This is a genomic window from Pedobacter borealis DSM 19626, assembly GCF_000708285.2.
GTDB lineage: Bacteria > Bacteroidota > Bacteroidia > Sphingobacteriales > Sphingobacteriaceae > Pedobacter > Pedobacter borealis.
The window spans coordinates 1-56,707 of sequence record NZ_JAUG01000021.1; the positions used below are offsets into that span (position 1 = coordinate 1).

Consider the following 56,707-nt stretch of genomic DNA (forward strand, 5'->3'; position numbering starts at 1 on the left):
CCCGACCCAAAAAGGGTAGTATACTGGATGGAGTTTCTTTTGAAAAAATAATCAAGCTTATAGCTCACCTGGATATTAAGCTCAATATTCCGATAGCGGAAGCTGTTGCCTACCGACCCGAAAATGCGGGGAATTGCCGAGCCGAAATATTTAAGATCAGCAAGCTGCGTACCGGCGCCATTAATCAGGCTGTAATTTTTGCTCACCTGCCCGTTCAGGTAGCCCTGCGGATCGCCTGTTAAGGGATCGAGCCCGGCCCACTTATAGGCATAAATGGCGTATACAGGGTTACCAACCACGCCAGATATGGGCGGATTACCCGCTGAACCCACAAAAGCGCTGCCCTGGAGGTTGGAAAGAAAATATTCGTCAATTTTATCGCGAAAAGAGCTAAAATTAAGATTGGTACGCCATTGCACATTGCCGGTCGTATTTAAAGTGTTAAGCTGCACCTCCAGGCCGTTACCGCTCATTTCTGCTACATTTTTTAGAATGGACGGGCCCACGCCACCGCTATAATCGAGCAGGGCATTACCAAAAAGCCCTTTCCCTTTTTTATGGTAGTATTCTATACTTCCGCTCAGCCTGTTCTGCAAAACTGCAAAGTCTAAGCCCAGGTTAAACATTGCCGCATTTTCCCACTTCAGTTCGGGGTTTGCGTAGGTATTAAAACGGGCATAGGGCTCATTAAAATAGCTAGATGTACCTGCATAAAGCATTGTGGTTACCGAAGTCATTGCAGGGTCGATATTGCCCGAAACGCCATAGGTAGCCCGCAGCTTGAGTGCATTAATGGCGGGGGTTTTAAAAAAATCTTCCTGGAATATATCCCAGCTAAGCCCTGCAGACCATAAAAGGCTCCATTTATCGTTCGTATTCAGCCCAAAAAGATTGGAAGCATCGCGCCTGCCGCTGATGGAAATGCCATATCTTTTACGGTAGGTATAAGCAAAATTGGCAAAGAGGGAAACAAACCTTGTGGTTACCGAACTGATGCCATTCCTATCGGGGATGTAGGCCGAAGATCCTGTGCTCAGCAGCGGGTAAAGGGCCGTATAATCTACCGTTCCGGCGGTAAGGATATCGTTCCTGAAACCGTACAGGCGTGCGCTTATCCCATCAGTAGAGGCATCGCGTGTTTCGGCCCCGATAAACCCGTTTACCTCGTGCAGGTCTGTATTAAGGTTATAATTTAGCTGCCCCCTTAAGTTGTGCACCTGTAATATACTGTTGTTATTATCAAGCACGCCGCCTTTAGGTATCTTATAGGCTAATTGCCCGGCGGTATACTGGGCATAATCATTCACCAGGTTCCGGGCAAAATAACTCTGCTCATTGTACAGCACCCTGTTTTTGCCATCCTGGTTTTCGAACTGGTATTTTAGCTCTACCGAAAAGTTTAAGGGAAGCCTGTACCTAAGCCCGGTGCTAAGCAACAGATCGGCAAGCTTATCGGAGTTATCAATATTTTCATCGTCAACTAAAGGATAATAAGCCCAGTCGCCCAGTTTTCCGCCAACTAGGCCGGCCAGGTAAGCGGTCCTCCTATCTTTGGGCAGTACAACAGGATTACCATCAGCACCTGCAAACGAGGCATAGGGGTATAAATGGTTGCCCGAATAAAAAATGGTACCATAGGCAGGCCTCCCTGTTTTGGAAAGGCTATTGGTATAGTATACACCAAAATTTAACTGCAGGTTTTTCCCTATCTTTTGGTTAAGCTGTAGCCTTGCGTTCAGTTTGCTGAAAACTGCCCCCAGGTTAGATACATTGTGATCATAGGAAACTGAAGAAATCCAGTTAAAAGATTCCCCTCCGCCTGATATATCGGCTGCGAACTGGTTATTGGATAAAGGGCGGTAAAAATATTGCAGGTATTCATCGCGCACATCAAGCGCCCTTAACTTATTTATTGATGCGGTTGCCCCTTCGCCGGAAATGCTGCCCTTATCCCTGGCCACCAGGATTTCGATGACGGGGGAAAGCACAGGCCCAAGGTTGCTGTTCACTGTACTGGTGTAAAAGCCTTTTTGGTAGAGGAACATTTCGGTATCTATGTACTCGGAGCTATTCATTTGTGGCGATCGATACAGATCGGGCCTTGCAGCATAAGTGCTGTTTAAATTTACCTTTACCCTGGTGGGCGAATTAAACCGTGCATTTTTAGAGGTAATTACAATAACGCCATTGCCTGCCCTTGCGCCCCAAATACTGGCTGCGGCAGCATCTTTTAAAATGGTAACCGACTCTATATCGTTGGGGTTAATGTTATCGATATCGCCCTCGTAGGGAAAGTTATCAAGAACAATTAATGGCGATTTCGGGCCACGGATGGTACTAAGGCCCCGCACCATCAGCCTGCCTGAAGAAGGTGTAGACCGATCAACAATCAGCCCCGAAGAAACCGCCTCCAGCCTTGCAATAATATTAGGGCCTACCTGTTGTGAAAGCAGGTTATTGTTCAACGTGGTAAAAGAACCCGTTGCCCTTTCTTTAGGCAAGGTCTGGTAGCCTGTGCTCACATTAACTTCATCCAATTTACCAGCGACAATGGACATCTTTATGATAACCAACTCATTAGCCACAGGAATTTCTCTGGCTTCGTAACCAATAAAGGAAATAACAAGTATTGCTTTCACATGTACATTAATAAATGAAAACTCCCCATTATCATTAGAAATGGTTGTACGGTCAGTCCCCTTAACACTAATGGAAGCACCAACCATTGCTTTTCCGTTTTCATCAACTACTCGTCCTTTCACATCTATTAGCAGAGCATTGACATTAACTTGTTCAGGCTTTTTATTCACCACAATGATCATCTTATCTTCCATCGAGTAAGTGAATGGCTGGTCCTCAAAACATTTATTCAGCACATTGATCAAATCATCACTGTTTACAATAATGGTAACAGGCTTTGCAATATTGATCTGATCTTTGTTGATCACAAAATCATATCCACTTTGCTTCCTTAATTCTTTAAAGATTTCGGTGAGCGGTGCGTTCTTTTTGGATAAAGAGATTTTTTGAGCATTTGCGGCCAGAGAAACCTCCATAAATGCAATCAGTAATATCAAGCATGTCAGATTTATCCTCATAAGCCATTTTCTAATATTGGGATTCCATGCAATCTGCCACAAACTAGTTGCGGACTTTCGGATATAGCTGGTTACACCATATCCATTTGTATAGTAAAATTTATACATTTGTTTGTTTAGTTTAGTTGTTGAAATTCTGTTTAGTAGCATTATTTATCCGATTAGCTAGACTTCTGATCGGGGGCGCTTCCAACGCCTCCGTTCTTGTTCTGGCCAACCTCAAAAAGTTTCTAAGGCATAACCAAAACCCTCCTTCCATCAACTTTAAAATGGATTCCCTGATTGATCTGTAGCGCTTTCAAAACCTGCGACAATTTCTTGGTTCGGGAAATTGTACTTACTACGCCAGAAGAACTTATATTTCCTTGATATTCGATTTCTACATCATACCATCTGGCAATCTGACGCATCACGGCTTTAAGGTCTTCCCCTTCAAAAACGAAATCGCCGTTTTTCCAGCTTACAACCTGATCAACATCAGCATCACCAACCTTTATGTCACTGCCCTTTACTATTGCCTGTTGACCTGGACTCAATATTTTTGAATTTTTACTTTTTAAATTAGAGATATTTATCGAACCTTCGAGCAAGGTCGTTTTTGTCTCTACCTCATTAGCGTAACTATTAATGTTAAAATGTGTCCCTAATACCTTAACTTCCTGCTCGGCAGCCTTTACGATAAAAGGATGCCGTTTATCCTTAGCCACCTGAAAATAGGCTTCTCCATGAAGTTCTACTCTTCTTTCTTTAAGCGATGCAAAAGAAGCAGGGTATTTTAAGGATGATGCAGCATTCATCCAAACATGCGTTCCGTCTGGGAGTACGATTTCATACCTACCACCATTCGGTGTCTCGATTGTATTGAATTCTAAAAGGAATGAAGAGCCCGAGTTCTTTTCCGCTATGGTGTAAACTAATTGTCCATCAGCTGTTTTACTAATTTGCACACCAGTTTGTCTTGCAATAGTGCCGTTTCCAGCATCAGTAAGCGTAATGCGTTTCCCGTTGCCAAGCGTCAAGTAAGCTTTATTCCCAGCAGGGTCTATGTCAGTTGTCTGAATATTTGCGAATTCAGCCTTTTTAGGAAATTTGGAAGAATAGAAATAAAGACTTAACCCTATTACAGCAAAAAAAGAAGCGGCCACTGCAACTTTAGGCCAAAGCCTTGTACCTTTCTTCTCTTCTGCGCTAATGATGTGCAAAAAATGCTGATCAAGTTTTGCCAGGTTTTCTTCTAGGCCTTGATAGTCCTTGTTTAATCTAACTTCGCTGAGGTACCAACTTTCTAGCATCGCTCGTTCCTCCTCGGAGAGTGTGCCATTCTCGTATCGCTCGATTAGTAATCTTACATCTAGGTTTTCCATATTCATAAAAGTATGTTATGCATTTTTCCCATTACGGCTACAGCCATAATTTTCGGCAAGAGCCTGCTGTGCAAATTCACTATATGCAAATAGCTGAATGAGCAATAAAATCACACAAATATTTTTTATCATTTTTAGTTTGTATGGCCCATGCATTCTGACAGATAAACGCCCGGAAGGAATCTTCCGGGACAGTTCAGCCTACTGCCCGCCCCTTTTGCGGCAGGGGCTTTTGTAGCAGCAAAATATCTACGCTTCTGAAAGGTTAATCAGAAGGAATTGCCTATATGGTTAATATGGTAAGTGCTAATCATAAAATAATCCTAGGCTCGTAGCGCTGTCACGACTACTGGTATCAGGCACTTTCATGGCCTTCTTAATCGTATAGTGATATTTTCCGATTCCTGTGTCAGTACTGACTTTTTCCCTACAATATTCGCGCTTCACATTGTTCAGAATAGCCAGGGGCGTATACAACAATGCAAAGCAAAAGAAAAAAAGTGGCAAGTAAGCATTATTGGATTTTATGGTTTGTTCTACATCCAGGTTTTTCATAAGCCTTAAAGGAAATTATTTCCCCTTTAAAACGTCAGACAGATGAAAGTGCGAAATGGAGTAGAAAAATTTTAAAAAAAATAAAATAGCAGAATTGACAGGTTAATCTTGAGCCTTAAAATACGAACCGCGTTGCCCACCTGCTTTTTAACGGTAGTATCTGAAATCCCTAATACCTTCCCGATTTCTTTATGTGATAGGTCAGTATTGCGGCTCATTAAAAATACTTCACGCATTTTCTTAGGTAGGGCATCGATCTCTTTTTCAATAATCTGGTTGAGTTCCTTTTCCCTGATCAGGTTGTCGGTAAAAAACTCACCCCTTTCAAAAAAGGCCTGGATGGATTTGGCGTAGCGGTCTGTAATGTTCTGGTGGGCTATGGCATTGAACACCCTGTTCCGTACCGCTCCATAGAGATAATTATCAATAGATGAGGTGGGAGCAAATTCTGAACGCTTTTCCCAAAGATTGGTGAAAACCTCTTGGACTATATCGGTTGCCTGGTCAGCATCTTTGATTGTCCTAAGTGCATGAAGGTAAAGTGAGGCCTTGAATTTGTTGTAAATGAAAGCGAACGTACCTTGATCTCCTTCCCTTAAAAGGGACGTTAATTCCTGATCGGTATGTTTATTAAAGTCCGGCATTGCCCTTGATGTTCCTTCTAATTTACTAAAAATCAAGGTCAATATTAAAAAATATTTTACTATTAATTCCCCACTACTAAAATTTTCAGCAAAAAACAATACATGAAAAATTTTTAAGGCCTACTGCCTCGTGTCCAAATTAAGGCTATCGTATATAAATCGCAGATAATGACATATGTTTCAAAAACTTAAGGTTTATTATCAATTATTCCTCATCTTTACTTGAAATATACGACAGTTTGATCAATTTCGTCTATTAGAATTGTCTGTATCCCTCCACTCTATTTTAACGTTAACTTTGTTTAGAGATTTTTTGTAGCGATTTCATAAGTCCCTACTTCATCTATTGATATACCTCTGCCCATATTGAATTGTAACAATCCAGAATGATTCCATAACTTGCCATATTGATTCTTAAAATTGATTAATCATGTTTGCCTTTAAAGATATTAGTTAAATTAAAGTACTGATTTAAATAGATGATTATTATCTTTATATCTATCACAAAACTGTTAGGAATCAATCATGAAAGATATACAGTTAAGCTTGCAAATCCAGACAAGTTTTCAGTTTCTGAGCTGTTAAAAATGAGTTACATATTTAATGTGGATCCAGCGCTGATTTTAGAGGTTATTCAAAATGAAATGGAGAAAACGATTACATCTAAAATTGAGAGTCAGAAAAATAAGTTAAAATAATTGATTTTTTAAGCTGCTACGCTAATTATGGAGGATTCCAAGTCCCCCAGTCAGAAGATATAGAGATAGATGTTTTTGTTTGCCCAGTACTTGTTCGGGTGTCAATGGTAATATAATCTCCTGAAGCTTCATAAGTATATTTTTCATGTGCTGCAAGGGGTATATACTCCCCGTCGTAACCTTGGTTTTTTTCTGTCCCGGTATCATATACATAGATTTCCACCGGATTGTCATACTTGTTATCAAATTCTACTGCCATAAGTCATTAGTTTAAAGTGGTTTATTTTATTATTTTGGAATATCGTCTAAAATCTTTGACCCTGTCAAATTCTATCTGCGAGAATTTTGTTTCAGGTATTGAATCACTTGTGAAAACGATTGGATCTGTTTTTTCTATTTGAATTTCCAGATCAGAATTCAGGCTACTACGCCGTGTATTTTGAAAGGTCTTCTTTATCTGCTCTGATATTGGGCCTTTGATTACTAATTTTTCTACATTTCCTCCACTCCAAATGCAAATAGCGTCGAGAATAATAGAATAAAAGGAATCAATTTCTTTGTGAGATAGGCTGGCATGGTTATAGAGCAAATCAACCTGAAAAGTTGTTTTAGCAACGGATAGCTTACCAATAAGCGCGATTTTAATATCTTTATCTTTCAGGCAAACCTCAAAGTAGTCAACTCTTCTAGTTGAATACCTTATAAACTCTTCGATATTAATAATATGCCCTGACAAATTTGGGTTTGGTTCATTATGAAGGTAATTCTCTAAAAAAGAATACACTCCAACGTTCATTAGATTTAAATTCCTTTGATCTACCGTTGGCTTATATCTTTGTATCGCTAATTCAATACAGATCCTTCTCCTTTCGGCGTATTTACCAAAAAGTATTGTTCGAGACTTTGGAATTTTCATATATCAGTTACTTGTAGTATTGGTATAAAATGTTCGCCATTTATTATCAATTTCGATAAATTTTTGCCACGCTCCTCCCCACATACTGATTCTATGTTTTTCATTCTTTGTAACAGCGTGGAAGTAATAGTATTCCAGGTCTTGTTCAAGGAACGTGTAGATACCTTCATTTTTCCCTGTATCAATATCTATTTGGATAAAGTCGGTGTTATTTGTTCGTTGTACTTTTTTGTTATTAAAAGCCCCTTGAGTTGTAAACAAGTCTATTCGAACAGTGAACGGCATTATAAATGTCAATAAAGGAAAATATCTTTTATGTACCTCTGTACCAACTTGTATGGTATAGCAGACCTCGCAATAGATCAGTGGAAAGTCATCCCCACTTCCCCTAACAATTTGAATTCTAGTAATATAACTACCTCCATCTGTTATTAATGATTTGAGAATTACAATTGGTATTACTCTTGAATTCACTTCTCCGCTGACAAAATTCCAAAGTGAACCGCCAGCTAATCCGAGAACTGAACCTCCTTTGCTTAAATCAGTCAATACTTTAGCGGTTGATGCACTAGCAATTTCTCCTTCCCAGAAATTAATTGTGTGGTTGTCGATGAATTGCCCTAAGAAAAAGGATAACTCTCTTTTATTGACCTCGCTTAGGCTTATTTCCTGTATTACAATAGGCTTTGTTATATCGCCTTTATTTAAAAAAGATTTCGAAATATTTATGTAATGACAGTCTGGCAATGATCCGTCTAATATCTGAAATGGGAAAATATTAGCATCAAATAATGAATTGACATTTTGGAGTGCCCAGTTTCTGTCTTTAAATTTATCGTAGTAACTCATTTTTGCATTGTCTTAGTTTGGTTCTTATCACAAGACACATTTCGCTACACCACTGATAAATAAATTTAATATAATTTACTTAATAATGCTATTTTATTTATTCATTATGTTCTTTCTGTCAACACGTTACAGATAAGATTTCAAAAAGCTTTACAAAACCGGTTTGTTATTGATCTATTCACAATACATATTTACGAACAAATGAAACAGCTTTATTTTCTTTGCGGAACGCTCAATAATTGAACATCCTATTTTTACATCAGTCTTTTCTGTAGCATCATTAATTATATCTGAAACAAAAACCTTGCTATCAAATGCGATCCTGTGCACATAACTTTTATACCTTTCCCAATGCTTATCAAAATCTACTGCCCTTGATAGAATGACAACAAAACTTTCATGATTTCCAGCAGTATCATATCTGTTCAGCAATTTATTGATGTGATGTTTAACTGTAATGTCTTTGTATCCACAGGAATCAATTTGCATGGTCTCCACTATAGTTCTAATTATTCCATTACTCCGATTATCTCTTATTGCTATATCCAGATTGCCACTCTGATATCCTTGTGTTGCTGATGAACCAGAACGACCGCTTCTGGTTTGATCTGACACATGGTATTGTTTTGCCCGCAATAGGTCGGTTAAATAATCATTCCATTGATCCTCTTTTAACTTTAAATGTTTTCTAGCTTGTATAGTAATTGCAAATGAGGTTAGATCGGAAAGGATATTATCATTTGTGGCAGCTGAATAAGAAACAGAAATTCTTTCTTTAAGAATGTCAATGTGAATCTGCATCTTTTCAAAAAAATCGCTTTTTTGTAAAGCTTGAGTTTCTAAAGTTCTCCTATCAGTTCTTAACCTAGCGACTTCTTGAATAGCGTGTTCATATTTACCAATCAGACCATCTGGCGAAGAGTTCGTTATAAGTTTCTCGTAATAAAAGTCATAAAGACAAGAAGCGTATTCCCCTTTAAAAAGGTTATAAGGTTTCATCACAAACCCATTTGCTCCAAACTGGGATTTTTGCGCCTCCTCTATTTTTTTCAACTGTTCATTAAGCTTTTTTTCCCAGTATACACATTTCTCAGCAGGGGTAGCACTCTTTGGAATTTCCGATCGCAGACGCTCAATATATTTATTGTTTATACTTTCATCCATCAATTTAACCCGAGCCATTTTTCTAGAATATTGATGATCAAAAAGCTCGTCCTCGAGCTCCGACTCATCTTGTATAGTCATAGCTAACATTGGGAAAAATAGCTCCTGAACATCAATTATCAGATATACCAGATGCTTTCCGAGCACATCCATTATAAATGTGTTAGGGTTGTTGTAATCATCTATATTTTCTATTCGCAGTTTGCGTTTTAGCTGGTAGGTTGATTTAGCAAGTAGTTTTGCCTGCTGTACGTTTTTTAGAATGTACATTTTCAATTCATCGGCACTAGTATTATCACTTAGTTTTTTGTGAAAATGTTGTTTTAGCCTCCCATATTCATCTTCTATTATGTTCAAAAAAGTTTCTGATTTTTCGTCAGGAGGTGGGGGAATATCTAGGTTAATGAGTTCCTGTTCACTCTCATTTGGAAGAACCCGAAGCGTAATGCCGGGCTTTTCAGCGTCAGGATCCATTTCGAATTCTACTTTGTCGCCGTCTTTGATATTAAAAAATCCTTCTGGAAATTGGGTTAAAATTGTTTCTATATTTTCCTGCGTCAAAATGATATTCCTGCGATAAAACTGTGTATGAAGGGCTTCGATACCATCTGCATCAGAAAATTTTTCAAGTTGTGGACGTAAGTCTCCGTTGATTATGCGATCAAATAGTTTAAACTCATTCATGCCAGATTATTATGTGTTTTATTGTTGCCAAAGAATTTGAAAATAAAGATAAGTGATTGCATTTCGATACGCCTATCTGTTATCTTGTTTGGAATATCTGATCAAGATACAAATAAGAAAAACCGGAATCTTATCAGTTGACAAGTCCGGTTTTAATTAACGCTCTCAATAGCTAAGATATAGATAATTCTTATTCTGCCAAATTTGGGTGAGGTGATTTCTTTCGGTTTTATTTTAGGTTTCGCTTGTTGCTTGTACGCCATATTTTATGGCATTTGATAGAATGTCGATATTTATATCTTTTAATTTCTTGAATTTGATGCAACATCCGGTGACGGTGGCTTTGCCGATTTCTTTGCCGTAGGTGCTGGCTATGTAGGTTTTGTCTTTGAAGCCTAGGATGTAGACGGAGATTCCGGTGTTGTTGGCACTGATGCCGATCTGAAAGAAATCTCTGGTTTTTCCGTCTGCGTATTTAATGGTCTGAAATCCGTAGCCTATGATGGGATTGGCAACGGTTTTGTTATCCCTGTTTTTTCCGTTGTCGAACAAGAGCCTTGTTTCTGGTAGTATGGTGAGTATGATGTTGTGCAGTTCCAGTATATCACTTTGTTTTGTGTCTGGTAGGCCGGTGATATATTGCAATATCTGTTCGGGTATGTTCATTTGGAGTTGTTGATTTTTTTGGTTTTTCTTTGGCTTTTTAAAGCTCGGTATTTTTTTATTGTTTTTCTATAGGTTCCTTTTCGGGTTTTAAGGGTACTCCCCCCTAATTGGGTGAGTTGTTTTTTGCTGAATTCCCTACTATTGTGGGATTTACATTTTTGTTTTTGGTTCACAGTTTTGCATTGGTGGCAATGGTGCCATCCATAATTCTGCTATTGTGAATAATCAAAAAATTTATGAGGAACTGTTTAGGCAGTTTGTTTTTGCGCTTAGTGGCGTTTCTGTTGTTGGGCTGAATCCTGTTCAGGTTTTATCTGCTTATTTGTCTTTGATCCGTGAGCATTTGGGGGTGCTTCGGGATAGGGTATTGTCGCTTGGTTTTTCTTCTGCGTGTGAGGAGGTTTGGTTTTTTAAGCATTTGAAGCCTAAGTTTTTGGCGGAGAAGATTTTCAGGTTTGAGGTGCATGCGATTGAGATGGGCAGGCCTGTTGGTACAGTGGAGATGGTTAGGGATTTTTTATCGGATGAGCTTAGGCTTGTGCATCGTTTTTTTCAGCAGTATGCTTTTTTATTTCAGTATTACCGCACGGGTGCGGTGGAGTTGGATGGTTTGTATTTTGTGCGTGGGGCGAAGCTTCCTGCTGGGATGGTGGTGGATGTGGTTGATGCTGATCCTGGGTTTTCTACGGCGATGGATTATTTGTTTGCGAAGTTTATGGCATTCGAGCGGTTGCAGGTGTATTTAGTGGAGAAGATTGAGCATCCTTTTGCTTTGGTGCATGATGCGCCTGGTGTGGGTAGGAAGGTTAGGCCGCTTCGCTGGACGGGTGATTCGATTAATGCGGTGGAGCTTGGTTTTGCGTTGCATGATACTGGGCAGTTGAATGATGGTAAGGCTAGTTTAACGGAGATTTTTGAGTGGATGGCTGATGCGCTGAATATTGTGGTGAAGAAGCCGCATCGGAGGTTTGATGAGATTGAGGGGCGTAAGATTATTTCTAAGACTGATTTTACGGATAGGATGCGGATATCCATTTTAAATAGGATTGATAGGAAGAATGAATATGATCCGGAAAAAGAGCGGCTGCGCCGGGCAAGGGAGGATCGGAAGCGGCTTGCTTCGGAGAAGAAAGCTGATGGCAAGAATACAGGAAGCTAGAAATTACCAAGAAGTGTTAATTGTTTGGAAATCCACTACCTATTTTGGGCAGTGGATTTTTCGCAAGTGGGCGGCTTAGTTATCGATGCAATTTTGGATTTATCCAAAGAGATAAATCCAAAATTGTTTATTATTGCGAATACGCAACAATAAACGCTCACATGAAATATATTTACAACCTTATTGGTAATGACTGGATTAAGGAAAACATTAGTATGATTGTTCTGGTTCCTACTCTATTGGGAGGGATTTGGCAAATTATCGAATTGTCCAGGATTGGCACTCCATATATTAGATTCTTTTCAGTGTCTCAGTTGGTTTCGGACGGGCTTTTATTACTTTTCATTTTTGCATGGACTTATTTGGTATGGAATTTTCTTCCTAAAATAGAGAAGAATCAATCCGCTCCAGCAAACGCTGAGGTTTCCACTGAAAATGGAGATTATGCACCGGAGGTTTCCGCTATCCCAACTTCTAATGGCCTTTTTAAGAAGGTACCCGACCGGGGTTACTTTAAGAAACGGGACGGATATATCCTAGCTGTGTTTTTAGCAATTTGTTTAATGATTATCTACGTATGGGCATGGTTGCCCGAGGTACTGACACCTTTTCTTGCCAAGGAAAAACTGTCCATTATGATGATTGTTTCGATCTTCACTGGCGTGGCAATAAGTTGGGCAGGTTTGACTGCAATTTTTGGTGTTTTGCTAGAGATCAACAATGTTGAATTGAATCGGGATAACAAGTGGGTAAAGTGGCTAACGATCTACCTTTATATTTTTGGTTTCTTTGGTGGACTATTTTTTCTATTCCATTTTCTTACCCTGTTTCATCGCTCTTATCTTTTACCTGACAACCTAAAGAATTTGCGGTACATAGAATGTAAGGTCAGAGCCAATAACAAATCTTTGAAATCATATGGCATCGAATATTTTAATGACAAGTATATTTTTGTTGCCATTTATGACATAAAGAATAAGCAGTCCATTGAAGTATTCAAGTTTGAGGATTTTCTCGACAGTTCAGCCTGTGATCAAAAATGAGAGGTAGGTTGGCCTCGTCCGAATGTGTGTCAAAACCCCGGATATGCCTGCCCTAGGCAGAATCCCATTTAATCTTAGAAATATTATCTTTGGTTTAACCAAACAACCATTATACGATTGGAAAACGATTTTTTAAATTTGAATGATAGTCCCAGATTCATTGGACGAGATGATGAACTGCAAGCTCTGGATCAAATACTTCGTGAACGCCAGCCTCGAAGGCCGGTATTTGTTTCTGGAGCAGCCGGATCAGGAAAAACAGCGCTTGTAAAACACTGGCTTTCCTCACGGAGGTACAATGCCGAGGCGATTTGGACAAGCTTGAATGAGTTTCCAACTGTCGACCACGCTATTGATGACATCATCCCTCAAATACAACGTTATAGTTCAAATAATCCAAATAGCCTTAAAAGAGTGCCATTTGAAAGTGCGATCGTCATAATAGATGATTGCGACCTTTCTACTGCTGAACTTAGAAAAGTTACGGCTGCTATCTTGAATTATAAAGTAGTTTTATCGGTCGTTTTCATCAGTAGAAAACACATGCTACTGGAAGGCTATCGCGAGATTTTATTGGGTCCATTGGATGATTTGCATTCAACGGAACTGTTAAAAACACTTTTAACCTCTGAGAACATTGAGCCTGACGAACTACTACATCTTTTAAACGCAGCCAATGGATATCCCTTGGCTATCAAATTACTGAGCAGGCTAGTTGGAAATTTGGATTCGGCCACGTTACTTTCAAATCTTAATCTGCCGCTTTACAAACTTTCCAATAATTTATTTATTCCCGATACGGAAATTGTTCCCGTTGTATCCCCTATCATTGTTTCAGCCAGCAATAATCTGATTACTTCCTTAAAAAAGCAACCCGCTGATCTTCACAAATTGACCCCAAGGGAATTTGAAATCTTATTGTCGGATCTTTTGCGGGATATGGGCTGGGAAGTAGAACTAACTAAACAGACCAGGGATGGTGGTGCGGACATACTGGCATATCTTAATACCGATGTTGGAAGATTGTTATGTTTGGTAGAAGCTAAGCACTATCGCCAGGACAGAAAAATTGGCGTTGATTTAGTTAGAACGCTCTATGGTACACTGTGTGATAAACAGGCAAATAGCGCAATGTTGGTCACAAGTTCATCATTTACCCGGGATGCTCGCGAGTTTCAGCAGAAACACGAATATCAACTGAGTTTGCGCGACTATGCTGATATCATTAGCTGGCTTTCTAAATATGGAAACAAATAATTCCAACAATCCTAGATTCATGGTGTAATTAAACATTGATTACCTCTATTAGCATATATTCTTTTCTATCATTAAAGCTGGCAATGCCGGCTTTTTGTGTTTCTAAGGTGCACTACCCTTTTTGGGTGATGGGCTAATAAGGGCAAAATCCCACTATCGTGTGATTGACCTGATTGTTTTTGTATCACAGTTTTGTGTTGGAGCGGCAATGGTGCCACTTAAACCTGATCTACTGTGAATAAAAAAGAAATTCTTTTTGGACTTGTTCGACTTTTGATTTTGGCGCTGCTTTGTGTGGCTGTTTCGTTTTCTGCGGGGCCGAAGCCTTTGCCCCTGCTGATTATGTTTTGTTTTCGGATCCCTAGTATCCAATTCGGCTTAACAGATAAAATTTTGGGGTATCCCCTATTCACTCCCCATTTATAGCTTTTAGAGTTTGGCAGTTTTGCTCTTGATCCCCGGGGCAATGGAGTCTTGGGGTTAAAGCAAAAATGATATGTTAAAAGCGTTTTCATGGCCGGACTTTTTATTGGCCAGTATTATTCTGAGCCTGTTTTGGTGGGCAGTGATTTGGCTGATTTATTTCAGGCGTAAGGGTTTGGCTTCTGCTGAGCCGCTGGATCACAATTGGGATCATTTGGAAGAAGAGTTTGAATCTGAGCTGATGGGAAAGCCGGTACTGGATACCGGGGTGAAGGTGGTGGAGGCGGATGATTTTTCCTTCGGTGTGGATGTAGGTGCTGATCGTGATTCTGCTGACCAGGTGGAGCGATTGGGTGATCTGGCGGATGTGCAGGCAGAGATCCGGGAGGTATGCAAGGTGCTGGCGGCTGAAGACGGTACAAAGGATGATTTTTTTGTGCTGTTTGAAATGGTGAGAAATAAGTATCCAAAGCTTGGTTTGAGTGCTTCGCTTCCTGCTTTGAATGGCTTTATCCGTGAACATGTGCCTTTTGCGCTGAGTGAAGAGGAGCTGGAAGGGATTTGGGCTTAAAGGTCTTTGCTGGATGTTTCTGTTAGCTTTTTTTGGGTTTTATCCCTTGTTGTTTTGATTCTTTTAAGGTTTTTCCTGCTTTTTCTTCCGAATTCATGGCTGGCTTTCGCCTAGCTGATCTGGAAAAAGTTTAAGGAAAATTATGAGAAAAAAAACGGGGTTAAATGGGCTGGTTAGGAGTCCGAGAGAAAGGTTAATGGCCAAAGGATGGCTGGCTGTGGCTACGATGTGTGTGTATTCGGTGCTGAATACGGTGGTCGTTTTTGCGCAGAGTGGCGAGGCTGGGATCAATGAGGCGACCAATCAGGTGTCAAGCTATTTTGAAGCTGGCTGTAACCTGGTGTATGCGATCTGCGCGGTTGTGGGTTTGATCGGTGCGGTTAAGGTATTCAACAAGTGGAATGCGGGTGAGCCGGATACCAATAAGGTGGCTGCTGCCTGGTTTGGTTCATGCGTGTTTGCGGTGATTGTGGCTACGGTGTTGAAGTCATTCTTTGGGGTTTAGGTTTTTATTTGTGCCTGGTGTGCTGGTGGCGGAGTATTTTTTCCGCTGCCGGCGTGCCGGCCTAAAAAAAGGAATAGGAAATTTTATGAGTGCAGTATATCAGATTAATAAGGGGGTTGGAAAACCGATAGAGTTCCGGGGATTGCAGGGGCAGTATATTGCTTATCTGGCGGTGGGGCTGGTGGTTTTGCTGTTGCTTTTTACCGCTTTGTATCTGCTAGGTACGCCGCTGGTGGCGCTGTTGCCTTTGGTATTGGTTTTGGGTGGTGGGCTGTTTTTTACGGTGTTCAGTTTATCGGCACGTTTTGGAGTGCATGGATTGGGCAAGTTTATGGCGAAACGTGGATTACCGCTGTATCTGAAGTTTAGCTCCAGGCGATTGTTTACCGGACTTCGGGTTTTGGAGGGTAACAGGGAAAGGCAGGTACGGTGGTGAGCAGAATGATGGAGATGGAAAGGATCATGCCGATCTGGAAGGTGGAAGCTGGGGCGATGCTTTCAATGGCTGGTGATGTGACGATTGCTTATCGGGTGCGGTTGCCGGAGATTGGAACACAATCGGCAAAGGACTTTGAGGGTTTGCATCAGGCTTTTGTAAAGGCGATGAGGGTATTGCAGGCTGGTACAGTGCTGCATAAGGCAGATTGGTTTGTTAGGGATAAGGTTGCTGTAGATACTGTTGGTTTGGTGGATACACTTAAAGGCGCTGGTGAACGATTTTTTAATGGCAGAAGCTACTTGGATCATGAGTGTTTTATCTTTTTGACGCGTAAGCCATTGGGCAGAAAGCTGTCATCTTCGGCTTATTCAAATATTCTGCGCAAATCTATTGTGCCGGTTGGAGGTATGGAAGAAAAGATGCTTGCTGGCTTTTTAGCATCCTGCGGTCAGTTTGAACGGATTTTGATGGATAGTGGCGCGGTTGGTCTGGAACGATTGGATGATGTGGCTTTGGCGGGGACTTCAGTTATGCCAGGCGTAATTGAAAAGTATTGCTTTTTATTGGGGCGCGGGCAAAGGCCGGTGATCAGGGATGTACACATCAAGGATGAAATCCGTGTTGGCCGGGCTCGCTGTGAGCTGTATACGCTGGCGGATGTGGCGCATTTGCCTGCTGTGTGTGGGCCGAGGTTAACTTATGAGCCCTATTCTACAGACCGGACTTCGTATAGTATTGGCTTTGCAACGCCACTGGGGATGCTGCTGGACTGTAACCACATTTATTCGCAGTATGTGTTTATTGGGGATGCGGCGGGGCGGATTCGGGAACTGGAAGCGAAAAAGCTGCGTCTGCAGTCGCTTTCGGGTTATTCGAGGGAAAATGCTATTTCACGGGATGCGGTGAATGATTTTTTAAATGAGGCGGTTTCTACCGGAAAGCTTCCGGTGCGTGCGCATTTTAATGTGCTGTGCTGGTCGGAAGATCCGCTGGAGTTTGCGGAGCTGAAGAATAAAGTGGGTTCTGCAATGTCGAGGCTTTCTGCAGAGTGTAAGCAGGAAAGTGATGGTGCGGCGCAGATCTGGTTTGCCGGGATGCCGGGCAATGAGGCGGATTTTCCGATGAATGATAGCTTCGATACGTTTGCCGAGCAGGCGACCTGTTTTTTTAATATGGAATCTGCTGTGCGTTCTGATCGCTCAGGACTTAGGCTTTCTGACCGTTTGAATGGTAGGCCGGTATTTTTGGATCTGTTCAATGGGCCTATGAAATCGGGGCTGATAACCAACAGGAATTTGTTTTGTTGCGGAAGCTCAGGCGCTGGAAAATCGCTAATGCTTAACCATTTATTGCGTTCACTATATGACGATGGGGCGCACTGCGTGATTGTGGATGTGGGTGGAAGCTATAAGGGTTTATGTGATCTGGTGGGAGGTTATTATTTTTCTTATACGGAAAGCAATCCCATTAAGTTCAATCCCTTTTATATCGGCGCGGGAGATGTGCTGGATATAGAAAAAAAGGAAAGCCTAAAAACTTTGCTTTTGGCGCTATGGAAGAAAGATGCGGATGATTATAACCGCTCGGAATATGTGGCGATTTCTGGTGCGATTACATTGTATTATGAGTATCTGGAGCTTAATCCATCGATTTTCCCTTGCTTTAATTCTTTCTATGATTTCCTGATGCATGAGTATATGGAAGTGATGGAAAATGGCAAGGTCAAGGAAAAGGACTTTGATCTGGGCAATTTGCTTTATGTGCTGAATCCATACTACAAGGGTGGTGAATTTGATTATTTGCTGAATGCATCTGAGAATCTGGACCTTTTGAATGAGCGCTTCATTGTCTTTGAACTGGATAATATACGCGGGCATGAAATTCTTTTTCCGGTTGTGACGATCATCATTATGGAAATGTTCATTTCCAAGATGCGCAAGCTGAAAGGAATCCGCAAAATCTTGGCGATTGATGAGGCCTGGGTAGCGATTGCCAAATCCGGTATGGCGCATTTTATAAAGTATTTATATAAAACAGTTCGGAAGTTTAATGGCATTGCGGCGCTGATTACCCAGGAAGTAGATGATCTGATCTCCTCTCCCATTATCAGGGAAACGGTAATCAATTTATCCGATACCAAGCTGCTGCTGGACATGCGCAAATTCATGAACAAGTTTGATCGACTGCAGGAGGCTTTAGGGCTTTCCGATAAAGCGAAAACCTTGCTTTTGTCGCTAAACAAGGATAATGAGAAAGGCCGTAATTATCGCGAGGTGATGGTGGATCAGGGCGGTCAGGTGATGCAGGTTTACCGCAACGAGCTCGCGTTGGAGGAATATTTGGCCTATACGACCGAGGAATCAGAAAAAATGGTCGTAGAGCAATATGCGAAGAAGTTCGGCGATATGGCTAGCGGCATTGCCGCGCTGGCATCAGAAATTCGCTCTGGATCGAGAAAGCTTTAATGTTTATTCTAACCAATAATTCAAATTTTATGAGACAGATAAATAAAAATAAAAACGAGCATTTGGATTCCCGGATGCTCTCCTATGCGGCAAGAATGCTATTTATAGCTGCTTTAGCTGCGCTGATCGTGATCATTGGGATGCAGCAATCTTGCAGCCGTTTGAGTGGTATGGAAGGGGTTTATGTGAATTCGGCAGGAAGTGAATTTAGTGTAGCCAATGACACTTTAGTGGTGGAGGAGTCAGAGGGCAATCAATATCTGATCCACAGAAAAACAGGTTTTAGGCTGATTTCGCAGTCTGGTGTTTTGGGAAAATTGCAGCATGAGGCGGAGGAATGGACAGCGGATTATGATTCGGATAGTGGCGTTTTGCTTGAAAAGCGGCACGGTAAATCCATTGTCTTTAACACTGATTATTCGGTGATGACGGTGGGAAAGCGCAAATACCAGCGCGTGAATTAACAAGATTTTTTAAGGTTAAAAAATTTAGGATGAAAAAAATTATAAAGGGGCTTAAAACCTATATGGTTGTACTGCCGCTGAGCGCTACGGTACTGTTGACGGCTTTGCCATCGGGGGCATCGGCGCAGCTGGCAATAGCTGAAGTGATCAAAGCAGGCGTAAAAAAGGTGATCAAGGCGGTAGATTTAAAAGTGCAGCGTCTGCAGAATGAAACCATCTGGCTGCAAAATGCGCAGAAGGTGATCGAAAACACTTTAAGTAAATTAAAGCTTGGGGAAATCTCAGACTGGACGGAGCGGCAGCGAAAATTGTATGCTGAATATTATGAGGGTTTGGTCAAGGTGAAATCGGTGATCTCTACCTATAAGAAGATCAGGGAATTGATTTCTACCCAGCAGGCGATTATCCAGGAATACCAGTGGGCGATTTCGCTGTTTAAAAAGGATAAACATTTTTCTGCGGATGAAATCCTGCACATGGAAGAAATTTATACCGGGATTTTAAAGGCAAGTGTGCAGAACCTGGATCAGGTATTTGTGATCATCAATTCGTTTACAACCCAGATGAGTGATGCAGCGCGTATGGAGCTGATTGATGCCTCGGCCAAAGCGATTGAAGACAATTTTAACGATCTGAAAGCTTTTAATGATGAAAACATTGTGCTAAGTACTGGCAGGGCAAAATCGGTGTTGGAGCTGAATAAACTAAAGGAGCTGTATGGAATCGATTGATGTTAGAAGCGTTGGGATCAGGCGTTTTAGAAATGGATTGATTTTGTTGATTGCTGTGCTTTTGCTTGTTGCAGCTGCCGCGCCAAAATGCCGGGCGCAGACATTTGCCGAATGGTTTAAGCAGAAAAAAACGCAGCAGAAATATCTGCTGGAGCAGATTGCAGCCTTACAGGTCTATATCGGTTACGCAAAGAAAGGTTATGAGCTGGTGGGGTTGGGTATTGAGGCTGTTCGGGATATCACTAATGGGGAATTTAATCTGCACAATGCATTCGTATCGGGATTGAAAAAGGTTAACCCTGCGATAAGGGCTGATGTTCGGATTGCCGAGATCATGGCTTTACAGGTGGATATTTTAGCGGGCTTTAATAAGTTGAAAGGAATTGAAGGCTTGCGGCCAGATCAGCTAGTTTATATCTCTTCGGTAGCGGGACTCGTGATCGCGGAATGTTATCAGGAGCTGGAAGAACTGCTGCTGGTTATTACTTCGGGCAAGCTGGAAATGGAAGATGAAGAGCGGCTGGCGAGACTTGATGGCATTTATCAGCGGATGCTGGATAAATCTGCTTTTAGCCGGCACTTTTCGACTGAGATGGGTTTATTGTTGCGCCAGCAGCATCTGGAACAAGAATCTTTAATCAAGCTTAGGAGGTATTATGGGATCGATTAGGTTTTTTGTAGTGCTGGTTTTTTTGCTTGTTTTTCGCTTTGGTAGTGTCTTTGGCCAGAGCCAGGAAGCGCAGCAACTGCTTTTGAATGTAGAAAAGCTATCTCAGCTAAAGAACATTCTATCCGACATGAAAAAAGGCTATGAAGTGGTTTCCAAGGGATATAATGCGGTGAAAAACATTGCTGAAGGAAATTTTTCTTTACATGAAGTCTTTTTGGATGGTTTATGGCTATTGAGTCCAGAGGTACGCAAATATTATAAGATTACCGAAATTATCCGTTTTCAGGCGGCTATTGTTGCTGAATACCGCTCGGCTTTTAAGCGATTTAATTCTAGCGGCAGCTTTAGCGTGGATGAGCTGGAATATCTTTCTAAAGTCTATAAGCGGCTATTTGAAGAAAGCCTGGATAATCTAGACAATCTTGCGATGGTAATTACCGCCAATAAAATGCGCATGAGTGATGAAGAGCGGCTGAAAGCGATAGACCGCATTTTTTCGGATACAGTGGATAAGCTGGATTTCTTGCGTGATTTCAATGAGTCGGCAGGTTTGCTCGGTTTACAGCGAGCAAGAGAAAAGAGCGATATCAGGGGTTTAGGCGATTACTTTAACACAAATTAAAATGGGATTTTTTAAAATTTTTGGGATGGCCTTTCTGGCTGTTCTTGGGCTGCTGTTGCCTGGTATCTGCTTTGCGCAATCAGGCGGAGGTTTAGCCGGGAGTATTTCCGGGCTGCAACCGGTACTGGATAATGTTTATTCTGATATGCTGCCGCTTTGTGGCAAACTGATCGGTGTAGCGCGCGGCCTTGCAGGATTTGGGGCATTGTGGTATATCTCCAGCCGGGTATGGAAACATATTGCCAATGCCGAGCCAGTGGAATTTTATCCATTGCTTAGGCCGTTTGCACTGGGAATGGCAATTGTATTTTTCCCTATGGTGATCAGTGTGATGAATGGGGTTTTGCAGCCTGTGGTCTCTGCTACCGGAAATATGGTTAAAAACAGTGACCGGGCGATTGCGGCATTATTGAAACAGAAAGAGGCAGCGGTAAAGAAAACCCAGCATTGGCAAATGTATGTTGGGGAAACGGGTAGCGGAAATTCCGATAAATGGTATCGCTATTCCCATCCAAAGGATCCTGACCGTGAAGATGAGAGTATGCTGGATGCTTTGGGTAATGGCCTGCAATTTCAGATGGAAAAAATGAGCTATAATTTCCGCAACAACATTAAGCAATGGATGAGTGAGATTTTGCAGGTGCTTTTTGCCTCAGCAGCTTTGTGTATCAATACGATCCGGACCTTTTATTTAATTGTGCTGGCAATTCTGGGCCCACTGGTCTTTGGTTTTGCGGTATTAGATGGCTTTCAGCATACGCTAACAGTCTATATCGCGCGCTACGTAAACATTTTCATGTGGCTCCCGGTGGCCAATATCTTCGGGAGTATCCTTGGAAAGATTCAGGAAAACATGTTAAAAATCGATATTTCCCAGATTGGGGAATCCGGTGATACATTCTTTTCTGCTTCGGATAGCGCATATCTAGTGTTTTTGGTGATTGGGATTGTGGGTTATTTCACGGTACCGAATGTGGCCAATTACATTGTGCATGCTGGTGGAGGTAATGCGATGCTGCAAAAAGTGAATTCACTGGTAGTAAGCGGTGGAAGTACGGTGATGTCCGGAGGTACTGCGGCTGGTGGAATGGTGGTGGATATGCTGGGCAATGCGAACCGTAAAATGGCTGGCGGGGAATCATCGGACAGCAATGATTATATGAAGGATAAAATAGCAGGAAAAGGAGGCCAGGGATGATGTTTGCACAATTCAACAATATAGACCGCGCTTTCCAGCACATTAAAAGGTTCAGCGTGGTATTCCTGCTGTCTTGCGTTCTGCTCACTTCAGCTGCGGTTTATTTCAGCTTTACTTTTGTTAAAGAAAATGGTTCCAGGGTTTTTATCCTGCAAAACGGAAAGTTATTGGAAGCGATAGCAACCGAGCGGAAACAAAACCTGCCTGTAGAGCTACGTGACCATATTAAAACTTTCCATAGGCTGTTTTTCACCCTTGATCCTGATGAGAAAGCGATTACAGCAGGAATTGCCAAAGCGTTATACCTGGCCGATGGATCAGCGAAAAAAGCTTATGATAATTTAAAGGAAAGCGGTTATTACAATAACCTGATTTCTGCCAATATTTCCCAGCACCTGGAGGTGGATAGTATCACGCTAGATATTAATCATGAGCCCTATTATTTTACCTGTTATGCTACGCAAAAGCTGATCCGCTCGAGTAGTACAGTGCTTAGAAAGCTGGTTACACGGGGCGAAGTCCGGGTATTGGAATCTCAGACGGACAATAATCCGCATGGATTTTTAATTCAGAAATGGGAAACGCTGGTTAATGCGGATGTTAATCTTAAAGCCGGGCAGCCATGAGGTTATTTAGGAAACCCAGAAAGGATTTGTCCGACGGTCAATTGCGTACAGCTGAAAAGATCGCAGCTAAAATATTGGCAGTTCAGCGATCTTTTGCTAACTGGTTGAACAGTAAAACGGGTGACCTGCATCCTAAAACATGGCTGTTTCTTTTGATCTGTTTTTGCGCCGGGTTTGGCGCTTACCTAATCCGCCTTGTGATACAGCTATTCAATTAATAAAATTTATTCACCCTTAAACAAAAAATTATGAGTAGAACTCGAATGGAAAAGCGAAAGGTTCTGATGATCCTTCCGCTACTGGTAATCCCTTTTTTAGCCTTTGGCTTTTATGCCCTTGGCGGAGGAGGTGGAGTTGATGAATCTGTGGCTCTGGCACCAAAAGGCATTAATACGGTATTGCCTGATGCGCAGTTCAAAGGCAAAGAACCTGAAGACAAAATGGAAATTTATAACCGAAATGCAGTGGATTCAGGTAAAATGGGCGGCATTGATGCCATTGCCGGAAAATTTGGCCTGGAGGTGAAAGAAGATCCGCAGACTGCGCAGATCAATGACAAGCTGGCCGCCATCAATAGGGAGATCAATAAGCCTTATGTGCCTGTGAAAGGCGGTGGTGTAAGTGCTGGCGTTGATCTGACGGGAGGATTTAGGGATAACAGGATGAAGGGTGATGTAGATCGTTTGGAGGCCTTGATGAAAAATATGAAGCAAAATCCAGATGCAGATGATCCTGAAATGGCGCAACTGAATTCAATGATGGATAAGCTGATTGCGGTGCAGAATCCTGATCTGGCCAAGCAACTTTACCAGAAAAAAGAAGTGGCTGTGATTCCTGATAGTTTATTTAAAGCGATTCCGGCAGTGATAGCGGTGAAACAAAAAGCAAGACAGGGATCGGTGGTGGAGCTTCGACTAATGGATTCGGTAGTAATCAACGGGGTGGTTTTTCCAAAGGGGCATCCCCTATTCGGTTTGGCTGCTTTTTCTAACCAGCGGCTAAATCTGGAGATCAAAAATATCCGTTTAGGCAATCAGGTGATTCCGGTAAATCTTACAGTTTTTGATCAGCGCGATGCCATGCCTGGAATTAATGCACCAGAGGCATTATTAACTGATGCAGTAAATGTTGGAACAACGGATGCGATCGGGAGCTTGGGTATTTCGGGTTTTGATCTGACTACGCAGATAGCCGGGGCTGGAATAGATGCGGCGAAATCGCTTTTGACTAAAAAGATCGGTCGGGTGAAGCAGAATTTGAAAGCAGGTTATCCCCTATTACTTCGCGATAATACTAAAAAACGCAGGTAATGCAACCGGCACAAAATAGAGCGATTGCACTATGGCAGAACTGGGAGGCAAAAGAAAAAATGCTGTCAGAAGTCTTTCACAATGATAAGGGGCATGGGAATTTCGAGCGGGAAAAATATGAGTGTTTATCGGCTGGGTTAGCGCGGATTGCTCCTTTGATTGCGCCCGATGAAAAGCTGGTGGCAGCACTGATTGGAAAATCTTTAAAGAGACTGGAAAGGCAGCTTTATCCGAACCGGTTTTTAAGGTCAGCTCATCGGGTTAAAAGAGTGGTTTTTGATCGTCCTATGGCTCGTTTAAGACTGGTTTCTCTTCGGAAAGAAAATATTGCTGTGCTTGATTCTGCTATTGGAAAACTGGGGGTAGATACGGCAAGACTTGATTTGAGTAAGGCACTGGACTTTGAACGAAATGCTATGGATTTCCGGCTTTCTTCGCCTCTTGGCAGGGATAAACGCTTTGAAGTTGTATTGCATTTGCAGAAGGATGATTCGGGGAGGTTTCAGTTTGAGGGTTATACGGGAAAGTTGAAAAATGCTTTGGATACTTCGAAGGAAAAGTCTTTTCACTTTGATGCAGGTCTGGATATTTCATCGAGAGAGGCACTAAACTTACTTGAGGGCCGCGCGGTGTTGAAAGACTTTGATGATTTCGGTGAAAAGAAGTGGCTGCAGCTGGATTTTGATGGTTCCTCGGGTACTGGAGTTATGCGTGAGCTTGGAAGATCAGATAGTTTTAACCTTGGGGATCAGATGGAAAAGATGGCTGAAAGCTTAAAGCGTCCTGAGCTTAGAGAGGCTTATGTACTTAATGCTTTGGAACGGGGAAACCAGGTTGTGGTCAATCAGGTTTCAGGGGAAAAACTGTTTTTAGAAGCCGCTCCGTTATCGGGAAAGATTGTGTTTCGGGATGCCAGTCAAAAGGTCATTGCGCTGGAGAAGTTGCTAAAGAAAAAGGAAAAAAGTTTAGCGCTAACCCCGGAACTGAAAATTACCAGAACTAAGCAGCGGCCACAGGGCAAGGCTTTAGGAATTGCTTAATTGTATGATGTTGGCTGAAAAAGAAGGGCTGGCTGGAGAGCTGATTAGTTTTCTTGCTGGGCAGGCTGATCTGCGCCGGGATTGGGTGGTTTATAATTCTGACCAATTGATTAGTGGCAGCTGGGATCTGCACTGTTTCTCTGGTCAGTTTAGTGCCGCCGAGTTTGCAAGGGAGAATCAGCAGATTTTTGATTGGCATAATGCTGTGCCTTTACCTCTGCTTGTGCAGGATTTGAAAAAAATAGAGTATGAACAAAAAAATATTGATATGAATAGAAATTCATTAGAAAATTTTAGGGCTGAAGCGGCTGCGCTGAAGGTTCCTCAAGGTATGATCACGCTCGCTGAGGGCATGATGGAACAGGGAATTGAAAAGTTTACTGTTAAGGGGCAGGTTCCAGCTGATGTGGGTATGATGGATATTTCGATCCACATGAAAAAATCTGGTCAGTCGGATTATTATTATCTGAACCGCTTTGATATTGCGCAAAGTAAGGCGAAGCCTTTAGAAAAGGATCACCAGTATTTGGTGGTTAGCCCCAATGAGCCGGGGAAGATTCCTGAAAATCTGCTTCGCAAATTTGATAGTGCGGTTCAGGCAATGGATTATTTCAGGGAGCAGAAGGGTGTTTCGGAGTTAGCTACTGGTAAAGCGACTGATAAAGACCTGCAGTACAGGGATACACTGGCGACGATGAAGGATGGGAAGATTGATTATGTGAAGAAGGAATTCCAGCAAACTTTTTATTCGCCTGTGCTACGAAATTCGCATTATATCGATCGTGGAAAAGGTTTTACGGTGGAGCAGGCTGCAAACATGCTTCAGGGAAGAGCTGTTTTCCGCGAGGATATGGTGAGCCGTGCTGGCGAGCAGTATAAGGCCTGGAGTGTTTATCAGTTTGATCAGCCTAAAGACCGTTATGGGAACTATACGATGAAGCAGTTTGGTGAGGGTTATGGTTTTGATCTGAAAAAACAGCTTTCTGAGTACAATATAAAAGATATTGATAAAACGGAAACAGTCGAAAAGCTGGCTTCGGATATTCAGAATGGCAATAAACCACCTGTTACGGTAATAGGCCCAGATGGTGAGGAAAAGAGGTTACGTGTCGAGGCGGTGCCACGTTATACCAATCTGAATTTCTTTGAACTTAATGGGAAACCGGTGAAGCGAGAGGAACTGAAAAAAGAGCAGGGTTCGGAGCAAACCTTGGGGCATGCTTCTGGAAAGGAAAAATCCCAGAAAAGGGAAAAGAATAAAGAGCAGGAAAGTTCGTTGAGCTTGTAATCAATCCAGAATTATTTAATTATTTATATATTCATTTTTAAAAATCAATCATTTTATGTCAACATTTCAAAAATTAAAAGAGTTGGTTGCCGCTACAGAAGCAGATGCGACTGCATTCCATGAAAAGGGTAACAAAGCGGCTGGAACGCGTTTGCGCAAGGCTTATCAGGAAATCAAAGTTTTGGCCCAGGCTGGAAGAGCTGAAGTAACCGAGCTCAAAAACAAAGAAAGTAAATAAAAACAGGTAAACTGTTTTGGGAAATGATAGCCCTGCTTCATTTGGAGCAGGGCTATTTTTTAAGTTTGTTATTCTTTTCTGACGGGCTTTTATGGGATCACAATGGTCTTGCGCTCTACGGTATGGGCACTAAAAAAGCCAATTGCTCCTCCATTAATATTACTTACCGGATTGGCAGGAGCCGCGCCGTCGGCTGAGCCGTTGGCATTGAAAAGGCTGGATAAATAGGTGTATACCGGAGCTTCAATGCTATGCATTTCTACAGTCAGCCTGTCCCCCCTAACCATGTCTTTACTGATGTCCTTTGTCCTGTTTTCAAAAACAAGGTATTCATTGATTTCCTGACCGGAAGTAAATTCATCGCTGAAAACTTTATACTGAGGCTGGATCACATCATTGATGTACTGCTGGAACCAGTAGTAATTTGTGGCTGTAGCGACATCCTTAAACTTGATTTTTGGAGTTGCCCTTGTAGGTTCATAGTCCCCTGGTTTAAGCGTAAAATCCAAAAGCGGAACAGGATCTGGCATGGTGCTGCTTGCCGTAAACACTTCATTATTGATTTTAACCGTAAGTCGATAAGTCACACCAGGCGCACCGTTTATTTTATCGGTCTGGTAGATTCCTGTTGTGTTTTCGGATAATGTAACTGTTACGCCATTGCCTTCTACTTGAACCAGTGCGCCGCTAACCCCGTTGAACTGGTTATTTTCATTGAAATCCTTGGTCTGGCTGATTTTTACCCTGCAAATCCCAGGCTGGTTGGTGATCATGCCCTCGATTACATACTTGATCTGCGGATCTTTCAGGTTTAGCTCTATCACATCATCGCATGAAGATAAAAACAGGAGCATGAATATTAAATAAATTATAGGTTTCATCTGCTTAAAATTTAAAATTATAAGATATGGAAGGAACAAACTGGAATAAGGTTGTCCTGATGGCTTCGGTTTTGCTTGGGTCGGTTTCATTGTCGCTGAAAGTGATACGGAAAGGGTTTTTTCTTCCGTAGGCGTTGTACAGGCTAAAGTTAAGTTCAGATGAAAAGCGTTTGGTCTGCTTTAACAGGCGTGTGGCACCCAGGTCAAGCCTGTGGTAGGCTGGCATACGGTCGCCATTGCGGTCTGAAAAATAAAAATAGCTTTTGCCCATCATGGTATATTTCCCCCTTGGATAAGTAACCGCGTTTCCGGTCGAGTATACCCAGTTGGCAGAAACTGTCCATCTTGGGCTCAGTTTATACATCCCGACAAAAGCGATATCGTGGGTTTTATCCTGACGGGCATTATACCATTCATCGTTGTTGATGCCGTCTATTTTTCGCTCTGTTTTAGACAGCGTATAACCCAGCCATCCGGTAAACCTTCCGGTTTTTTTCTTGATCAACAGTTCCAGGCCATAAGCGCGGCCCTTGCCGAAGAGCAACTGGGTCTCTATGGGTTTGCTGGTAAAGATATCAGCACCATTCCGGTAATCGATCTGGTTCTGCAGGCTTTTGTAATAGGTTTCTGCCGAAAATTCGTATGCATTTCCGCTGAAGTTTTTATAATAACCTATGGAGTATTGATCACTTAATTCTGGTTTGATGATATTGGTCGATGCCACCCATCTATCTGTCGGTGACGATGCATTGGAGTTGGAAATCAGGTGCAGGTTCTGAACATTGCGCACATATGAGGCCTTAAGGGAAGACTGTTCACTCAGTTGCAAGGCCAGGGCAAGACGCGGCTCAGGGTTGATATAGGTCTTCACCATTTCACCGCTTTTATAGTTTGTGGTTCCTGTTACATTTCCATTGTTATCCAGATCATAAAAGTCTCCCTTTCCAAATATGCTAAAGGCAGATAACCTCAATCCATAGGTAATGTTCAGGGCATCACTTGCTTTCCAGGTATTGCTGGCGTATACCGCATTTTCCAGTGAAAACCTATTCTGGAACTGCTGGGAAAGAAAACCTGAATCGCCAGAGGCCTGTACTTCTCCTGGTTTGATATTGTGATAGGTCGCGCTCAAGCCGAAAGTAACAGTATTCTTTTCATTAAGGTACCATTGCATATTCTCTTTAAAACTCCAGTCCCTGATCTGGGAGAAGAGGCTTAGTGAGTTTTCATCGCTGTTTGATTTGACGTTATAGTTGTAATTGCTGAAAATAAGCGAGGTATTGGAAAACAGTTTGTTGTTAAAAACATGGTTCCAGCGCAGCGTCGAGGTGGCGTTCCCCCAGTTGATGCCCGATAGGTTTTCAGAGGCCAGCACGTCTTTTCCAAAGTAGCCCGAAACGTAGAGGCGGTCTTTTTCTCCAAGGATATAGTTTGCCTTAAGGTTGATATCATAAAAATATAACTGGGTGTTGCGGACCGAGCTATCGCTGGAGAGCTTTAGGAACATATCGGCATAAGTTCTTCTGGCCGAAATCAGGAAAGAGGATTTATCTTTTTGGATGGGGCCTTCAACATTTACCCTGGCTGAAATGAGTCCAACCCCACCGCTAACGCCTAGTTTCTGGTTGTTTCCATCGTTCATTTTTACATCCAGGACCGATGAAAGGCCTCCTCCATACTGGGCGGGCATACCGCTTTTATAAAGGGTAACGTTCTTGATCGCGTCTGAATTGAAAGTGGAAAAGAATCCCAGTAGGTGGGTGGCATTGTATACCGGCGCCTCATCGAGCAGGATGACATTCTGATCGGAGCTGCCTCCGCGCACAAACATCCCGCCGTTTCCTTCTCCTGCTGTTTTAACGCCCGGCAATAACTGCAGCGTTTTGATGATGTCCGGTTCGCCCAATAGCACGGGTACTTCTTTGGTTTCGCGGATACTGAAACGTTCCATCCCCATCTGCGTGCTTTTGATGTCCTGGTTATTGGAGCTGCCTTTGATGGTAACGGTTTCCAGTTGATTGTTTTCATCTTCCAGTGCAGCGTTGAGCTTTACATCCTGGTTTAGCTCTACCTGTGTGTTATAGGTTTTAAAACCAACGCCCTTTACTTCAACCGTATAGGTTCCTTTGTTTAGCGTGATGGAATAAAAACCATACTCATTGCTTATTGTAGCCAGGTTTGTGCCGGCAACCTTTACCGAGGCGGCTATCAATATTTCACCGGAACCTTTGGATTTAATGGTTCCGCTCAGGGTATACTTTTCTTTGTTCTGACCGGGATCTGCCGCCGGACCGGCTCCCTGCTTTTTTACGGCCTGGGTATTGATGCGGATAAAGACCTCTTTATCCAGTACACTGAACTGTATGGATTTATCTGAAAATGCAGCAGATAGGATTTCTCTTAAAGTTTTGTTTGTTGCCTGAACACTTATCCTGGTTTTACTGGTGGCGACCTGCTCGTTATAAGTGAATTTAACGCCGGATGCTTTTGTGATCTTATCCAGGGCATTTTTAAGCTGTTCGTCAGCTAAGTTTATATTCAGTTTTTTATCCAGGGGATCCTGGGCATATGCCCTTGTTTGTACCAATGCCATTAAAAACAGGATCAGTGCGGTTAAGGTCAGGATCTTTACAGATGCTTTTTTTTTCATTATTTTTATTTTGCTGTTATGACTTATCGCTTTTTGCTATTGGAATTATTTCCAATTATTGACGATAAGCGCGAAGCGTTTCATAACTTTATGGTTAATATTAATTTCTAATGTCCCAAAGTTCTCAAGGCTCGGACATTTTTAATTGATTGGATATTTGCCTGGTTCTGTTCTACAGAGGCAGGCATTTATTTTATGATAACATAGCCCTCCCCTTTCTTTTCATATTTAAGTTCCATAATTAGACATAGTTTGTTTAGGACCTGGCTTAACTGAGCGTTCATATCCAGGTTGCCGTAAAAAGTTTTATCCGATAAACTGCCATCCAGGTTGATCCGCACGTTATACTGAGATTCGATGTCCTGGACAACCTGTTGTAAGGTGCTGCCCTTATATTCATATTTACCCAGCCTCCTGTCCAAAAAAGAAGCGGCATCCGGGTAGTCTATTTTCCTGAGTTTTTCATCGTTCTTATCAATGATCACCTGTTGGTTGGGCAGTATCATCTCGGTATGGGTGCTGTTTGTGGTATGAAGTGCTACTGCCACTTTTCCGCTTACCAGGGTCACGCTGATTGTTTTCTGTTTTGGATAGGCGGAAATATTGAAACTTGTACCCAGTACAACGGTATTGACCTTGCCTGTTTTGATGATAAAGGGATGGTCCGCATCATGGGCAACTTCAAAAAACGCTTCACCATCCAGGCTAACGCTTCTTTGTTTGTCGTTAAACTGATCTGGATAACTTAGCTTACTGTTAGGGCTGAGCCATACAAGGGAACCATCTGCAAGCTGTATTTTTTTTCGCTCACCCGCTGCGCTCCAGGCTTGCTGCTGGTGAACTGGGTCAATGAAATGGAGCAAGGAAGACCTGAAAAAGTATAGGCCCATGGTAAATACAACGATTGCCGCAGCGACCGAGATCCATTTGCGTAGCGGTACCGCGGGGGATGTGCGTTCTTTGAGTTTAACCTGTTTGGCCTCCAACGGCAGAAAATCTGGACTGAGACCGACGTCTGGAACGGTGTGGGTATTGTCCCAGCTGGCTGACATGAGTTCTAAAATTTCATTGTCCTGCTGCTGATCGTTTAGTGCCTTAAAAAAAAGTTCGAATTCTTCCCTGTTGCACTCGTTACTGAGGTACAATTGGTAAAGGTCTTTTAACTGCTGCTTTTCTTTCACAATGTTTCAATAGCCAAAACGGGCTGCCTTGCCCGGCTTGTTTGTACCTAATACAACTGCGGAAAGCGATGGGACTAGTTGGAATGAAAATAATTTGAAGCTGCAATTAAAAAACAGATGACGCTGTCATTTTTAGCCACGTAGTTCCGGATAAAGCGGGTTGCTTCAACCATATGGTTTTTTACGGTGTTTTTAGAAATGTTGAGCTTTTGGGCGATTTCATCATGAGTGAGGTCCTGGGTTCTGCTCATCTGATAAATCAGCTTTTTCTGGGGAGGCAGGTTTTCTATCGCCTCATCATAGGTCTTTAACAGTTCTTTTTCAAGCAGACTTTCTTCGGTACTGTTCCTGAGCGTTTCGATATAACCGAAGAGTTCCTGCTGAAGGACTTTCTCCCTGGCCACTTTTTTCAAGTGGTTGAGCACATGGTTCAGTGTGATCTTTTTGATGTAGGCTCCAAAGTGCAGGTCGGTATTGATCTGTTCCCGCTTTTGCCAGATCCTGATGAATACTTCCTGTACGATCTCCTGGGCAAGGTCTGTTGATTTGCATAAACTGGCAGCGTAAACAAAAATTTTGCTCCGGTATTGATTATAGATTTCGGCAAAGGCAGACTCATCTCCGTTTCTAAGCTGGAGCAATAATTCGATGTCTTTGGCTGGAACTGGATTCATATATTTGGTTGACAAATATATATATCAAATTCATAATATTGGGATTGCATTTTAGTTAATGGTCAATACTGGTGATAGGCAAATATTTTTGATATCACGATTGGATCTCTTTAATAAAGACTTTTTGAATCAAAAGCTTGACTGAGTGGATAAACCGTTGTAAATTGACCCCTCTTCGCCACTTTAAAAAGCCCCCCTTTGCCGAGTTAATTTGATAAGGTTCGCCAAAGCAAAAAGATCCCTTTGCGCCGATCCAAATTGACCCCCTTGAAATCGCAGATTCGTTTGTGCTGAATGGTTTGTAGGAATATGTTTTTGTTTAGCTTTTAGCCGAACAAAAACTGCTGATTACAATGTCCAATAAGCCTATCAAAATGAATAAACTAAGACAGATCATCCGTCTATACAGTCAGGGGATCGGGACCAAGCGCATCCATGGAATGGTGTCAACCTCACGCAATACCATTAAAAAGTATATTCGCATCTGGCAGGCACTTGGCATTAGCTATGAAGAGTTCAATGCCAAGAGCGACAGCGATCTGGCCGTCATTTTTACCACACCTGTGGCCAGGATCTCCAGTGCACCCCGTATGCAGATTCTCCAAACACTATTACCTGATTACTGTAAAAGATTGAAGAAAAAGGGTATAACAAGGGAATCTCTCCATGAGGAATATATAAAGAAGCATTCCGACGGGTATGGACGCTCGCACTTTAATAATGCCATAATGGTCTATCTGCAGCTCTCCAGATCGGTAATGCACATCGAACATAAGGCTGGCGATAAAATGTATATCGACTTTGCCGGTAAAAAGCTATTTCTTAGCGGAAATGATAATATCAGGCAGGATGTAGAGGTATTCGTGGCGATCCTTGGTTGCAGCCAGCTCACCTATGTTGAGGCTGTGGCTTCACAGAAAAAGGAGGATCTCATCGCCGCCTGTGAAAATGCACTGCGCTATTTCGGAGGTGTACCCGAGGCAATCGTGCCTGATAATCTTCGCTCTGCTGTAACAAGGGGAAGCAGGTATGAGGCGGTACTGAACGATGAGTTTGCAGCATTTGCGGAGCATTACGCAACAACAGTTATTCCCGCACGTGCCTATAAACCTCGCGACAAATCACTCGTAGAAGGAGCTGTGAAACTCATTTATCGAAGTATTTATAGCAAACTGGATAATCGCCACTTTGAAACCCTGGTGCAGCTCAATTCTGCGATTGCCCCATTGCTGGAAACCCATAATAACAAACCCTTTTCCGGCAGAAACTACTCACGCAGGGAACAGTTTGAGGAAATCGAACGTGAAGCACTTGCCGTGCTTAATCCGGTTCGATATGAGGTGCACAAGCAGGTGATGGTTACCGTAATGAGAAACGGGCATGTACGGCTGGGCGAAGATGTTCACTGCTACAGTGTTCCCTATAACTATGTTGGCAAAAAGGTGAAGTTGCTGTACACTTCCGGCTCAGTAAAAGTCTATTACAACTATACCATGATAGCTTTTCATTCAAGAGTGCGGACAAAGCACCATTATACCACCCAGGAAACCCATCTGGCGCCACAACACCGGTATATCTCAGAATGGACCCCTGAAAACTTTATACGGCAGGCAGAAGAGATCCATAGTGATGTTGCCAGTTATATATCAAAGGTACTTGAGTATAAGGGACATCCGGAGCAGGCCCATAAATCCTGTTCGGGCATACTGAACTTTGCACGTCGTGTTGGAACGGTGCGGCTAAGAAATGCCTGCCGTTGGGCAGATAATCTTGGGCAGTACAACTACCGCATAATTGAGGAGATACTGCGAAAGCAGCTTGATCAGCTATCTGTAGAAGAACAGACGATAGAGATCCCTGAGCATGGAAACATCAGAGGTAAGGAATATTACCAGTAACAATAAATAGCAATTAGAAATGAACAATGAAACATTAGAAAAAATGAAACAGCTAAGACTGTTTGGGATGTACGATGCATTCAGGACCAATCTGGAATCATCAGTAAAGGAATCGCTGACCACTGATCAGTTTATATCCGTATTGGTTGCCAGCGAGTGGGATGACAGACGCAACCGTTCAGTGGAAAGAACAATTAGGGCGGCTGCATTCCGATATAAGGCATCTCTTGAGCATATTGATTACTCCATTGAACGTGGCCTTGACAGGAACCAGGTACACAGACTTGCGGCCCTGGATTTCATTAAGGAGCACAAGGATCTTTTTATAACCGGTTCCACCGGTACCGGAAAAAGCTACCTTGCCACCGCCCTTGGATATATACTGGCCTCGGAATTCTTTTCGGCCGGTTCTAAAAGGCATTATTTCGTTGACTTAAAACGCGCGGATAACAATAGCAGATACATACAGCTCACCCGTAGCGAACAACAGGAAGATGGCAGCTATAAGCGGTGGCCATTTGTGGTATTCGAAGATCATTTACCTGATTTTATTAATGCCATGGCTTCGTTGTTTCAGGCGGCCGCATTTCATGACCGAGGTTATCAAACGGTACAGGATATGGCGGAGGAATATAAAGCGGCCAAAGGTATTAAAGCAATGCCGGAGTACACAAGGCCAAGGGAAAAGCTATTCGCAAAGGGTGGCACTAAACTTAGAACTGAAGAATTACTGGCAATTTTGTTGGGTTCGGGCACTCCCGGAGAATCTGCCGTGGAGTTGGGTAAGCGAATATTTGATGGTCATGGTGGCCGGGCCCATTTACTTAAAACTTGTAGTTTTTCTTCGTTGTGCAAATTTAAGGGTATGGGTATTGCCAAGGCTAGCGCCGTATTGGCGGCTATTGAACTTGCGCGTAGGATATATATGCCCGCTCCAGAGTCTAAGACGGTTTACCTGGTGAAAAAACCGGGGGATACGGGTGATGAGCCTGCGTATTTTTTTGATCGAAATTGAGTTTGGGGCGAGTTAGATGGTAGCGCAGCTGCAGCCGCTTTGCTCATACTTCCCTTCAGCCGCTTCGGTGCATTTAGCAAGACCGTCTACCGCGTTGCTCGGACGGACTTGCTTTCCCTTGTTTAACATTCTGTTTTCTTCTGATAAGATTGGTAAGGGCTGATTTTGGCTGTTTGCGCAACAAAGATCTGATTGGCATTGATTACCTAGTCAAGGCGGCTCCGCTTTGCTGCGCTTGTTTTGAAAAAATAATCTTCCCTGTTCGCTTCGCTCCCGAGGTATTTTTTTTCCAAAAGCCTTGCCTGTAATCTCTGCCCAACAGGTGCGGGTGCTTAACAAAAAGCCAGGAATGGCTCCTGCCGAAAGGTAGTAAGCAGGGTTCACAAATTTAATTTATCAAAAAATGGAAACTAAAGTTAATCAAAACGGCCAAGCAAGTGTAAACGGTACAAAGGCAGACAAAACCCCAAAGTTTGTAGCAGGTAACCCTGTAAATGTGGAAACTAAAAAAGTAGAGGCTAAAAATCAGCCTGAACCGCCTAAGTCCGAAGAAAGTAAACCGAACGGCAATGATGGGGCATCAAAGGTTGAATTAAAAGAACAGTTGGCACAGCAAAAACCTGTATTGAATTTGGACGAGACTTTAAAACTGGTTGCGGAGTTGAGCAAAAGAACTGCTTTGCGTGATCGCTATAAAGGTTATATGGATTCGCTTGCAGGCTTCGAGGACAGCCAAAAAGAGAATTTGGATGAATTGGAGGACGAAACGGCATTTCAGTTTTGTGAGCTGGTAATTACTGATAATAAAGGCAACAGGTTTAGTACAAAAAGCCCTTCGGTTATTAAAGGAACGGTGGTTTTTATCAGTGGCCGTTTTGCCGAGCGTCTTGCAGAAGTGGAGGCAGGAATTGTTTTGCCTGCTTAAATCTCTAAGCCTCTCGAGGTTTTCGGGAGGCTTTTTATTCATCTTAAAATCAACAGTTATGTTAGATGCATTCAAAGAATTTTTAGACGCTATGTTTTGGGAGGGTTACGCAGATCAGTTCGAGGACGATAATCCGACCGCTTTTTATAGTCAATACAAAGAGTTTAGGGTAAATCATGGAGGGCTTCCGTTATGAAATACGAAACTGTTTTTATTATGGTGCGTGTAATGGTTCATTCTGACCACGCCCATACCCGCGATACGGTTAGGGAACTGGAAAACCAATCTAGTTTACTTCTTACCGATACGGCAAATATCAATGTACTGGAAACTGAAATACTGGTTTCTAGGATCGCAAACACTAAAGTACATCGGTTTACAAAGCCAAACCAAATGGCAGCGATGGAGGGTGACAAGTAATGAGGTGGTTTGCAGAATGCAGGACGCTTGACGAGGTTAAAGCGCTGTATAAAAAATTAGCAAAACAGTATCACCCCGATTTAGGCGGTGATACTGAAACCATGCAGACCATTAATAAAGAATATGCTTTTGCATCTGCAAGGGCTATCAAGGGCGGAAACTTGAGCGAGGAAGAAACCGAAAACGAAATCCGGTTTTCGGAGGAATACCGCAGGGCTTTAGAACAGATCATTCATTTAGAGGGGATCACGGTTGAACTGGTCGGCTACTGGATTTGGGTAACGGGTAACACGATTGCGGTTAAATCAGAGCTGAAAAATGCAGGGTTCTTTTTTGCCTATAAAAAACTGGCTTGGTACTTCCGTACAGGTGAATATAAGGTAAGCAAGGGCAGTAAAAAGAGTTTGGATGAAATCAAAGTGAAATACGGTAGTGAGGTGCTGAACGGTGGTAAAAACTATAGTAAAAGGAATTATTTACCACATTAAAACGGAGGCGCCACCGTACAAAGGGCGCAATCTTATATGAAAACACTAAATCAAAATAGCACAGAAATATTTTGCCAATTGATCGAAAGGATGCAAGGCAAAGATCATTTACGAATTGAAAATATCCCCTTTATGGCGCTGAGCATTGAAAAACTTACCCATGGGGTAAAATTAGGGGATCTTAACGAGGGTACAATATATAGCTTAGCCCATTATTACACTTCTAATGGTGATCTCATGAGCGATCCTGAAATGCGCTTTACTGTGGCAACTGATGAAAACAGTCTGCACAGTAGTCAGAACCTGAAAATCATCCCCTGCTCCTTTGAGCAGTCCGATCTGGGAATGTATGAAGAAAGTATCATTTTCGGTGATCAACAGCATACTGAATATAACGCTGATCTGCAGGCGGAACATGTTGAATTTGCTGAGGTTTGGTTAAATAATATCAGGGATCAAAAGTATTTAGATCAGTTATGAAATCACTTAGCACTCTTTCAGGCTCGGAAAAAGCAAGGCTTTTACACGAGTTGTTCCCTAGTGAAATGCCCATGCTATTAGAGGATATCAAGATGTTCTGCGAAAACTTCAAGCACAATAAAGAGGTCTACCGCAGTCAGTGGGGTGAAGGTTTTATGTCCTTTGATTATTGGCAGACCCTTTCCGAGGAAACGGCAGCGATATTAAAAAAACATACTTATAACATGGTTAAAAGTAGCAGAATGTTTTCTGACCAGCTATATTTTACCTACACTTCGCTTTTTGTGACGGACCGGATTATCAAGTACGCCGAACATCGGAGTAGGGATGAAAAATTTAAGCTGATTGTCCAAGTTCTTTTCACCTAGCTTTCAGGGGGGCAGTTTGCCCCCCTTTTTATCATAGGCTGATAAGTATCAAAAATCTGCACGCCGCCCTTACGGGCATGAGGTTTTGACTATCTTTTAAAGTGAGATCCAGTGTATATTCTACCCTGTTTGGTTTGGATATTCAACTTCGCAAAAATTGATCCTGACCTCGTTTTTTTTTCAAATTGGCGAAGTACCTACTTGTATCACGCTCTATACTCAAATTGACTCCATCATACATAGAAACTTTTTACCTAAGAAGAAATACAGAAACTTTATTGAGATTTTTCAATTTTTGCATTCTTGGTTACTTCGTTACCCAAAGCAGCTTCAATTATATTTTCATCTGGTAATGCTTGCCAGTCTTCAAAAGATTCACTTTCAGCGTTAAAGGAATTAGCTACTATAGGCTTCCTACTCATCTCTATGGAATCTCCTAGCAGGTGTTCTTTCTCCAAAACAACTTTTAACAAAGCTGATATTGCAGAAAATAATTTCCATGCTGTTTCTTCACTGACAGCTTTGCCTTCGTGAACTAATTTATTTCTATCGCGCCGTGCTTTGAAAAGATCAGATAAAATTTCTTCTGAAATAATTTTGGCTTGAAATAACATTTCCTGTTTTATAGTGGCGCTCCAAGTCCTGTTGTCATCTTTCATTGAATTTTTCCGTCCAGGAATATCATTATCTGGATGAAAGGATTCACTTTTCAACAATTTGTTATACCATAGATAATCAATCAACTGTTCCGCTGTAATCCAAAGATTGGATAATACCCCATCCCAATTGTAATGTTTCAGTTCAGTAATACCTACATTCAGAAATTTCGCGGAAAGATTGGGTATTTTAGATAAGTCCTTGTCCCCGAGATTCAAAATTGCGTGGAACTCACTCACTTTCAGTATTCTAGGAATATCTAGGTAAACACTATCCGATTGGCTTCCTAAGCCCCAGCGGTTTTTAGAATGAAGCTGGGCGGTCGCTGACTTGCCCATTTCGTAAGTATATATGCTCCATTTTTCTTCAAGCCTACCGTGCAAAACATCCTTGTGATCGACGTAACCTACAAAAAAGCCATTCAGGTTAAATTTTAAAAAAATTTGATTGAAGTATTCCACGGCATTTTCTTTTTGTAGAAAACGGCCACGCATAGGTAACGCTATAGTTCCATCGTAACACACAAGTCCGTCCAATCCGGAGTTATCACACTTAATTTTAGAAACTACACGTAACAGTTTGGAATAGTTGTAACTCACTTTATTTATCTCATCAATCTCTAATTTCCAAGGCTTTTCATCATCGGGAACTATGAAAACATAAGGGTGCATATATGCTATCCAACATGGGTTATTTCGTTCTCCTTCAGATGCGTGTATGATGATATCATCTGTAGTTTTTAGAAGCATTTTAGAGATGGGTATAAATTACCAATAAATTTTAATAAAAAGGTACTCCCCAAAGCTCCCCTGAAGTTTATCAATCATATTCTTTCATCATTGCATTTCATAACATGCCTATGATCAAAGTCATTCCACAGAAACGAACCATAACTCCTGAGCGGGCAGTTAGAGTATTGGCCAAATATGGTCAAAAAATTACGCTTGCGGAGGCAAGAATCATCTTGGATTTCATGTACAATTTCGCTATATTATCAGCTAATCAAGTACTTAAAGACGACAGAATGAAAGAGGTATGGAAAAAATAGAAATTAACGGAATCCGAGTACGTGACAGGAGGACCCACAAGCTCGAGCAGAAAAAAAATGTAGGTGAGGATAAAATTGACACCCGAAAGGTAGCTTTTTTGTACATCAGGGTAAGTACTGATGAACAAGCAGACAGGGGATATTCGCAGCGAGATCAGGATCAACGTTTGCAGGAATATTGCGAACGTCAGAACATTAAGGTCGGAAGGGTGATCTATGAAGATTTTTCTGCTAAGACTTTTAAGCGTAGACCGGAATGGTCGAAGATGCTGCTCGAGCTTAAAAAGACCAGAGGCCGCATTTGTGATCTGATACTGTTTACGAAGTGGGATCGTTTTAGCCGGAATGCAGCCAATGCCTATGAGATGATCGATATTCTTGAAACGCTAAACATTACTCCTAATGCAATTGATCAGTACCTAGACTTAAAAATACCAGAAAGCAGGATCATGCTGGCTGTTTATATTGCTCAAGCGGAAGCGGACAACCTAAGACGAGGTTTAAATGTGGTGGCCGGTATGAGACGAGGAAAAAGTGAAGGCCGCTGGATGGGAAAAGCGCCCGCAGGATACATCAACAGGATCAAAGATAAGGTAAAGTATATCGAGCCATTGGAACCTGAAGCCAGTCACCTTAGATGGGCTTTTGAAACTTTAGCTACAGGCGCATTCAATGCGCAGGCAGTTTGGAGGTTTGCAAAGGCAAGAGGTCTAAAGTGTTCCAGGGTTACTTTTACTGAAAATATCCGAAACCCTATTTACTGTGGTAAAATCGTGGTTCCCCCTGATGAACATAATGAGTCATATCTGGTTGATGGTAAACACGAACCTATCATTAGTGAAAAACTGTTCTGGGATGTCCAGGATTTGCTGAATGGAAGACGGAAACCTGCGAGGGTGAATACCCAACCTCCAAAACATTTCCCCTTACGCGGCTTTATTTTATGTCCTAACTGCAATAAATTACTGACTGGCAGTGGCTCGAAAGGGCGTACCGGGGAACACTACTATTATTATCACTGCCGTACTCCGTGCAGGGGAAGATATCTTGCAGCAGATGTGAATAAGCGTTTTGAAATCGAAATTAGAAAGTTTGTTCCAAAGCCTGGAATAGCTGAGCTGTTTAAAGAAATTGTTTGTGACGTAACCCATGACGATTCCAAACACTTCGAGGAAAAGAAGAGCTTTTTGGTTACTGAAATTTCCGCACAAAATAATGTAATCACAAAAATCCGTGCTATGCTATTATCAGATGATATCACTACTGATGATTATAAAATTATGAAAACACAATGTGAGCAGAAGATTATAAGACTGGAAGCAGAGCTTGAAACGTTGAAAAAAGATCAGGCGGTAAAAACGGATTTCAGTGATTTTGTTGATGAGGCTCTGATTAGGCTTCAAAACCTGCTTGAACTATATCAGAACGGCGATATTGAGCAAAAACGCTTTATCATTGGTTCGATCTATCCGGAAAAATGGCGAATTTTTGAAAACGATTGTCGAAACACCCAAATCAACTCTGCGGCGCTTTTTATCTATCAGATTAACAGGGTTTTAGGAAATAAAAAAGCCGGAGTTAGAACTAAAATTAGAACTAAATCCGGCTCGGTACCCAGCGCCGGAGTCGAACCGGCACGGTTTCCCACAGGTGTTTGAGACCAGCGCGTCTACCAATTCCGCCAGCTGGGCATTTGCTTATTCAGCGGGATGCAAATGTATAAATTAAGCTCTTAATTCGCAAATTTTATTTACTTCTTTTTATGTCTGATCTGATTTACTAAAACCTTCGTCTTTTAACAGATTATCTAATAACAACTGGTTCAATTGTTTAACTTCTTTTTTACTCATTTTCATATCCATTGGCAGATAAACTAAATTTTGAAGTATTAGCTCATTTGAGGTTTTTGGCGGCAAACCCGTGAAACCTATCTTAACTAAACTGGAGGCTTTTGACGTTGCATCGAATCCTTTTTCTCTTAATTTATCGATTAACAGTGATGGATTAGCCGCTACTATCGGAATTACCCAGTGTGTATGCCTTAAGTTTGCAGCACCAATAATATTTCGCGAATCAACATTCAATAATAATTCGTTTGCCAGTAGCTTTCTCTTATGAATACGAGATTGATCAAAATCACTCACTCTATGCTGCAACATACATAAATTAGCATAACATGGCCTGTATTTGATTTTCTCCATTACATCTTCACCGGGAAAACCTCTTGTAAAACCAGTAATAAGCGTATCGAAGTCTTTGCCAAATTGCTTGCAAAGCCAATAAGCTATGGTAAATGGCCATCTAGCGACAAGAATGTTAATCAGGGTAGCATTAATTATTTTTTTGAAGTATCGATCGCCTTTTTGCACCGGCAGCCTATTGTTCAATATTTTTACCGCAGCCAGTAATTGCTCGTTTCTAATATGAAGTATCGCACCACTTAAGGCTGTATTTGTCTTAATTAGTCCAAAACTGAACAATACCACGTCCGATTTTAAATCACCTTTATAAATTCCATCATAAGCTTGTGCACAATCTTCTATTACGGTCAGATTATTCAATTTGGCTATATTAAGCAGTGCTTCGGTATCCATTATGGCACCAAATAAATGGGTAATGAGCAGCAGCTTTGTTTTGGGTGTAATAGCTGCCCCTATCTGTCCGGCCGATATGCCTAGTGTATTTTTATCTATAGTTAAGGGTACAACTTTTAAATGATAGGCAGCGATGATTGCAAACATATCCGGGATGTTAATATCTGCAACCAGTATTTCATCACCAGGTTCAAGATTTAGTGCTTCTAATACGAGATGTAAACCTGTACGAACAGAAAGACAGGGCAACTGCCCTTCAGGGAACCGGGGCTGTTCTTTTTTAAAGCCGCAAGCACTACCAATACAGTATAAAGCACACTTAAAAAGTTCGGTAAAACGGATATCTAACCTACCTCTGGCGATCATTTGTTAAGCGCATATAACACAAAGGTAAGTAATTTGTGTAATGGCAATTAATTTAGCGTTCTTTCATCTTTTAATTTGCGATCAACCACAAAGGGCATAAATGGCAAAAGTGATGCTAAAAAGATCAAAACGGCTTTACCAAATTTCCATTTTTGCTCTTGCCAAGCTAAAACTAAGGTGGCTGCATATAAAACAAATAATAATCCGTGTGCCCATCCAGTATATTTTACATACAAAGGAAGATCTGCAAAATATTTTAAAGGCATGGCTACAAATAATAAAAGCAGATAAGATATGCCTTCTGCCACGGCCACTTTGCGAAAAATTGAAAGAGAACTATTCATTGATCTGATTGTTTGCTCCGAAAGTAAAACAAAGCTTTTGCCTATCAAAAACTAAAAAATGATTTTACAATTGGGTGTCTTACAAAGGTCGAAGGTGGAAGGTTTAGGGCTTCCCATCTTTTAACCGCAGAGGACACAAAGAAAAGGCACAAAGTGCACAGCGTTGGGCGCTTATTTTTTTACGCTATATATTCGGACCTCCGACTCCCCGACTTCAAACTTCTTCCATCTACTTCGGCAAGCGTTCCCTGATCCGATCAACGTATTTCTGCCGGTAAAAATTATCCTTAATCAAAGGCAATAGTGCATCAGATGCTGTTGGGTTGCCATCAAAACGGCCTATCAAATCGTTCAATTCGTTAGCAAGGTCTTTTTCTACGGCATCAACATCTCGTTTTACCTGCGCTAGCTTTTCGGCATCTGGCTCAAATTCCAAATCCATTAAGGCCTCATTTACATCCATCATTTCCATTAAAAAAGATTGGGGCAGTTGATAACCTTCGTCTGTTTCTACAATCCCTTTTAATTCGAGTACGTATTTTAAGCGTTTTTTAGCATTGCTGAGTGTCTGGTAAGCCTTGTTGTTCAAAGTTGACAGGTCGAGTACTTCTTGCTGCTTCTCTTCGCTTTCATTGGCATAAAAATCAGGATGAAACTGCTTGCTAAATGCATAAAACTTTGTTTTAACCACATTTTGATCTGGATGAAACTGGATCGGTAACGCGTAAAAATCGAAATAATTAATATCTGTTGTTGCTGCGCTCATGGTGCATATTAAATTAAAAAGCCGCAGATGTTCAGATTGATTCGTCAAATCTGCGCATCTGCGGCAATTATATAAATTTGGTTTTACTTACCGAAAGATTTTAAAATATCATTACCAAAAGCAAACACCATTAAACAGATCAGGATCACAAAACCCACAATTTGCGCCTTCTCCAGCACTTTTTCACTTACAGGCTTACGTTGTACCATCTCGATTAAAAGAAACACTACATGACCTCCATCTAAGCCCGGAATAGGTAATAAATTCATAAATGCCAATGCCATCGAAATTAATCCTGTTAAAGTCCAGAATTTAACCCAGTCGAAAGTACTGCCATACACCTTGGCAATCCCAATCGGGCTGCTGATGTTGCGCGCACTTAACTTTCCGGTTATCATTTTGCCAATCCCTTTTGCATTATCTACAAAAGTGCTCCATGCCATGGTTGCACCAACTGGTAACGATTCTATAAAGCCAAAATCTACATGTGCAGTTTCAGGCATTTTTAAATTAGGGATAATCCCAATGGTTCCATCTTTGCTCACTTTAAGATCGAACTTTACTTCTTTGCCTTTGCGTAGCGCATTAATGGTAATTGGTTTTAATTTGTTTTTAGAAACCTCTTCTTTAAACTGATCGAAGAAAGTAATCTGTTTTCCATTAACCGATAAAATGCTATCGCCTGGTTTAATCCCTGCCGCATAAGCTGGATATACGGGTTTCTCGAACTTTCTGCCAAACAGTTTATCAAAAAAAGATGGTTTATCTGCTTTTTCATCAGGTGCACTTACCTTTTCTACGCTTTCCATCGTATATCTGGGCGAGATAAAATTCTCTTTATCGTTTTTCGATATTTTATTTAAAATAATATCAGGAACAGAAATGTAAAGTGTTTTATTTTCCCTTAAAATGGTCAACTGGGCTCCATCAAACAATACTTTGCTCGATATAGCATCTTCAAAACGAATTAACTTGTTGCCGTTGATGGCCAAAATCTTATCTCCGTTTTTTAAACCGATTTCTTTCCCAATTGTGCCTACAGAAATACCATCGTTCAGTTTGCTGTTAACGGTATAATTTTGCCCGACATTGAAGGTTAACATCCAGAAGATAAAAATACCCACGATTACGTTTACGATAATACCACCCAACATCACAATTAAACGTTGCCAGGCTGGTTTAGAACGGAATTCCCATGGCTGAGCAGGTTGAGCCATTTGCTCAGTATCCATACTCTCATCAATCATTCCGGCAATTTTTACGTAACCACCAAGTGGCAACCATCCCACTCCATATTCAACATCACCTCTTTTAAAACTAAAAAGTTTGAAACCCCAGGCATCAAAAAATAAATAAAACTTTTCTACTTTAATACCAAATGCCCTGGCTGCCAAGAAATGCCCTAATTCGTGTAATATTACCAATAAAGACAATCCGAGCAGCAGCTGCCCCGCCATAATCAATCCATTCATATTCTCTTATAAAATTTTTATGTTAGATGTTAAACTATACTTTTTGTTACTAATTCGCCGGCTAAGATACGGCTATGTTTGTCAGTTTCTAAATAATCACTCAATTGTGGTTTTTCAACAAAACTAATTTCTTCCATACACTGTTCAATAACCTCGCTCATCTGCAGAAAACCGATTTTATCCTTCAAAAATGCTTCAACAACAATTTCATTCGCGGCATTTAAAATACAAGGCATATTCCCTCCCTTTCGTAAAGAAGTAAATGCCAGGTCTAAATTCCTGAATGTTTCCATGTCGGCTTTTTGAAAGCTAAAGTTTGGATAATCTAAGAAGTTAAAACGCTTAAAATTGTTTTTTAGCCTGTCGGGATAATTTAAAGCATACTGAATAGGCAGTTTCATATCCGGGACACCCATTTGTGCCTTCATCGATCCATCGGTAAACTGAACAATGGAATGAATGATGGATTGAGGGTGAACAATTACATCAATCTGATCTACATCAAGGTTAAACAACCATTTTGCCTCAATTACCTCCAGGCCTTTATTCATTAAAGAGGCAGAATCGATCGTGATTTTTGCGCCCATCACCCAGTTGGGATGTTTTAAAGCCTGCTCTTTCTTTACTGTAGATAAAAAATCTTTTGTTTTGCCCAAGAATGGTCCGCCTGAAGCTGTTAAATAAATCTTTTCGATTTCATTTTGCTCCTCGCCCACCAAACACTGAAATATTGCTGAATGCTCTGAATCGACAGGTAAAATTTTAACTTGGTATTCCGCTGCCAGTTGAGTAATCAGTTCGCCGGCTACAACCAAGGTTTCTTTGTTGGCCAAAGCAATATTTTTTCCAGCCTTAATCGCAGCAATAGTAGGTTTTAATCCTACAGAGCCCATTAATGCCGTTAATACCACATCACTATCGCCATAAGCAGCAACCTCTGACAATGCGGCTTCGCCTGCCAAAACTTTAATATTTAGCGTAGACAAAGCAGTTTTAACTTCGCCGTACTTGCTTTCATCACAGATTACAACAATGGCTGGCTTAAATTCCTTCGCCTGTTGAATAAGTAACGCTGAATTCTTTAATGCAGATAATACAACAACTTTAAATGTTGCAGGATGGTCACTTACCACTTCTAGTGCTTGTGTACCTATACTTCCTGTAGAACCTAATATGGTTATTCTTTTCAAATCGTTTTTAATATCGTAACGCTTACGGTTAAATTAAGCATTTTATTCATCATTTTATCGTTCACCCGCTTTTGTCATTCTGAAAAGCATCTGTTGAGCCAATCGTCATCTCGACTGGAGTGAAGCGGAATGGAGAGATCTATCTAGACAGATTTCTCGACTGTGTTGCACTTCGCTCCAATGCCGTGGTTCGTGTCTCCACGAACTACTTTCCTCATTTCGTTTCGTGAGGACACGAACCGAGGAAGATTAGTTAAACAATATACCTCTCCAACCCTTCCGCTAGCTTGCGATCATTACTCAAACGTGGCACTTTATTCTGTCCGCCTAATTTACCTTCACTTTTCATGTAGTTAACAAAAGCATCTTTTTGCAAAGTACGTATAATCAATGGCTGAAGGATCTTCCCTTCAATCAGGTCAAAGTAATAAATATTTTTCTTTTGCAAAGCCTCATCAACCTTTTTACTAAAAGCTGTCATGTCTTTTGGTGCAGACGAAAATTCTATAAACCACTCGTGATAAGGCAATTGACCGGCTTCCGGATTAACCTGAGGCGCAACTGTAAATTCTGTAATTTCTACCTTTTCTTCATTGGCCACACTTAAAATCGCCTGTTCTACCTCTTCTCCTATTACATGTTCGCCAAAGGCAGATATAAAGTGTTTAATCCGTCCGGTTACCACAATTTTGTAAGGATTTTTAGAAACAAACTTCACCGTATCGCCTATGCTGTAACCCCATAAACCTGCATTGGTATTTAAAATTAACGCATAGTTGGTATCTAGTTCAACCTCACTAAGCGGTAACCGTGTTGGATTATCATTGTAATATTCATCAGCTGGAACAAATTCGTAAAAAATCCCTGCATCGGCCAGTAACAATAGTCCTTTATCTTTTTGCGAATCTTGATAGGCAATAAATCCCTCCGAAGCTGGGTAAGTTTCTATAGCATCAATTTTCTTCCCGATACTTTGTTCAATTTTTGCCCGATAGGGTTCAAAATTTACACCTCCGTAAATAAAAAGGCTAAAATTCCTGAATATTTGGGCAATTTTCTTCCCTCCCGATTTTTCAGATAGTTTATCGAAATACATCTGTACCCAAGGTGGAATACCCGAAATCAAGGTCATGTTTTCATTAATGGTTTCCTCAACAATGGCATCAACTTTTTGTTCCCAATCTTCGATAATATTGGTTTCGTAAGAAGGTAATCGGTTCTTTTGCAGGTAAGCAGGCACATGATGCGCCACAATGCCCGATAAACGCCCAACATTGATTCCATGTTTTACACTTAAAACCGGACTTCCCTGAAGAAAGATCATTTTTCCATTTACAAAATCAACCTTACCTGTTTCATTAATATAAGTTAGGATGGCATTACGGGCAGCTTTGATGTGCTCAGGCATCGATTCTTTCGATAGCGGAATATATTTTACACCTGAAGTGGTACCTGATGTTTTGGCGAAATAAAGTGGTTTACCTTTCCAAAGTACATCAGCTTCGCCTGCTACTACACGATCTACATAGGGTTTTAATCCTTCGTAATCCTGAACGGGAACATGTTTTTTAAAATCAGCATAGGTTTTAATCTCGGCGAAATGATGATCTTTTCCAAATGCAGTATTTTTAGCCTCATCAATAAGCTTTTTCAGGATGTTATGCTGAGCATTTACAGCATTATTTTTCCATTTGTTAATCTGCCAAACTGCAAATGCCGCAAAGGGTTTACTTAATGCTGCTTTAAGCCCCCACCCCCCTGAAGGGGCCTTTTCCTTTCTGCCGTTCTTTTCTTTTTCCATAAATTTTAATCTGATTTTTAACTCCCCTTCAGGGGCTGGGGGTTAAACGATATTATGCAAAATATCTGGATGCTCATCGCCTTTATATTCGCTCGAAATTTTGCGGTATGCAACAGTTAGTGCTACACTCGAAAGTGGAACGATGATAAATGAACTTAAAATATTTACAATGAAAGCGATTAGTGGCCATTGCAGGTAGTTTAGCAACAGGTAGATTAAATACCCTCCGCCTAAAACAACCAATAGCAATAAAATCTTAGTAAAATTTCCTTTAGTAGTAGCTAAACTCAATTTAATCGAATCGAAAGGCGTTGCACCTTTATCAATAATAAAAAACGGGAAGAAAGAAATTCTTAACCAAGTGATAAAAATGGCAATAATGCCTACTGAAATGGCCACGTTTTTAACAATGGCTACATTAATCCCAGTATAAATAAAAGGAAAAGCAACCAGGATTACCACCAGATAAACACCAAGGATACAACCTACAAAATAAAGGGTAGCTACCAGGAACCTTATAATTTGTTGCCTGGTTGGAAGCGTATCTACAATTTTCACATCGGTTTCTTCATCGTCCATTAAATGGAAAATGTATTTGAAAAGCGAAAGATTGATGGTAAAATAAAGCAGCACAAAAATAATCACCATGATTACACTCAAGGCCTTACTTACATCCTTAATAAAAAAGGCCATTAGGCTCGAAGCACTTGCAGTGATAAACATCAGAAAACATAGTGTAGCAATCGAGAAATAGTGTTTCTTGGTAATGCTCCACGCCTTTTGAATTACATCATTAACGGCGAACGTACTTTCTTTTAGGTAATTTATCATTGTTGTTTGAATACCACTCGTTTAAATAAATCCTGTATAAATCCTAAACCATAAGCGGTTAATTGGATAAATGAAGATATAATGCTCAAAAATGCAACTTTTAACGATTTATTTACAGACCATGAATGAAAAAATATCAACATAAAGTAAATCAATAAGAAGAAGTTACAAACATATGCCAATGGAGGATATATAAAGTTACACAAAATGGTGAAACCAAAACCCAATGTAAACAAGGCTGGAAAAAAATGTACAAGTTTTAATTCTTTTGGGAAATATTTGTAAATATTAATCCTTGCCCTGCCAAAAAAGTGTAACTGCTTGTAAAACTGGCTAAAGCTCGTCCGGCGTTTATGGTAAACCTTTGCATCCGGGATCAACCCGATTTTAAAGCCGTTTTCATGGATACGGATACTATATTCGATATCTTCGCCCAATCGCGTCAGGATAAAACCACCTACCTTCTCCCAGGCCTGACGGGAAACCCCCATATTAAAACTGCGTGGGTGAAATTGTCCTACGTGCTGTTTGTTTCCGCGGATTCCACCAGTGGTGAAAGGCGAAGTCATGGCATAACTAATTGCTTTTTGCACAGGCGTAAAGCTATCATGTGCAGCATCCGGACCGCCATAGGCATCTAAATGATGCTCATACAAATAGTTTTTAACCGTTTCGAGGTAATTTGCAGGAATTAAACAATCTGAATCGAAAATAACAAAGTAATCGCCTGTAGCCCTTTCGAAACCAAAATTACGGGCAAACCCCTGTCCGGCATTTTCCTTATAGTAATATTTGATATCCAGTTTATCTGCATAAGAAGCTACAATTGCTTTTGCGTCGTTTTTCGAACCATCTTCAATAACCAAAACTTCAAACTGCAAATAGGTTTGTTTAGTTAGGGTGTTTAATAGTTCGTCAATTTCTTGAGGACGATTGTAAAGTGGAATGATGATGGAGAAAAACATGTTTACTAGAGGTAAAAGGTGAAAGGTAAAAGGTTGAGGGTTTCGGCGCATAAACCTTACGCCTTAAACCTTTTACCTTATACCCTCTTCTCGATTAAATATTGATTTCTTTCTGGTGCGTTGCGCGATAAGAGTTCTGCAATAAAACCTGCCAAGAACATCTGCGAACCAACAACAATGGCAACCAGTGATAAATAAAACAAAGGCTGATCGGTTACATCGCGATAGGCTAAACCTTGCCATATCAAATATTTCTTTTCGAATAATATGTAAAGCGCCATAATTATACCGATAAAGAAGCTTAAAACGCCTAACGAACCAAAAAAATGCATTGGGCGTTTACCGAATTTACCGACAAAGAAAATAGAGAGTAAATCTAAAAAGCCGTTTATAAACCTGCTGAAACCAAATTTAGTTGTGCCATATTTACGGGCACGGTGTTCTACCACCTGCTCGGATATTTTACTAAATCCGGCCCATTTGGCAATTACCGGGATATAACGGTGCATTTCGCCGTAAACTTCGATGGTTTTGATCACATCGCTACGGTAAGCTTTTAAGCCACAGTTAAAATCGTTCAGCGCTATACCGCTCATTTTACGGGTAGCGGCGTTGAATAATTTTGTAGGGATAGTTTTAGTAATCGGATCGTAACGTTTCTTCTTCCAGCCTGAAATGATATCAAGCTTTTCTTCTTTTATGCGACGGTACAATTCAGGGATTTCATCCGGACTATCCTGCAAATCGGCATCCATGGTAATAACCACATCGCCCTGAGTAGCTTCGAAACCAACATTTAAAGCTGCCGATTTACCGTAATTCCTTCTGAACTTGATGCCTTTTATAGCAGGGTTTTGAAGCCTTAATTCTTCGATCACCTCCCACGATCTATCGGTACTACCATCATCAACCAAAATAATTTCATAGCTGAAATTATTGTCGATCATCACTTTATCAATCCATGCCGTTAATTCTGGCAAAGATTCATCTTCATTAAATAAGGGCACTACAACTGATATATCCATTTTTTAAGCATAAACCTCGCAGGTTTTAAAAACCTGCGAGGTTTGTTTAAAGTAAAACGTGCAAATTTCATCAAATTAAATGATAAAACCTGCACGTTCAAAATTTTTGATCTTAATTATAATTTAATGTCTTTAGCTTTTACTCTCACAATTTTTCCCTGGTCTGAAAAAACCAAAACACCGTCATTCTTAGCTTTGTAGGCAACCAATTTTTTGAAAGCTAGGCTAAGACCTAAACGTATCTTTTCTCTTAATTCAATGTTACTATTATTTTCCATTTGTTAAGGAATTAAATTTTGACCAAGTATTTCTTTCAAAGATAGTTATTTCATTTTTTAAATTTCCCTCAGCAATAAATTGTAAATCGTTATACTCCCAATGTCGTCATTTCGAGGGGTAATTTATTTTATAAAAATCAATATGAGTGACGTACAATTGTTTTCTTTTTCCATACACCAGGAGCTTGCCTCGGCTCGCCGCCGCCGAAGGGCTCTTTCTTTTTGGCATCAAAAAAAAAAACAGTTGTGCGGCCAGAACAGTGCAACCCGAAAAATTTGTTAGGCCGGATTTAAGTAGAACGGGGATACGGTGCTGCGGCCTAGTTGGGCGGAAACACAAAATCGGTTAAAATGTTGATTATTAGTAGTTTGTAAAATAACGTCAATGGTAGCGCAGCGAAGTCGAGAAATCTAATTCGATAGATCTCTCTCCCGAAAGTTCGGGACTGCGCTTCAGGAGATGACGACTTTTTTTGGATCAGTCAAAGATAGCGGGATGTAATGTATTCGAGATAGCGAAAAAAAAACGTGCAACCTTCATCAAATTAAATGATAAAACCTGCACGTTCAAAAATTTATAAAAGAAATTAAGCCTGAGTTGGAAAATCTTCCAGTTTAACTGGTCTTTCTCTTTTAAAAATAGCTGCAAAAATCAGAGCAAACACAAAAATTATTGAGATTGCTATTGTAATATTTTTGAATACCGATTTAGGAGTTAGTTCATTTTGTTTAGCAAACTGATCATCCATTTTAGCACTTTCCTCATCTAATTTATCCTGATCAACATTTTGATTTTTCATAAATGCTATCGTTTTCTCTTTAATGTGTTCTTGCATCCTTTCTGTTGAAGTAGTGTCAATGATTTTAGTATAAAGTAAGTTCAAACCAAATGAAACCAACCAACCGACAAAAAAAACAATAAAAATCGATTTTAGAGCCTGTTTAAATGTCCAATAACCCCCAATATTTTTCCGAAGACTTCTGCATATAAAAACTGATAGCACGATAGGACCAATTACTAAAAATACTAAGGGAAAAATGATTACCATTGTCCAGAAAGAATCTACTCCCTGCATTAGGAATAGTAATGCAATACCCAAAACAAACATTTCGACTCCCAATATTAAACCGCTTTTAAAAAGCTCTTCATAAACCTTTGGTTTCTTTTCTTCCTGAAGTATCTGTTGTTCCATGATAAATTTATTTTAATTATTTACTGTTGTAATTAATATATAAGTAGCAGAATCGAACGATTTGTTACTGCTAAACTGAATTATTTCTTTTGTTGTTTCTGCACTTCCCTCAACATCGAGGAAAAAAGTCATAAATGGAACAAACAATTCTTGCATTTCTTCACTGATATTTAAATTTGCAGCTGTTTTACAAATCTCTTCTATACTGGTTTCTGCTAATTGTTGATTACTGATCAGTTCTTCGTAAATCTCAAATTCATCCTGAAACTCATCATCTTCTACCAATAAAAATTCTTTTAAGAAATCGCCCAATTCAGGATCTAAATCTTCATCCTTACACTCTTTAATGTAAAGCAAAAGGTTTAACAATTCTGTTCCTCTATCTATGGTTTCTTCTTCGATATTCGCCCATTCATCACTTTCTAAATAGTCGTCTTCCAGTTTCTGTACGTCACTGCTAAAGAAATTCACCATTAATAAATCGAAAAATACTTCGCGTAATTCTTCAAATTTCGGGTGAGCATCGAAAACGGCATCGAAAGCAGTTGCTTTATCTAAAAAGTTAACATCAAGCTCAAAAGCAGCTAATAATTCTGTTTCAAAACCGTCTACATTGGTAGCTGAAACCTCAGCATACTTGTTAATGGCTGCACTTAGTGCTTTTTTTACTCTATTGTCCATACGATTAGGATTATTAAGATTTAAGGATTATTAGTTCATTAAATTGATCGTCATGCTGAATTTATTTCAGCATCTATATTGTATTGTCAGCTATTTTTAACTAATTCTCCCAGTACTGATTATTATTATAAACCAAAGTTACTTTTCCTGTTAGCTCAGCACCCAATAACGGACTGTTTGCCGATTTTGAATAATTGCTTGTGGCATTGTACAACCACTTTTCTGTTGTATTGAAAACAGTAAAGTTGGCATCAGCATCTTCTTCGATTACCGGAATAGCTAAATTTAATAATTTACGTGGATTAATGGCCAATTTCTCTACAATTAAAGCAATATCCAATCCAGCCTTTAATAATAGTGGTAATACGGTTTGTAAAGCGATGATGCCGTAGTGCGCAATTTCGAACTCTACATTTTTAAATTCGATTTCTTCAGGACGGTGCTGGGAAGTAATGGCATCAATGGTTCCATCTTTTAAACCGGCAATTAGCGCCTTTACATCTGCTTTTCCACGCAGTGGTGGCTTAACCTTGTAGTTGCTGTCAAAATCGCTTAAAAGCTCTTCTGTAAACACAAGGTGATGTGCGGTTACATCGCACGAAACCTGAACGCCATCTTTTTTTGCTTTACGAATCAAAGCTACAGCCCCGGCAGTTGAAATATTGCTGATGTGGATTTTGGTTTCATTATAAGATGCCAGGAAAATATCGCGGGCAATATGCATTTCTTCGGCTAATGCTGGTAAACCTTTCATGCCCAACAGCACAGAGTTTTTGCTCTCGTTAATCTGCGATTTGCCAGCTATGGATTTATTTTCGGGATAAACCATTAATAGTGCATCGAAACCTTTTGCATATTGCAAAGCACGGCTCATAAAACCATCATCTTGTAAGGCCCTATCACCATCAGAAAAAGCAACCGCACCTGCCTGCTGCATATCGAACAGCTCGGCAAGCTCCTTTGCCTCACGGTTCTGACTTATCGCACCAACTGGCAACACATCAACCAAATTGTTTTTGGCCCTATTGATAATGTATTCTACCTGAGATTTTGACTGCACAACCGGACTGGTTTGCGGCAATAAAGCTAAGCCTGTAAAACCTCCAGCTTTTGCCGTTGCGGTTAATGTTTGAATATCTTCCTTAGTTTCGAAACCCGGATCGCCAGCTACGCAGTTTAGATCGAAAAAACCTGGCGTTAAGAAAGCACCCTGAGCATCAAAAACAGTTTCGTTTTTATCGGCAGTTAATTTACCTATGTTTTTAATTTTGCCATTTTCTACCCGAACATCGCATTGTTGATTATTGAATTTACTTTGCGGATCGGCAATGGCTACATTTTTAACCAGGAGATTCATATTGTTTTTTTTGTGTTGTTAAAAAATCGAATGAGCAAAATTTCTGCTGCAATAAAAATCAGCGACAAAATTAGACAAAGTTTCCATAAAGTCTGCCCGATTTTATTAGTGCCGGCAATTAATTTAACGGCATCTTTATCGGTATCGAATATTTTAAGGTTGCCTTTGTCAGCCAACTGATTGAGTTCTGTTTTGTCTAAATAATGCATATCAGATTCTGTTCTGCCATTGTTGAAACTATAAACAGCAAGTAGCGAATCTGCAAGTTTCAGGTTATAAAAGCCTGCATTTTTTATCTGATCGGCAATGTAAATCAGCGTTTTCCCATTTGCCTGACGGATTTCAGGAATCGCCTCAAAACCATCTGCAGTAATTTTTAAGCTTTGGTTTTTACCCAGCGTAATCTTTTTACCCGCCAAGGCATTATCATTACCGAGGTTGTAGTATAAGGGCGTTTCATTTCCTCCACTCAATGCCAAACGATATATTAAAGGCACGAACACCGGATGACGGGCTAAATTCCCGTCACTTGTATTAAGCCCTGAAGCAGATAAATAAACCTGCCCGTTACCTACGCCATATTTGGAGAAAAATGTTTTTCTGCCAGGCAATAACATAATATCTTCTTTATTGGAGGTGTTTTTCTCTACAAAAGAATAATAGCGGGAAACTGTTGGAAGATCAAGATTTTTAGGGATTTCCTCAAAAACAGTCTTGAAAATAGGATTTTGCAGATCAATCTGATCAACCTTGCTTGGTGTGGTATTTAAACCTTGAATGGCAGGGAGCGACAATCCGCTTAAAAATGAGTTATAAGTTTGAATATTGGCATCTAAATCAGGAAAAAGCACCACCGTACCACCTGCATTCAGATAGGTTTTTAGCTGTTGTGCCAATCCTGTTGATGGATTTTTCAAACCGTTCAACACAATCAGGCCGTAACTGTCAAAACTGCTATAATTCACATTGCTTTCGGCATTCTCGGTGAGTTTATAATAACGATCCGCGGCAAACAGTGCTTTAATGTAATTGCCTGTATTGGCTCCGTTAATACTCAGAACAGGAAAACTTTCATCTACCTTAAAACTGAAGGAAAGTGTATCATCAAAGGTTACCGGAAAATCTTTAATGCTGATGATACCTTTTTGCCAGCCTGCGTTCAGTCCGGAGAAATTCAGGGTATCTTTAACCGTTTTACCTGCAGGGATGGTTACAGCACCCAATCCTTTTTGTTGGTTGTTGATGCTGAGCTTTAAAGGGATATTTTTCGCTTCCTCTTCAGCGTAATTTTTCAACTGTACAACCAAACGCTCATTTGCTCCCGGCTGATGATTTGGCGAAAGTGCCCAAACGCTATCTATTGCAATATTCGGAAGCGTATTGGCATTCAGTTTCAAAAATGAATATTGAATATCTGCTTTTGTATCGAGTTTATTGGTGGTGGAGATATTTTTTTGAAAATCGGAGATCAGAAAGCTATACTTATTTACAGAACCAGTTAAAACATTCCCCTGCCGGTTTAGTATCTGTTGGAGATTACGGTTTGCTGCCGAGATTTTAACATCATCCAATGCTTTTAAAAACTCTTCCTCGTTTAACAATCGTTGGTGTTTTCCTTCGAAATTATTGGTCAGGAGTTGAAAACGATCGTTCATTCCAAAACCTTTTACCAGTTCTTTTGCCCTCCGCTTGGCTTCATCAAGCAGGTTGCCATCTTTATTAATGGCTTCCATGCTGTAAGAATTATCGATATAAATGCTTACTACATTGTTTAAAGCAATTGTTTTTTGATTGTGCGCTGGAATATAAGGCTGGGCAAATGCCAGGACCAAAAAGATAATTGCCAAAATCCGCGACAACAGAATAAGCAGGTTTTTAAGTTTTTCTTTAGAAGAATTTTGCTGTTCTACTTCTTTTAAAAGCTGAACATTAGAAAAATAAACCTTCTTAAACTTCCTGAAATTGAATAAATGAATGATAACCGGGATGGCAACCGATATTAGTGCAAAAAGAAAGCCCGGATAAAGGAAATTCATTAAAAACCAAAGATAGAAAAATTATGGAAAGTGGCGAATTTGAAATGTATTATTTGGATATCAACATAGATTAATACGCATCAGAATTTAATATCTGTTTCTATTTATCGCCATAATGCCCAGCAGCAGCCAAAACCAATACACTTACTTCTTCACCATTAATCTGATAAACCAATCTATGTTTTTGTGTTATCCTTCGAGAATATAAGCCAGACAGATTATATTTCTTTAGTTCAGGCTTCCCTGCGCCAGTGGTTGGGTGATCAAGGATCAAGCAAAAAAGTTGGGGAGTATTAAAGTTTGATTATTTTTGTGAAAATACTTTGTTTTGGACACCACACTACTATCTTTCATACTTCCTGAAGGCTTAACCGAATACTTTGAACTTGATAAGTTTGAACTTTCTGAAGGCTCTTATCATATTTATCTTTTAGAA

General features: G+C 40.8%; 55 protein-coding genes and 1 tRNA gene. 27 read left to right on the forward strand and 29 right to left on the reverse strand.

The window, feature by feature from the left end; translation table 11 throughout:
- The 3 genes from AW17_RS08240 to AW17_RS08255 all read right to left on the reverse strand — a co-directional run.
- Nucleotides 1-3,206: SusC/RagA family TonB-linked outer membrane protein (locus AW17_RS08240; RefSeq protein ID WP_167343651.1), on the reverse strand; the 3,206-nt coding region annotated here is incomplete at its 3' end.
- Between the two features lie 122 nt (nucleotides 3,207-3,328).
- Nucleotides 3,329-4,462 carry a FecR family protein gene (locus tag AW17_RS08245; RefSeq protein ID WP_036669404.1) on the reverse strand — a complete coding sequence of 378 codons (1,134 nt, stop codon included), beginning with the start codon at nucleotides 4,460-4,462 and terminating at the stop codon, nucleotides 3,329-3,331.
- Nucleotides 4,463-5,088: 626 nt separating this feature from the next.
- On the reverse strand, nucleotides 5,089-5,697 hold the full coding sequence (locus tag AW17_RS08255; RefSeq protein WP_245235030.1) for an RNA polymerase sigma-70 factor: 609 nt from the start codon (nucleotides 5,695-5,697) through the stop codon (nucleotides 5,089-5,091).
- Nucleotides 5,698-6,140: 443 nt separating this feature from the next.
- Between AW17_RS08255 and AW17_RS08260 the strand changes: the two genes are divergently transcribed.
- On the forward strand, nucleotides 6,141-6,359 hold the full coding sequence (locus AW17_RS08260) for a hypothetical protein (RefSeq protein ID WP_029275661.1): 219 nt from the start codon (nucleotides 6,141-6,143) through the stop codon (nucleotides 6,357-6,359).
- Between the two features lie 25 nt (nucleotides 6,360-6,384).
- Here the strand turns inward: AW17_RS08260 and AW17_RS08265 are convergent, their stop codons facing one another.
- The 5 genes from AW17_RS08265 to AW17_RS08285 all read right to left on the reverse strand — a co-directional run bounded on the left by AW17_RS08265 (nucleotide 6,385) and on the right by AW17_RS08285 (nucleotide 10,638).
- Nucleotides 6,385-6,618: a hypothetical protein gene (locus tag AW17_RS08265; RefSeq protein WP_029275662.1), complete on the reverse strand. Its 234-nt coding sequence runs from the start codon at nucleotides 6,616-6,618 to the stop codon at nucleotides 6,385-6,387.
- A 21-nt stretch (nucleotides 6,619-6,639) separates the two neighbouring features.
- Nucleotides 6,640-7,275: a hypothetical protein gene (locus tag AW17_RS08270; RefSeq protein ID WP_029275663.1), complete on the reverse strand. Its 636-nt coding sequence runs from the start codon at nucleotides 7,273-7,275 to the stop codon at nucleotides 6,640-6,642.
- A 3-nt stretch (nucleotides 7,276-7,278) separates the two neighbouring features.
- Nucleotides 7,279-8,124, reverse strand: coding sequence for a hypothetical protein (locus AW17_RS08275; RefSeq protein WP_029275664.1), 846 nt, complete (start codon nucleotides 8,122-8,124; stop codon nucleotides 7,279-7,281).
- Between the two features lie 174 nt (nucleotides 8,125-8,298).
- Nucleotides 8,299-9,972, reverse strand: coding sequence for a hypothetical protein (locus AW17_RS08280; RefSeq protein WP_029275665.1), 1,674 nt, complete (start codon nucleotides 9,970-9,972; stop codon nucleotides 8,299-8,301).
- Between the two features lie 234 nt (nucleotides 9,973-10,206).
- Nucleotides 10,207-10,638, reverse strand: coding sequence for a DUF1801 domain-containing protein (locus AW17_RS08285; protein ID WP_029275666.1), 432 nt, complete (start codon nucleotides 10,636-10,638; stop codon nucleotides 10,207-10,209).
- Nucleotides 10,639-10,855: 217 nt separating this feature from the next.
- Between AW17_RS08285 and AW17_RS08290 the strand changes: the two genes are divergently transcribed.
- The 17 genes from AW17_RS08290 to AW17_RS08380 all read left to right on the forward strand — a co-directional run bounded on the left by AW17_RS08290 (nucleotide 10,856) and on the right by AW17_RS08380 (nucleotide 26,687).
- Nucleotides 10,856-11,797 carry an RteC domain-containing protein gene (locus AW17_RS08290; RefSeq protein ID WP_029275667.1) on the forward strand — a complete coding sequence of 314 codons (942 nt, stop codon included), beginning with the start codon at nucleotides 10,856-10,858 and terminating at the stop codon, nucleotides 11,795-11,797.
- Between the two features lie 161 nt (nucleotides 11,798-11,958).
- On the forward strand, nucleotides 11,959-12,840 hold the full coding sequence (locus AW17_RS08295; protein WP_029275668.1) for a hypothetical protein: 882 nt from the start codon (nucleotides 11,959-11,961) through the stop codon (nucleotides 12,838-12,840).
- A 117-nt stretch (nucleotides 12,841-12,957) separates the two neighbouring features.
- Nucleotides 12,958-14,097 carry a restriction endonuclease gene (locus AW17_RS08300; protein WP_051691703.1) on the forward strand — a complete coding sequence of 380 codons (1,140 nt, stop codon included), beginning with the start codon at nucleotides 12,958-12,960 and terminating at the stop codon, nucleotides 14,095-14,097.
- A gap of 496 nt (nucleotides 14,098-14,593) precedes the next feature.
- Complete coding sequence (locus tag AW17_RS08310) at nucleotides 14,594-15,091, forward strand: hypothetical protein (RefSeq protein ID WP_029275671.1); 498 nt, start codon at nucleotides 14,594-14,596, stop codon at nucleotides 15,089-15,091.
- 226 nt (nucleotides 15,092-15,317) lie between these two features.
- Nucleotides 15,318-15,596 carry a DUF4134 domain-containing protein gene (locus AW17_RS08315; protein WP_051691709.1) on the forward strand — a complete coding sequence of 93 codons (279 nt, stop codon included), beginning with the start codon at nucleotides 15,318-15,320 and terminating at the stop codon, nucleotides 15,594-15,596.
- A gap of 85 nt (nucleotides 15,597-15,681) precedes the next feature.
- Nucleotides 15,682-16,032 carry a DUF4133 domain-containing protein gene (locus AW17_RS08320; protein ID WP_051691710.1) on the forward strand — a complete coding sequence of 117 codons (351 nt, stop codon included), beginning with the start codon at nucleotides 15,682-15,684 and terminating at the stop codon, nucleotides 16,030-16,032.
- Nucleotides 16,033-16,040: 8 nt separating this feature from the next.
- A complete protein-coding gene (locus AW17_RS08325; protein ID WP_342421501.1) occupies nucleotides 16,041-18,500 on the forward strand; it encodes a TraG family conjugative transposon ATPase in 2,460 nt (819 codons plus the stop codon).
- 29 nt (nucleotides 18,501-18,529) lie between these two features.
- Complete coding sequence (locus tag AW17_RS08330; protein WP_157280247.1) at nucleotides 18,530-18,964, forward strand: hypothetical protein; 435 nt, start codon at nucleotides 18,530-18,532, stop codon at nucleotides 18,962-18,964.
- A gap of 29 nt (nucleotides 18,965-18,993) precedes the next feature.
- Complete coding sequence (locus tag AW17_RS08335) at nucleotides 18,994-19,695, forward strand: hypothetical protein (protein ID WP_029275676.1); 702 nt, start codon at nucleotides 18,994-18,996, stop codon at nucleotides 19,693-19,695.
- On the forward strand, nucleotides 19,682-20,365 hold the full coding sequence (locus AW17_RS08340; RefSeq protein ID WP_051691704.1) for a hypothetical protein: 684 nt from the start codon (nucleotides 19,682-19,684) through the stop codon (nucleotides 20,363-20,365). Before AW17_RS08335 ends, AW17_RS08340 begins: the two co-directional genes overlap by 14 nt.
- Nucleotides 20,352-20,987, forward strand: coding sequence for a hypothetical protein (locus AW17_RS08345; RefSeq protein WP_029275678.1), 636 nt, complete (start codon nucleotides 20,352-20,354; stop codon nucleotides 20,985-20,987). Before AW17_RS08340 ends, AW17_RS08345 begins: the two co-directional genes overlap by 14 nt.
- A gap of 1 nt (nucleotide 20,988) precedes the next feature.
- Nucleotides 20,989-22,185 (forward strand): conjugative transposon protein TraJ, encoded by a 1,197-nt coding sequence (gene traJ / locus AW17_RS08350; RefSeq protein ID WP_036669407.1) that lies wholly within the window; start codon nucleotides 20,989-20,991, stop codon nucleotides 22,183-22,185.
- Entirely contained in the window at nucleotides 22,185-22,811 is a 627-nt protein-coding gene (gene traK, locus AW17_RS08355; RefSeq protein ID WP_029275680.1) for a conjugative transposon protein TraK, read from the forward strand. Before traJ ends, traK begins: the two co-directional genes overlap by 1 nt.
- Before the next feature lie 248 nt (nucleotides 22,812-23,059).
- On the forward strand, nucleotides 23,060-24,121 hold the full coding sequence (gene traM, locus AW17_RS08365) for a conjugative transposon protein TraM (protein ID WP_029275682.1): 1,062 nt from the start codon (nucleotides 23,060-23,062) through the stop codon (nucleotides 24,119-24,121).
- Complete coding sequence (locus AW17_RS08370; RefSeq protein WP_029275683.1) at nucleotides 24,121-25,161, forward strand: hypothetical protein; 1,041 nt, start codon at nucleotides 24,121-24,123, stop codon at nucleotides 25,159-25,161. The genes traM and AW17_RS08370 overlap by 1 nt, the downstream gene beginning before the upstream one ends.
- Before the next feature lie 4 nt (nucleotides 25,162-25,165).
- On the forward strand, nucleotides 25,166-26,449 hold the full coding sequence (locus AW17_RS08375; RefSeq protein ID WP_209444220.1) for a hypothetical protein: 1,284 nt from the start codon (nucleotides 25,166-25,168) through the stop codon (nucleotides 26,447-26,449).
- Between the two features lie 55 nt (nucleotides 26,450-26,504).
- Nucleotides 26,505-26,687, forward strand: a complete 183-nt coding sequence (locus tag AW17_RS08380; RefSeq protein ID WP_029275685.1) for a hypothetical protein — start codon at nucleotides 26,505-26,507, stop codon at nucleotides 26,685-26,687.
- Between the two features lie 89 nt (nucleotides 26,688-26,776).
- On the opposite strand, the gene AW17_RS08385 is transcribed toward AW17_RS08380, so the two are convergent.
- The 4 genes from AW17_RS08385 to AW17_RS08400 form a co-directional block, all read right to left on the reverse strand.
- Nucleotides 26,777-27,568, reverse strand: coding sequence for a DUF4249 domain-containing protein (locus AW17_RS08385; RefSeq protein ID WP_051691705.1), 792 nt, complete (start codon nucleotides 27,566-27,568; stop codon nucleotides 26,777-26,779).
- A 4-nt stretch (nucleotides 27,569-27,572) separates the two neighbouring features.
- A complete protein-coding gene (locus tag AW17_RS08390) occupies nucleotides 27,573-30,218 on the reverse strand; it encodes a TonB-dependent receptor (RefSeq protein ID WP_029275687.1) in 2,646 nt (881 codons plus the stop codon).
- Between the two features lie 188 nt (nucleotides 30,219-30,406).
- The gene (locus AW17_RS08395) at nucleotides 30,407-31,399 is read right to left on the reverse strand and encodes a FecR family protein (RefSeq protein WP_029275688.1); all 993 of its coding nucleotides are present in this window, start codon (nucleotides 31,397-31,399) and stop codon (nucleotides 30,407-30,409) included.
- A gap of 74 nt (nucleotides 31,400-31,473) precedes the next feature.
- Nucleotides 31,474-32,073: an RNA polymerase sigma factor gene (locus AW17_RS08400; protein WP_051691706.1), complete on the reverse strand. Its 600-nt coding sequence runs from the start codon at nucleotides 32,071-32,073 to the stop codon at nucleotides 31,474-31,476.
- A 374-nt stretch (nucleotides 32,074-32,447) separates the two neighbouring features.
- On the opposite strand from AW17_RS08400, the gene istA reads away from it, so the two are divergent.
- From istA to AW17_RS08435, 8 genes are all read left to right on the forward strand, one after another.
- Nucleotides 32,448-33,971 (forward strand): IS21 family transposase, encoded by a 1,524-nt coding sequence (gene istA, locus AW17_RS08405; protein ID WP_245235031.1) that lies wholly within the window; start codon nucleotides 32,448-32,450, stop codon nucleotides 33,969-33,971.
- 19 nt (nucleotides 33,972-33,990) lie between these two features.
- Nucleotides 33,991-34,986 carry an ATP-binding protein gene (locus tag AW17_RS23560; RefSeq protein ID WP_083488656.1) on the forward strand — a complete coding sequence of 332 codons (996 nt, stop codon included), beginning with the start codon at nucleotides 33,991-33,993 and terminating at the stop codon, nucleotides 34,984-34,986.
- A gap of 403 nt (nucleotides 34,987-35,389) precedes the next feature.
- Nucleotides 35,390-35,911 (forward strand): hypothetical protein, encoded by a 522-nt coding sequence (locus AW17_RS08415; protein WP_029275692.1) that lies wholly within the window; start codon nucleotides 35,390-35,392, stop codon nucleotides 35,909-35,911.
- 58 nt (nucleotides 35,912-35,969) lie between these two features.
- Nucleotides 35,970-36,107: a hypothetical protein gene (locus AW17_RS24415; RefSeq protein WP_167343652.1), complete on the forward strand. Its 138-nt coding sequence runs from the start codon at nucleotides 35,970-35,972 to the stop codon at nucleotides 36,105-36,107.
- On the forward strand, nucleotides 36,104-36,331 hold the full coding sequence (locus AW17_RS08420; RefSeq protein WP_029275693.1) for a hypothetical protein: 228 nt from the start codon (nucleotides 36,104-36,106) through the stop codon (nucleotides 36,329-36,331). The genes AW17_RS24415 and AW17_RS08420 overlap by 4 nt, the downstream gene beginning before the upstream one ends.
- The gene (locus tag AW17_RS08425; RefSeq protein ID WP_051691707.1) at nucleotides 36,331-36,819 is read left to right on the forward strand and encodes a J domain-containing protein; all 489 of its coding nucleotides are present in this window, start codon (nucleotides 36,331-36,333) and stop codon (nucleotides 36,817-36,819) included. The genes AW17_RS08420 and AW17_RS08425 overlap by 1 nt, the downstream gene beginning before the upstream one ends.
- 36 nt (nucleotides 36,820-36,855) lie before the next feature.
- Nucleotides 36,856-37,299, forward strand: a complete 444-nt coding sequence (locus AW17_RS08430) for a DUF6908 domain-containing protein (protein WP_157280248.1) — start codon at nucleotides 36,856-36,858, stop codon at nucleotides 37,297-37,299.
- The gene (locus tag AW17_RS08435; protein WP_029275696.1) at nucleotides 37,296-37,667 is read left to right on the forward strand and encodes a hypothetical protein; all 372 of its coding nucleotides are present in this window, start codon (nucleotides 37,296-37,298) and stop codon (nucleotides 37,665-37,667) included. The genes AW17_RS08430 and AW17_RS08435 overlap by 4 nt, the downstream gene beginning before the upstream one ends.
- Nucleotides 37,668-37,942: 275 nt before the next feature.
- Here AW17_RS08435 and AW17_RS08440 read toward each other — a convergent pair whose 3' ends face one another.
- The gene (locus AW17_RS08440) at nucleotides 37,943-39,073 is read right to left on the reverse strand and encodes a hypothetical protein (RefSeq protein WP_029275697.1); all 1,131 of its coding nucleotides are present in this window, start codon (nucleotides 39,071-39,073) and stop codon (nucleotides 37,943-37,945) included.
- 286 nt (nucleotides 39,074-39,359) lie between these two features.
- Here AW17_RS08440 and AW17_RS25365 point away from each other — a divergent pair, with 286 nt between their 5' ends.
- Nucleotides 39,360-41,030 carry a recombinase family protein gene (locus tag AW17_RS25365; protein WP_425339090.1) on the forward strand — a complete coding sequence of 557 codons (1,671 nt, stop codon included), beginning with the start codon at nucleotides 39,360-39,362 and terminating at the stop codon, nucleotides 41,028-41,030.
- Here AW17_RS25365 and AW17_RS08450 read toward each other — a convergent pair.
- The 16 genes from AW17_RS08450 to AW17_RS23570 all read right to left on the reverse strand — a co-directional run bounded on the left by AW17_RS08450 (nucleotide 40,984) and on the right by AW17_RS23570 (nucleotide 56,545).
- Nucleotides 40,984-41,063: transfer RNA gene (locus tag AW17_RS08450), tRNA-Leu, on the reverse strand. The two genes, AW17_RS25365 and AW17_RS08450, sit on opposite strands and share 47 nt — an antisense overlap.
- Nucleotides 41,064-41,132: 69 nt before the next feature.
- Nucleotides 41,133-42,332, reverse strand: a complete 1,200-nt coding sequence (locus AW17_RS08455) for an aminotransferase class V-fold PLP-dependent enzyme (RefSeq protein WP_029275699.1) — start codon at nucleotides 42,330-42,332, stop codon at nucleotides 41,133-41,135.
- A gap of 47 nt (nucleotides 42,333-42,379) precedes the next feature.
- The gene (locus tag AW17_RS08460; RefSeq protein WP_029275700.1) at nucleotides 42,380-42,676 is read right to left on the reverse strand and encodes a DUF3817 domain-containing protein; all 297 of its coding nucleotides are present in this window, start codon (nucleotides 42,674-42,676) and stop codon (nucleotides 42,380-42,382) included.
- Between the two features lie 229 nt (nucleotides 42,677-42,905).
- Complete coding sequence (hscB, locus tag AW17_RS08465) at nucleotides 42,906-43,442, reverse strand: Fe-S protein assembly co-chaperone HscB (protein ID WP_029275701.1); 537 nt, start codon at nucleotides 43,440-43,442, stop codon at nucleotides 42,906-42,908.
- A gap of 83 nt (nucleotides 43,443-43,525) precedes the next feature.
- Nucleotides 43,526-44,914 (reverse strand): RIP metalloprotease RseP, encoded by a 1,389-nt coding sequence (gene rseP, locus AW17_RS08470; protein ID WP_029275702.1) that lies wholly within the window; start codon nucleotides 44,912-44,914, stop codon nucleotides 43,526-43,528.
- Between the two features lie 29 nt (nucleotides 44,915-44,943).
- Nucleotides 44,944-46,104: a 1-deoxy-D-xylulose-5-phosphate reductoisomerase gene (locus tag AW17_RS08475; protein WP_029275703.1), complete on the reverse strand. Its 1,161-nt coding sequence runs from the start codon at nucleotides 46,102-46,104 to the stop codon at nucleotides 44,944-44,946.
- A gap of 253 nt (nucleotides 46,105-46,357) precedes the next feature.
- Nucleotides 46,358-47,905 (reverse strand): GH3 auxin-responsive promoter family protein, encoded by a 1,548-nt coding sequence (locus AW17_RS08480; RefSeq protein WP_051691708.1) that lies wholly within the window; start codon nucleotides 47,903-47,905, stop codon nucleotides 46,358-46,360.
- Nucleotides 47,906-47,947: 42 nt separating this feature from the next.
- Nucleotides 47,948-48,736: a hypothetical protein gene (locus AW17_RS08485; RefSeq protein ID WP_029275705.1), complete on the reverse strand. Its 789-nt coding sequence runs from the start codon at nucleotides 48,734-48,736 to the stop codon at nucleotides 47,948-47,950.
- Nucleotides 48,733-49,701 carry a glycosyltransferase family 2 protein gene (locus AW17_RS08490; RefSeq protein ID WP_029275706.1) on the reverse strand — a complete coding sequence of 323 codons (969 nt, stop codon included), beginning with the start codon at nucleotides 49,699-49,701 and terminating at the stop codon, nucleotides 48,733-48,735. Before AW17_RS08490 ends, AW17_RS08485 begins: the two co-directional genes overlap by 4 nt.
- A 77-nt stretch (nucleotides 49,702-49,778) precedes the next feature.
- Nucleotides 49,779-50,726, reverse strand: coding sequence for a glycosyltransferase family 2 protein (locus tag AW17_RS08495; protein WP_029275707.1), 948 nt, complete (start codon nucleotides 50,724-50,726; stop codon nucleotides 49,779-49,781).
- Between the two features lie 116 nt (nucleotides 50,727-50,842).
- Entirely contained in the window at nucleotides 50,843-51,004 is a 162-nt protein-coding gene (locus AW17_RS24420; protein WP_167343653.1) for a hypothetical protein, read from the reverse strand.
- Nucleotides 51,005-51,591: 587 nt separating this feature from the next.
- Nucleotides 51,592-52,197, reverse strand: coding sequence for a DUF4199 domain-containing protein (locus tag AW17_RS08500; RefSeq protein ID WP_029275708.1), 606 nt, complete (start codon nucleotides 52,195-52,197; stop codon nucleotides 51,592-51,594).
- A 12-nt stretch (nucleotides 52,198-52,209) separates the two neighbouring features.
- Nucleotides 52,210-52,878 (reverse strand): hypothetical protein, encoded by a 669-nt coding sequence (locus AW17_RS08505; protein ID WP_029275709.1) that lies wholly within the window; start codon nucleotides 52,876-52,878, stop codon nucleotides 52,210-52,212.
- Nucleotides 52,879-52,978: 100 nt separating this feature from the next.
- A complete protein-coding gene (locus tag AW17_RS08510) occupies nucleotides 52,979-54,235 on the reverse strand; it encodes a dihydroorotase (RefSeq protein ID WP_029275710.1) in 1,257 nt (418 codons plus the stop codon).
- Nucleotides 54,232-56,271 carry a BatA domain-containing protein gene (locus AW17_RS08515; protein WP_029275711.1) on the reverse strand — a complete coding sequence of 680 codons (2,040 nt, stop codon included), beginning with the start codon at nucleotides 56,269-56,271 and terminating at the stop codon, nucleotides 54,232-54,234. The genes AW17_RS08510 and AW17_RS08515 overlap by 4 nt, the downstream gene beginning before the upstream one ends.
- 100 nt (nucleotides 56,272-56,371) lie before the next feature.
- Nucleotides 56,372-56,545 (reverse strand): Txe/YoeB family addiction module toxin, encoded by a 174-nt coding sequence (locus AW17_RS23570; RefSeq protein ID WP_083488657.1) that lies wholly within the window; start codon nucleotides 56,543-56,545, stop codon nucleotides 56,372-56,374.
- Nucleotides 56,546-56,707: the final 162 nt, after the last annotated feature.

Coding starts and splice junctions, on each gene's coding strand:
- AW17_RS08245 (WP_036669404.1), bottom strand. CDS start 4,462: ATGGAAAACCTAGATGTAAGATTACTAATCGAGCGATACGAGAATGGC.
- AW17_RS08260 (WP_029275661.1), top strand. CDS start 6,141: ATGATTATTATCTTTATATCTATCACAAAACTGTTAGGAATCAATCAT.
- AW17_RS08265 (WP_029275662.1), bottom strand. CDS start 6,618: ATGGCAGTAGAATTTGATAACAAGTATGACAATCCGGTGGAAATCTAT.
- AW17_RS08270 (WP_029275663.1), bottom strand. CDS start 7,275: ATGAAAATTCCAAAGTCTCGAACAATACTTTTTGGTAAATACGCCGAA.
- AW17_RS08275 (WP_029275664.1), bottom strand. CDS start 8,124: ATGAGTTACTACGATAAATTTAAAGACAGAAACTGGGCACTCCAAAAT.
- AW17_RS08280 (WP_029275665.1), bottom strand. CDS start 9,972: ATGAATGAGTTTAAACTATTTGATCGCATAATCAACGGAGACTTACGT.
- AW17_RS08285 (WP_029275666.1), bottom strand. CDS start 10,638: ATGAACATACCCGAACAGATATTGCAATATATCACCGGCCTACCAGAC.
- AW17_RS08295 (WP_029275668.1), top strand. CDS start 11,959: ATGAAATATATTTACAACCTTATTGGTAATGACTGGATTAAGGAAAAC.
- AW17_RS08310 (WP_029275671.1), top strand. CDS start 14,594: ATGTTAAAAGCGTTTTCATGGCCGGACTTTTTATTGGCCAGTATTATT.
- AW17_RS08315 (WP_051691709.1), top strand. CDS start 15,318: ATGTGTGTGTATTCGGTGCTGAATACGGTGGTCGTTTTTGCGCAGAGT.
- AW17_RS08320 (WP_051691710.1), top strand. CDS start 15,682: ATGAGTGCAGTATATCAGATTAATAAGGGGGTTGGAAAACCGATAGAG.
- AW17_RS08325 (WP_342421501.1), top strand. CDS start 16,041: ATGGAGATGGAAAGGATCATGCCGATCTGGAAGGTGGAAGCTGGGGCG.
- AW17_RS08330 (WP_157280247.1), top strand. CDS start 18,530: ATGAGACAGATAAATAAAAATAAAAACGAGCATTTGGATTCCCGGATG.
- AW17_RS08335 (WP_029275676.1), top strand. CDS start 18,994: ATGAAAAAAATTATAAAGGGGCTTAAAACCTATATGGTTGTACTGCCG.
- AW17_RS08340 (WP_051691704.1), top strand. CDS start 19,682: ATGGAATCGATTGATGTTAGAAGCGTTGGGATCAGGCGTTTTAGAAAT.
- AW17_RS08345 (WP_029275678.1), top strand. CDS start 20,352: ATGGGATCGATTAGGTTTTTTGTAGTGCTGGTTTTTTTGCTTGTTTTT.
- traJ (WP_036669407.1), top strand. CDS start 20,989: ATGGGATTTTTTAAAATTTTTGGGATGGCCTTTCTGGCTGTTCTTGGG.
- traK (WP_029275680.1), top strand. CDS start 22,185: ATGTTTGCACAATTCAACAATATAGACCGCGCTTTCCAGCACATTAAA.
- traM (WP_029275682.1), top strand. CDS start 23,060: ATGAGTAGAACTCGAATGGAAAAGCGAAAGGTTCTGATGATCCTTCCG.
- AW17_RS08370 (WP_029275683.1), top strand. CDS start 24,121: ATGCAACCGGCACAAAATAGAGCGATTGCACTATGGCAGAACTGGGAG.
- AW17_RS08375 (WP_209444220.1), top strand. CDS start 25,166: ATGATGTTGGCTGAAAAAGAAGGGCTGGCTGGAGAGCTGATTAGTTTT.
- AW17_RS08380 (WP_029275685.1), top strand. CDS start 26,505: ATGTCAACATTTCAAAAATTAAAAGAGTTGGTTGCCGCTACAGAAGCA.
- AW17_RS08385 (WP_051691705.1), bottom strand. CDS start 27,568: ATGAAACCTATAATTTATTTAATATTCATGCTCCTGTTTTTATCTTCA.
- AW17_RS08390 (WP_029275687.1), bottom strand. CDS start 30,218: ATGAAAAAAAAAGCATCTGTAAAGATCCTGACCTTAACCGCACTGATC.
- AW17_RS08400 (WP_051691706.1), bottom strand. CDS start 32,073: ATGAATCCAGTTCCAGCCAAAGACATCGAATTATTGCTCCAGCTTAGA.
- istA (WP_245235031.1), top strand. CDS start 32,448: ATGAATAAACTAAGACAGATCATCCGTCTATACAGTCAGGGGATCGGG.
- AW17_RS23560 (WP_083488656.1), top strand. CDS start 33,991: ATGAACAATGAAACATTAGAAAAAATGAAACAGCTAAGACTGTTTGGG.
- AW17_RS08415 (WP_029275692.1), top strand. CDS start 35,390: ATGGAAACTAAAGTTAATCAAAACGGCCAAGCAAGTGTAAACGGTACA.
- AW17_RS24415 (WP_167343652.1), top strand. CDS start 35,970: ATGTTAGATGCATTCAAAGAATTTTTAGACGCTATGTTTTGGGAGGGT.
- AW17_RS08420 (WP_029275693.1), top strand. CDS start 36,104: ATGAAATACGAAACTGTTTTTATTATGGTGCGTGTAATGGTTCATTCT.
- AW17_RS08425 (WP_051691707.1), top strand. CDS start 36,331: ATGAGGTGGTTTGCAGAATGCAGGACGCTTGACGAGGTTAAAGCGCTG.
- AW17_RS08430 (WP_157280248.1), top strand. CDS start 36,856: ATGAAAACACTAAATCAAAATAGCACAGAAATATTTTGCCAATTGATC.
- AW17_RS08435 (WP_029275696.1), top strand. CDS start 37,296: ATGAAATCACTTAGCACTCTTTCAGGCTCGGAAAAAGCAAGGCTTTTA.
- AW17_RS08440 (WP_029275697.1), bottom strand. CDS start 39,073: ATGCTTCTAAAAACTACAGATGATATCATCATACACGCATCTGAAGGA.
- AW17_RS25365 (WP_425339090.1), top strand. CDS start 39,360: ATGGAAAAAATAGAAATTAACGGAATCCGAGTACGTGACAGGAGGACC.
- AW17_RS08455 (WP_029275699.1), bottom strand. CDS start 42,332: ATGATCGCCAGAGGTAGGTTAGATATCCGTTTTACCGAACTTTTTAAG.
- AW17_RS08460 (WP_029275700.1), bottom strand. CDS start 42,676: ATGAATAGTTCTCTTTCAATTTTTCGCAAAGTGGCCGTGGCAGAAGGC.
- hscB (WP_029275701.1), bottom strand. CDS start 43,442: ATGAGCGCAGCAACAACAGATATTAATTATTTCGATTTTTACGCGTTA.
- rseP (WP_029275702.1), bottom strand. CDS start 44,914: ATGAATGGATTGATTATGGCGGGGCAGCTGCTGCTCGGATTGTCTTTA.
- AW17_RS08480 (WP_051691708.1), bottom strand. CDS start 47,905: ATGGAAAAAGAAAAGAACGGCAGAAAGGAAAAGGCCCCTTCAGGGGGG.
- AW17_RS08485 (WP_029275705.1), bottom strand. CDS start 48,736: ATGATAAATTACCTAAAAGAAAGTACGTTCGCCGTTAATGATGTAATT.
- AW17_RS08490 (WP_029275706.1), bottom strand. CDS start 49,701: ATGTTTTTCTCCATCATCATTCCACTTTACAATCGTCCTCAAGAAATT.
- AW17_RS08495 (WP_029275707.1), bottom strand. CDS start 50,726: ATGGATATATCAGTTGTAGTGCCCTTATTTAATGAAGATGAATCTTTG.
- AW17_RS24420 (WP_167343653.1), bottom strand. CDS start 51,004: ATGGAAAATAATAGTAACATTGAATTAAGAGAAAAGATACGTTTAGGT.
- AW17_RS08500 (WP_029275708.1), bottom strand. CDS start 52,197: ATGGAACAACAGATACTTCAGGAAGAAAAGAAACCAAAGGTTTATGAA.
- AW17_RS08505 (WP_029275709.1), bottom strand. CDS start 52,878: ATGGACAATAGAGTAAAAAAAGCACTAAGTGCAGCCATTAACAAGTAT.
- AW17_RS08510 (WP_029275710.1), bottom strand. CDS start 54,235: ATGAATCTCCTGGTTAAAAATGTAGCCATTGCCGATCCGCAAAGTAAA.
- AW17_RS08515 (WP_029275711.1), bottom strand. CDS start 56,271: ATGAATTTCCTTTATCCGGGCTTTCTTTTTGCACTAATATCGGTTGCC.